We start from the raw sequence: 57671 nt of genomic DNA, 5'->3' as shown, positions 1-57671 counted from the left end.
GCTTTATGATGGTCTGTCAATCCTTATCCACTCTAGCACGCAATAAGTTAAATTCAGTCATCTTTGTGATGAGCAATGGCGTGTATGCGATTGAGCAAGTGTATGTCGATATGAGCGCGTTTGAAGCGGGGCCGCAGCATAAATTTGACAGCTTCGACATCTTACCAAAATGGGATTACATGGCGCTGGCGCAAGCCTTTGGTGCGAAAGGTTTTAAAGTCGAAACAGTAGAAGAATTAAAACGTGTTTTGCCTCTCATCAAAAAAATAAAATCACAACCCGTGCTGGTCGAAGTTTGTATCCCTGAAAAAGACCTGCCACAACAAATGGCGCGTTTGGGGAATGAGACGCTGCCGGTGTAATTTTGATCTATGGAAAAAACCTCATCGCCGTGACGCAGAGGAGCACAGAGAAAGCGCAGATTGTTTGGGCTTTCTCTCTTGTTCAGGAAATAAGCGATCTTGAGTAAATCTATAAATCGCTTTCTCTTCAGTTTCGCTTTTTCTCAGCGACTCTGCGACTCGGCGTCTTGGCGTTGAGGGGTTTGATTTTTTTAAGTATCCGAAGTAACCGCTACTACACAGTTAACTTATAAGGAGATTTTCATGGCAAAGCCAAATCAAACGACAAAGACTTATTCTATTTTCGGTGCTGGTGCTGCAGGGCTTTACACGGCTTGGCGTTTATTGAATGGGGAAGTCAAGAACAACAAGGATAAAAATAAAAAATTAGCTAAGGGTGATACGCTAGAGCTCTACGATTGGGGGCGCTATGATTTCTCCAAAGCCCATCACGGCACGCGTGCGGCTGGTGCTCGTATTTGTACTTGGCACTACAAAAACGATAAAACTCAAGCCTATTTAGAGCTAGGTGGCATGCGTTATTCTGATTGGGATATGAATGCAAAAGATGCCAACAATGGCACAGCGCCAGGGCATCGGGTAGTAACGACGGTTATCAAACAATTGGGATTGGATCAATATTCAGTTCCCTTCAATGAATCGACCAATCCGCTTTACTATTTACGCAGTAAAAATTTTTTCTTGAATCAAATTACCTCTCAAAATCCTGCACCTTATAACGTCGATCACTATGGTGCAGCTGGCGCGCCAGATAATGGTTTTTCTACGGTAGAGGGTTTGTCGGTGAATAAAAATATGACGCGTCGTCAATGGGATACGTTCTATCGCGATGGTGTGATCAAGGTCAATACCGGTGACGCTTCGGTCTATCAAAAAGGCGATAAGCTCAAGGACATCGGTTATTGGAATTTGATGTATGACCAATTAGGCAGCGAAGGTTTTAATTACGCTGCCGATGGTAATGGCTATAGCTCTAATGTGATTAATTGGAATTCGGCCTATGCCTTCCAAGCGAATAATGAATTTACACCAGGTAATCAATATAAGACCATCAATATCGGCTATTCGGGAATGTTCAATGCGCTATTTGATCAGATCGTTAAACTAGCAAAAGCGCAGGGAATTACATTTAATTATCAACCCAATATGCGCTTGCAAGCGATCGTTGCTAAAGATAATGTAATTCACTATAGCTATGCCACACGTGAAAATCCATGGAAAAAAGCCGGTAGTAAAACTACCGATGCGGCGTGGTTAGCGATGCCGCGCCATGCGATTGAACAGGTTGCGAGAGGATCACGCTTTGATCCCGATGTCGATGCCAAAGGCATTGTCGATGTACTCAATCATCGCAAGGTGCAATTGTATTTAGAGTCAACGATCATGCAGCCCTCATATAAAGTGGGAATGTTTTTTGCTACACCGTGGTGGACTGCCGATGCAGAAAATCCACCGACCTACATCCCGCAATTAACCGGTTATGAAGTTACACAACGTGCGGTCGTGCAGTTAAAAACACAGGGTTTGTCGAAAGCCACTTTGAAGGCTTTAAGCAGTCTAGTCGGAACGCCATATGCCAGTGCCAATGATTTGATCAATGCAGTACAAGCACTGACACAAGAACGCCTTAGTTTGGCACATGAGACGGCGTTGTTAGAGGTGACGTTGAATAATACTATTGGCCCTAGTGTGACCGACACGCCGATTCGACAAGTGGTTTATTTCGGCAATAACGCCAGCGATCAAAAAGCTAAACCTGTGTATGGTTTATTAGCCAGTTATGATGATGAGGTATATACCACCTTTTGGAAAGAGCTGGAATTAGAACCAGATCAAGAGCAACACATTCCCACCATCGTCAACGTTCAAACTTTGCAAGGCCCCAAAAAAGTGCCCGACCGTATGGTGAAGATGCTGCGTAAACAATTGGCCGAAATTCATTTCGGACCGAACTCAGATTACACCAAGGTGCCTGCTCCCTTAGAGGCCGCCTATATGGATTGGTCGCTGCCACCATTTAATGCTGGCTATCATGCGTGGGCTGCGCATTTTAATATCGGTGATGTGCAACAAAAAATCCGTAAGCCATCGCAATTGATGGAGAAAACGGATCTGAATATTTTCATCGTCGGCGAAGCATATTCGAACGACCAAGCGTGGGTGGAAGGTGCTTATTGCACAGCGGAGTCGGTGTTGAATGATTTCTTTGGTGTGACGCCGATTATTGATAATCGGGAGTATCCGTTTATTTGTTCGGCGAAGTAGGGGGGCAGTTTTTTTAAAAGCGCCCTTCTCCCGCAAGCGGGAGAAGGGCTGGGGATGAGGGGCGTTCAGATTCGGGTATAGTCATTATGCTCATATGCGGGCGTTCTGCGACGTTCCGTTGTTGGTGTTCTTTTAAATTGAGAGAGCTAGCATTTTCATAAGACGCATCTTGTAAGTAGTTTTTCAGCTAATCTTATTGTTCTCTGGTCGGTGGTAGACCGACAGCTACTCACTTTTCTTGCTTCGCCAAGAAAAGTAAGCAAAAGAAGGCGACCACGCTGCCACTGGCCTTCGGCTTCCCAATTGTGCAGGACAAAAAATGGGAAAGTGTCGAAACTCGCTACGCTCAAACAGCGACACTTTCTTAATCCATTTTCTGTCCCGCACAATTGGCAGTGTCAGAAGTGAATTGAAGGTCAAAAGCAAATTCAAAAGCAACGACCCATGACGGCTAGCCCGTAGGCTGGCGCTGCTAAGCCCAGCATTGTTCGATCGTCGTAACTGTTGTTGGGCTTCGCTTTGCTCAGCGCCAACCTACCGATAGTTTAGTTCACTACGCAAAAGAAAACTCAAACGCTACGACCTACAGCAGCTAGTAGAAAAATATGTATTCGACGAGACTGCTTGTTTTGGTGTTGTCGTTGCCTTTGACCTACCCCAGTTTGAGACAATGTAATTTGTGCCTCACAGAAAATGGATAAGAAAGTGTTGTGTTTGAGGTTAAGCAGGGGTTTCGATGTGCATGCACATCGCCTGCGTACGGTCTTCGCTTGCAAGCGAAGATGCGCCCAGCAAGGGGAGCGAGTTTCAACACTTTCCCATTTTTTGTGATGCATAAATTATGCTGAAGCGTAGCGTAAGCACCCGAGGGGAGATTGATGGAGTTTCGCAAAGCATGCTTTGCGCCATCGATCTCTAAGCTGCTTGCAAGCAGCGCAGTGGAGACTCTACGGTCGTCTTTTTTGGATCACCTTTTTTGACGAAGCAAAAAAGGTATTTGGCTGTCGGGCCACACCCGACCTGGGAACTCTTATTATCCGAAAAAGTAGATCAAAGTAAAAAAATAAAAAGGGCTGTTTTTTTTTAAATGTGAAACGCACGCTATACTTGAACTAATTGCTGAACAGTTGATCTAGGATAAACTTATTAAAAGTCAAGAATAGTATCTTCAGAAAATCTCCTGCGTTTCATCATTTCTTCATGCGTATGACGCGCTAGTACGATAACCGATTTCCATTCTGGCGAATGCAAGGCCTCATTCTCATTTTTTATCCCCGTTAGTGTAATTTGGCAAAATATATTGATAGCGTCGGTAAGCGCTGCTAACAGTTGACCTTCGCTTTCGGAAAAAAATGGTGCAGGAAAGTCGCTTGCTTGTTTTGAGTTGTATGTCCAATCATCCCAGTGATTGATGAGGTTATTAAATCCTAATTCTGGCGGTGTTTTCTCTGACTCTATTATCCACTCTATTATTTCTAAAATGCGGTTTCGGATTCGTTGATAGCTTAGTTTGTCGGTCATTTTGTTTTTGCTTCATTGAAGGTTTCTAATTGAGTCAAAAATAACAGATCACCGAACACTAAGCAATGCCGTATTGATTGTGTAAACTCAAGGCCAAGAATCTTGTACACTTCTTCCCAAGTCGAGAGTTTACCTCACCAAAAAATGCCACACCCAACAACCCAATCCGCCCACTTCCAACCCCGGATCACCCTACAAACTCTACACCGAGGTGACGGCTTACTAGGTATGAAACCCACAGGCACATTCGGTCCGCGTGGCGGTAGCGTTACCGTGGTTCAAATTGATTGGCTGTATACAACAGACACGGGATTGAGTTGGACAACGCCAGCGCCAACGACTTTATTAAACCGCCGACCACATGCCACGCATTTAATGGAAGATGCTGACGGCCATCCGGTTGTATTGGTGCGCGATCTTGGAGCAGAAGCCGATGCGCTCGATATGATATGGGATTTGAATCTACAGCCGGTGCCTGCAAATAGTTTGCAATGGCGCAATGAGGATGCTGCTTTGTTGTTTGGGCCTTTGTGGAGCTTGCAGCAAGAGGGATTTTTTGCGGATTTTTGGGCTGAAGAATTACCGCGTTTGCAGGCACTCGGTTGGCGAGTGGTCGTGCGTCCTGGCTTTGCACATGAAAGCGTGCCGGTCGATGCTTGGCATTTGATACTCGATCCCGTTAGTGCTGAAGTGATAGGGAAAGAAGTCGCGGCGCCCATGCATGGTTATGGTTATGCGTCGACTATTGTGCCTTTGGGTTTGCCCGCGCGTGAAGGTTCGTGGTTGTTTAGTCTAGGTGTGGAGATCGATGGACAGATTGTGGATCTGGTGCCGATGTTGGCGAATCTATTGCAGCGTGATGCGCGTTGGTTGGATGCCAAACAAGTAGCAGCGATCGATGATCTGGCGGTCATACCATTGCGTGCGCCCGGCGGCAAGCGCATTGATGCCTTGGCTGCGCCTTTAAAAGCCATTGTCATGCATATGTTGGAGTTGCTGACGGATGAGCAACGCTTGCAAGATGGTTTGGCCGGACCTTTGCATTTGTCAGCTTGGGACGCTTATCGACTTGAAGCCTTACGTCAGTCTTTGCTCGATAGCCAGGAAGCACGAGCGGGCGTGCATGGGACTTGGCAATTGCGTGGTGATCAGGGTTTGCGTGAATTAGCGCAGCGCCTAACTATGGAGGGTGAATTAAAGGCAGTCGTTGCACCAGCCGAGTTAGGTATTACTTTGCGACCTTATCAATTGCATGGTGTCGCGTGGTTGCAGTATTTACGTGAACATCATCTTGCAGGCATTTTGGCGGACGATATGGGCTTGGGGAAGACAGCGCAAGCATTAGCGCATATTTTGATTGAGAAGCAAGCAGGGCGTTTGGATAGACCTGCTTTGATTGTGTTGCCAACCTCGTTGGTGTTTAACTGGCAAGCGGAAACGCGGCGTATGGCACCGAGTTTGCGGATGTTGGCATTACAGGGCGCGCAACGTGCTGAGAATTTCTCGCAGATGATTCAGGTTGATATCGTATTGACGACATATCCTTTGCTGTGGCGTGATATTGGAATTCTAGAAAAACAGGAATTCCATCTTCTCATTTTGGATGAAGCCCAAACCGTGAAAAATGCCTCTAGCCGCGGCGCCGATGCGGTGCGCCGTTTGCGTGCTCGCCATCGATTGTGTATTACCGGAACGCCCCTAGAAAATAATCTAGGCGAATTATGGACGCAGTTTGATTTTTTGATGCCAGGATTTTTGGGCGACATGCGCAGTTTCAAAAGACTGTGGCGTAATCCTATTGAGGTCAATGGCGAAACTCTACGCGCACAATTATTAGCGCAGCGCGTGCGGCCCTTTATTTTACGACGACGCAAAGATGAAGTCGCGAATGAATTGCCCATCAAGACTGAAGTGATCAAACGATTGCAATTGCAAGGACAGCAGCGCGAATTGTATGAGAGTGTGCGCGTCGCGGCGGATGAGCAAATTAGAAAAATTTTAAAACGTAAAGGATTTTCTGGTAGCCAGATTACGATACTCGACGCGCTCTTAAAATTACGTCAGGTTTGCTGTGATCCTTATTTATTAAAGGGCGCGCAAACCTCTGAGACGATGGAACGAGCTAAGTTAGACATGTTGAGTGATATGTTGCCTAGTTTGGTTGCTGAAGGACGACGTATCTTAATATTTTCACAGTTCACCGAGATGTTGGATTTGATTGCGGAGCAGCTTGAGAAATTGGCTTTACGTTTTCTGAGTTTGACTGGAAAGACGCCTGTAGCACAACGTGGTGCTGTAGTCGCGCAGTTTCAAAATCAAGCGGATCAACATGCACCGCCTATCATGTTAATTAGTTTAAAAGCGGGTGGTGTGGGTTTGAATTTAACTGCCGCTGATACGGTAATTCACATGGACCCTTGGTGGAATCCCGCAGTCGAAGAACAAGCTACTTCACGCGCTCATCGTATTGGTCAGGATAAGAATGTGTTCGTGTATAAACTGGTGGTCGAGGGCAGTATAGAAGAGCGCATATTGGGATTGCAAGAGCGCAAAGCGGCTTTGGCAGAAGGTGTGCTGGGGAGTGATGCGGCATTTTCTGCTAAGTTTAATGTGGAGGATTTAGAGGGATTGTTGCGGCCTTTGGGGTTGTGAGCCTGAGTCGCTTTATCTAGACTAGAAATGTAGGGCGGGTGCAACCCGCGCTGTAAATTCATTTTAACGATTTATCGCTCCAATATTTTCCTTGCCGCAAATTAGCATCTCAGCATTTTGAAAATGTTGCTGATGCGGTTTGTCGTCGCAAACGAGCCTGGGTGGCTTGCTTTCATATTAATGAGCCTATCGCTAGTTTTGACGTTCACAGGTCGGTGGTAGACCGACAGCTACTCACTTTTCTTGCTTCGCCAAGAAAAGTAAGCAAAAGAAGGCGACTACGCTGCCACTGGCCTGCGGCTTCCCAATTGAGCAAGACAAAAAATGGGAAAGCCTTGAAACTCGCCTGCGGCTCAAACACAAGGCTTTCTTTATCCATTTTCTGCCCCGCACAATTGGCAGTGTCAGAAGTGGATGAAAGTCAAAAGCAACACCAACACCAAAACAAACAGAACCGAACGCCGAGCATTTTTCTAATAGTGGTTGTTGGTCTTTGTTTATGCTTTTGATTCTGTTTTTGACTTTGACCTACCCCCGTTCGAGACGATGTAATTTGTGCTTCACAGAAAATGGATAAGAAAGTGTTGTTGTCTGAGCGAAGCGAGTTTCAACACTTTCCCATTTTTTGTGATGCACAAATTATGCTGGAGCGTAGCGTAAGCACCCGAAGGGCGAGTCTACGGTCGCCTTTTTTGGATCACCTTTTTTGGCGAAGCAAAAAAGGTGATTGGCTGTCGGGCCACACCCGACTTGTGAACGTTGAGCACGTTAGAAGATAGATCAATGGATTAACGGAGTGATTTTTGTGAAGTGTTCGTTTGTCGAAGTAAAATTACCACACGTAATTTTAAGAGTCTGTCGGTGAGGCGGCACTCGTCCTGCGAAGCTAAACATCACTTCGCACTCCACGGTAAAAGAGTTTTCCAGACTCAATAAACTCTTGAGCTTTTTGCCAACCAGAAGTGTCACTTTTTTTTGGTGCCTTGAAATCGAGTCCCATGAAGAATTTTCTTAGTTCTTTCGTGAGTTGTAGGTAATCACGTAGAACAGGTGCAATCTGCGTTGCAGGCTAACGAAGTGATGTTTGCATAGTGTTCATCTGTTGAAGTAAATTTGATATATGTAATTTAAAAATTTGTCGACTTGGTTGCACCTTTTCTAAAGAGCTTGTTTAGTAATGCATTTGGCGATCAAGCCATGCTTCCCAATTGGTGTGACCGTCATCAAAACCAACGGCTTTTAATATAGTGAGGTTTACTAACATCGAGAGATGGAAGAAATAGGTAGTGGCATCAAGTTGAATTTCAGAGTTGCCAATGTGAATTGTATGGCGAAATTCGCTGTTGTGAAACAGCGAGTTTCTGAGACGTGCGTACGTTCTAATGGAGCGGGGCAAATCGCTTAAATCCTCAAGTACGACGTTCAATCCATAAGAGCTAAGTTGAGAGTAGATTGGCTTAGCCGCATCTCTGGTTTTTGTATCGTTGAGACTTGCCCTCGCAAAAGACTCTAGGCCAGAGAATAGTAGAAAGTAGCTAATTTCAAGAAACGGACTACGTTGTCGGAATGTTTCGATACATTTAAAGAAAAGTATGTTGAACTTTGTCGATTTACAAAATTCATCGTCCGAAAGTTTTGACATTGCTAAAGTGAGAAAATCGGTTCTTGATTGGTGAAAAAGTAAGTCTCTAGCTATAACAGCACCAACTCCACTGTGGCGTCGTTGTCGTCGTAATATACGTGGAAGTTTTGATGCGTCGGGTTCCGCATCGTCTATCAGTTGAATCGCAGGGAAGACAATGACATCAAGGTGTTCAATGAAGCAAAGAACGCCTTCAAGTTTAAATCGCTCATTCTCTGGAAATGTATCGCCAACCACTATTGCGGTTAGATTATATGCTTCAGGATCTCGGGCAAGCGTATTTGCTTGTTCAGGAGAATCAATAATTGGTTCGATGCGCCATGAACCATAGGAAATAGGACGAGTGATTTCAAAGCCGTAGATAGCTGATAAGAGTCGCATGTGCTAAACCTAGCGTGATTTAATTTTTCAGAATAAAAAATATTCGAAGATTGACAAAAAGAATTGTTTTAAATTTCTCAAAAAGTCCAAATAGTCTATTTGTAAGCATTTATATCGTAGGCTTTTCAAGTAAAAAAAGCATAGTCAACAAAAATCCCAAATCAAGTGCTAAAGCATCGAACCATTCAAATAGAAATGGTATGTAATTTGACCAAATCTGAACCTCCCTCATCCACGACCCTTCTCCCGCTTGCTGAAGAAGGAAGATTTGTCGACGCGAAACTAACGCTTAGGCAAAGGAATCCGTTCAACCTCACCCGGCACTTGCCCCATCCCCAAAGCACTATCGCCAGCCTCCCAAGCTAAGGCCGCAGCATCAATATCTTCCTTATGACTAGCAACAAAATTCCACCACATAAATCGATGCCCCAAAGACTGACCACCAATTAATACGAAACGTGAAGGATGCTCAGCGTTGCTGATGGTTTGTTCTTGATCGATGACCAACATCGTATGTGATTCCAATTTTTCACCAGCGACGAAGACTTCCCCTTCGATTGGGTAGATTGCCTGTTCGTCTGCCAGCACCGGTAATTGCCATTGGCTATTCGGTGGCAACTGAATATCGAGATAGAGTGTTGGCGATAGCGTGGGGACTGGTGATTCTGCACCCAATGCGCTGCCGACTAAGACGCGTATCGTCGCACTGCCATTCGTGATTTCTGGAATTGCTGATGCAGGCGTATGGCTAAACGAGGCGGGGATTTTTTCTTTGTCTTCGGGGACGGCAATCCACAACTGCAATCCATGGTTAACGTAGGTGTCATTTTTTTGCTCTTCGGGTTTACGTTCCGAGTGAACGATGCCCTTGCCCGCGATCATTAAGTTAATGGCACCGGGTTCTATGCGTTGGGCATAGCCAAGATTATCTCTGTGCATAATCACGCCATCGAACAAATACGTTAATGTTGCTAAACCTATGTGGGGATGCGGGCGGACATCGTGGTTGTCTTCTGGCTTGACGGTCACCGGACCGAAATGATCGAAGAAGATAAACGGGCCAACTGCTTGTCTTTTTGCCGAGGGTAATAGACGATTGACGACGAAGCCACCGCCCAAATCTTTGCCGTGGGCTTTGAGAACTTTGGCAGGATCAAAAACATTTGTTGTACTCATTTTGCACGCTCAACTTTCGTGGTGATTTCGGTGGTGACGCTAGTCATTAATTTGTGCACTGGGCATTTTTCGGCGACTGCACTTAGTTGAGCAAATTCAGTCTCACTGATTTCACCATGAATAATTAAGTTGGTGCTTAAGCGGTAGATTCCTTGGCGCTCTTCGCTATCATCGCGTCCTATCCTCGTATCGATGTGTGTGACAGGAATATTTTTTTTGCGGGCGAACCACATGACGGTTAGGGCTTTACAGGAGGCTAGTGCGGCATCGTAGAGGTCGTGTGGGCTAGGTCCTAAATTCTCACCACCTTCGGCGATGGAGACATCTGTAGTCAGTTGATGATTATCCATCTGCAGCGTTTGTGCTAATCGTGCTTGGGCTTTACTTTCTAGGCTGATGTTCATATGTTTCCTTGGTTGCTAAGACAGGGGGGGCTGATTCTATTTGAGCTTTTTCGTAAGCGCTCATCCTAACACTAAACTTTTTGTTGAGACGAAATGACGATGCCTGCGATGATAAGTAAGAAAGCAAGGCCGTGGTACCAATCGGGTAACTCTCCCAAAATGGCGGCCGATAAAATTGTGGTGAACAATGGGGTGAGATTGACGAAAAATCCTGCCACATTGGGACCTGCTTTTTGTACGCCAGCACCCCAACAGCGAAACGCGATCAAGGCGGGACCGATGGCAACGAATATAATTGCAGCGAGTAATTGCCAGCTCCATTGAATATGGTAGTCGATGAGCGCCCATTCTCCAGCGGCAAATAGCCCTGACCAAATTACCCCAAAGCTAATTTGTGCCAGCAGAAAAAATGTCCAGCGAGTCCGCAATTCCTGATATTGGTTTTGATCCGTGAGCAACCAGCTATAGAACGACCAAGCAATCGTAGCGGCGATCATGAGTAGGTCACCTGACACTAAATGTAAATCAAGCAGGTGATCGATTTTGCCACGACTTAGCACAAGCAGAACACCAATGATGGACAATACCGCGCCAGCGATTTGCAGTAGGCGTATTTTGGCGCCGAAGAACAAGTAGCCGATCAGCATCATCCACACTGGCATACCCGACGCCACTAAGGTGACATTAATGGGGCCAGAACTTTGCAAAGCCGCATATTGCAGAGCGTTGTAAACACCAATACCTAATAAACCCAAGATGGCATATTGCTTGGCATCCTGCCAAAGACTGCTGCCTGTTTTAAAAATCGGATAGGCAAACGGTAGTAGTATTAAGAATGCGAGCAGCCAACGTAGAAAATTTAAAGTTACGGGCGGGATATCGTGATAAATCAAGCGTCCGACGATGGCATTTGCGGCCCATAGCATGGGCGGGATGGTGAGCAATGTGATGGTGCTGAGTGAGAGTGGCTGACGCATAGCAGTTCATACATAGATAGAGCCCGTATTATCTACGCTATTGCCGGACTTTGCTTTAGCTACGCATATTTACTCATTCACCTCAGCGTGCATGTGCAAATCGCGGGTTTGATCTATAGCCTCAGATACCAACTTATTGCGTCATGGTGATGATGATCCGGTAATCGGTAAAGCGGGAAAATTCGTATCGATTTCCTGCCGGATAACTAAGCCATTATCTTTCAGTAAAATCTGCGCATGGCAGCTCATGCATGGGTCAAAACTTTGTATGGTTCTTTGTAAGTCTATGCCTCGAAAATCCGCTAGATTTTTGAAGCCCGTCTCCAAAATGGGGGTGTTTAGTAAGGCTTGTTCTAAAGGCCCCATGTTCTGATGTTGGTTGCGGGTTGCGACGTTGATTCTTGAAGGAATCGCGATTTGGTAATTATCAATCACCTGATCTTTAATCACCGCCCAATGTGCGAGGAAACCGCGGCTTGCGCCCCATAATCCTACGCCCAATCGCGTGCCCATCTGTTGACGGTTGATGGCGACATGCGTTTGTGTTTGCCCCGATTGAATTAGCTGTTCCGCGATGACTATATTTTCTAAAGTGACGGCTAAGTTAAAAGCTAGAGAGTAAGCACGTGCTCGGTTGCGTTCAAAGGCATTCCAGATTGTTGGAATCTGCCACTGCATCTTGATATCGCCTGAGCTAGTATGTGGCAGTAAAAATTCTAAGCCGCTACCGGTGGAAGTAAGGAAGGCATTGTTGGGTATTTTTTGCGCTATTGCACTCAGGTAGAGTCGGGCGTAAGCGCCGACTTCGAAGCTATTGCCTTGCCACGTCAGGCTGGAGCCCCAACTATAGGCTTGCTCCTTAGTTTGCTTTTGAGTTTGCACATTACGGGTTGTTGCGAGACGTTTATTCCATGGGTGATCGATAGAAATCGGATTGCCATTGGGGTCATATTGAATGATATCGGATGTTGCTATCGTCTGCCTTTCGCGATAGGAATAGTCCAAACATTCTTCCATACCCGCATTCAATACACTTAATTGCGTGCAGCGTAATTCACCATTGATGATGGCGCCAGGGCTTGACCAACGTTGTTCGCCCCAGATATCGCAATTCTCATAAGTCGCATCATAATAATCAGGGTGATCCCATTGCCCAAAATCGAGCATGTTGGCATGGGCGCGTCCCAGATTCTCGTAGCTTGGATTGGCATTCAACATAAAATCAAAGACGTCATCCCAGATCGCTGCGGCTTTTTGACTATAACTCGCAAAGCTTGATAACAGTGTTTTAAATAACTGTAACTGGGCGATATCGACTTGCAGGCTAACTCCGCCGGGAATTATGGATTCAGAATGCGGATATTTGCCGCCCAGCAGTGCATAAGCTTGACGCGCAATAGCCACCATTTTTAGCGCTTCTTTATATAAAGCACCTTGGCCTTTGTTTAGCGCTAGCATGAGTTCACTGAGCTGTTGATAACCGTGAATGTCAGCAAAGCGACAGCGACTGCTTTGTGCCCGAGACCAGATTTCGGGATTGCTTTTTTCTATCACGGCTTGTGAATAGTCCGGTCCAGCTAACACAAATAAGTGCATGCAATTATCGTTCAGGTATTGGCAGCTCAGTAATAGATTACGCACCACAATACCTAGTGGTGGCGGTCTAAGCCCTAAGGCCATTTCTAGACAAAGTGCAGATGCGGTGGCGTGTACACCGCCGCAGATGCCGGAGGCGGTCGCACTGACTCTACCCACTTGCTGTAGATCGCGTCCCGGCAATAGCGCTTCGTATCCTTTAAATGGGGTTGCCATCGCAGCGCTTTCTACGACCGCACGCTGTTGCAAATCAACCTCGCAATGCACGGCGAGCGCGCCCTCGATACGACTGAAGGGATCGCTGTTTTGTGCTTGTTGTAGCGCTTCTTGATTATGTTGACGCATCAATTGCATTAATGCTGTGCTGATGCCTACATGATCAGGGGTGGTGCTTGACGAAGCTGTGTGCATTAATTCGCGTTCTGGTTTCATTATTATTCACTTAGGTTGTATCGACCAAATCGGGGGGGGACTCCCTTCTCCCGCAAGCGGGAGAAGGGTTGGGGATGAGGGTGGTTCAGCTCTAGTAATGATATTGAAAAAGCAGAGCCTTATTGAACTTGGGTGCTATTCGTATAACAAATAGTGCGACTTCTGAACTTCCCTCACCCTAACCCTCCCCCGCTCGCGGGAGAGGGGATATATCACGGACTCATTCAATTTTCTGCCACTGTCCACGCAGGCGAGGGCATATGTCCGTACCACGCTGCTGCTGGCGCATTGCCATGTAAAGCATTTTTGACTTTGATCCAAAGTTGGTTGCCCCAGTCGTGATGCCAAAAATAAATAGGATCATTTAAGAAATCTTCGCTACTCAGCGCCCATTCCAACAAGCGCCGATTCCACAAGCGTTCATCGTCCTCGCTAATTAAACCTTGCAGTAATTGACGTTCAAAATAATCGGTAGAACTGACGTCGGCAATTTCTTCAAACGCTGAGCCCATATTCATGATTTGTCCGGTGCTACGACGACGTAGAGTTGTATCAATCGATGCACCCGTGATGTGAATAGGAAAAGTGCGTGCATCAAGCGGGTCGAAATGACGTGGGTCTCGCACATAGCCGAGTGCGTATGCCGTCCACGCGGCATCGTTACCACTGGGATTTTCGCTGCGACCACGGTTATAAAAATATTCCCACAATCCTTGTTGACAATCCAAGGAACGATAGGCGTCGAGTATCAGTAACTCAGCATCAAATCGATGCAAAAGCTGGTTGGCTCTTTGCAGTTTTTCGGCGATCGTTTTGCGCAGCCAACCTTCTTGTCGGCTGCCGCGCACTGCCTTGTGATAGGGCGCATTGCTGCCATCGGTGATCGCATGCCACGATAAAAAAGGGAGTTCATAATCTTTCAAATTGACCAGCGGCTCATTAAATAGAGGTGAGCTTTGATCCACGGGAATTTGGTAATGTGGTACCCGAATGACATTGAGATCGACCAGCGCTATTTTGTAATTGATGTCGTACATGGGTTGCTCCTTTTATACTGTACTAATTTTTTTGGCACAGTCTTTGTCATTGTTGTTGTCGCTACAGCTGCCTCTATTGATGTCATGTTTGAGCGCGTTCATGGCTGCTAATTTTTCAGCGAATAATGCTCGGTATTCTGGCCATTCTTTGCTGATGTTATTCTGGATTTTTTCTAGAATTTCTGGATGTAATTGAGTGATCACATAGTTGAAATCGTTCAAATCTTTTTCTAGTAAGTGAGCGATACAACGTCTAGTAAAATGTAATTCTTTTTGATTGAACAGTGCGGCATAACTTGCTAAATCTCGGTATTGACTGGTGTTGAGTTGATGCTCGATTTCGGGATATTGCTGCGCTAGATGTTCTTCGACTTTGAAGATATATAACCAATTACAAGACGCAATTTGCCAGCGATGGAACAATTGTTGCATGATCATTTGTTGAACGCCTGTCACATAAATGTCATTGATAACGATCACGTGCTGCTGATGAAATTGCGCCTGCAGATTTATCTCATCGTGTATCTGGTAATTTTGCAGACGATGAGCGTAACGTAGTTCGCGACTGTGCTTGCTGTAATCATTGGACATGACGAAGGCTCGATTATCGCCGACTAAATTAGACTCTTGGGATAGCTTAGGAAAGATCAAGCGAATATCACAACCTAGTTGTTGTAGTCGGTACTGAATATTTTTCGCTAGTAAATTGGCAGCCGCAGGTAGGTGATAAAAAGCGGGAGCGGTGATGATCCAGTTTTGCCAATTATTTTTTATGGAGGCGTCACGATCATTTAGTATCTTTAACAGTTTGACCGTCAATCTTGCACTGAAAAAGTCGATATGCTCTAGCAAGCCAAATTTCATCCCCGGATAGAGACGATATAAATCTTGAGTCAACGGCAAATCACGACTGTGGATTTCTTCAAGAAACCACAGTCTATTTTCAATATTCGCTGACTGATTCATCATTATGCTAAAGCTTTGTTCCAGACATGATTGCTAGGGATTTCACCTTTTGCCAGCGGCGGTAAGATTTCTACCGTAAAGTTTTCTTCCAAAGGCGCAACCCAGATACGTGACGAGAGATTGACTTTATAGAGTTCAAATAGCTTGTCATCGTCTGCTTTAGTTTCGCTATACACGCGACGGTCAATTAGCTGATAAAACTCAATGGGAACAAAATCTTCGTTGAGCATGACGTGCGCTGTTTTTTCACCATCACTGACCCACCACTCAAACTTCATCTGACTATTGCAGCGACTCACGCAATTATCATTTTCCATGACGGTTAACGTGCCTTTGTCGGCGCAATGCGTGACATAGTTTAAAGAATCGAGCACGCCTGGACCTGGGTGTGCACTGACTACGACTAAATGATCGCGACGCCAGAGATATTTGGGCGATAAAGCAAGTGCTGCCATTTGCATAGCGCGATAACCGACCGCGGTACCCCACCACAAAGAACGCTGATGCTGAGCGGTGGCTTCTTGATAGTCCAAGGTGAGGACTTTGTTATTGTCGACAATGCGAATTAAAAGACCTTGGGTTGGTGTGTATTCGCTGGAGGAAAATGTTTGCATGATGATCCTAGATTGAAATTTTTAAAAAAAGGGAGAAAGAGACGAGGTACTAAGTATGATGACGCATTGGTATTCTAATGAGCCAAACTGTTAAACATCTTAGATGTATCGTCACGCATGAGTTGCCTCTGTCAATTAATCCGACCTCTGGTCGGGTGTGGCCCGACAGCCAGTTACCTTTTTTGCTTCGCCAAAAAAGGTAACCCAAAAAAGGCGACGCAGGCGCCACTGCCCTTCGGGTTCCCAATTGTGCAATACAAAAAATGGGAAAGCGTTGAAACTCGCTGCGCTCAAACAGCAATGCTTTCTTTTTTCCATTTTCTGTAAAGCACAATTGGCAGTGTCACATGCGAAAAAAACGAATCTCAAACGCTAATAGGGATAAAGATTTTTCTAAGGCTGAATCAGCTTTATCTTAACTTTGTCCCGCTTGGATGGCCGGGTACTTTGGTCTGCAATAAGAATCCCTAACAAATCCTAGGCAACTGTTCTCCCACCAACATATCCACAATCCGCTTACCACCAAAGCTGGTTTGCATCTGCACGCGTCCTGCTCGTCCATCTTCTAATACATAACCGATGTCGGCGGCATCTCTGCCTAAAGGATGGGCTCGCATGGCGGCGAGGGCAGCGGCGGTTTCAGCTGCTGGGACGACGGCTACCAACTTACCTTCGTTGGCGAGATACAAGGGATCGAGTCCTAGGATTTCGCAGAAGCCTTTGACTTCATTGCGTATCGGGGTTGCGGTTTCTTGTATTTCTATGCCGCATTTGGAGGCGTCGGCGATTTCATTGATTACCGAGGCGATGCCACCACGGGTTGCGTCGCGGATGAAGCGGGTATTGGGTGCGGCATTTAACAGCACTTCAATCAACTCGTGTAGGGGCGCACAATCGCTTTCTATGGGACTACTCAAATGCATATCGCCGCGTGCATTTAAAATCGCCGCGCCATGGTCGCCGAGGTAGCCATTGACCAAAATACGATCATGCGCTTGCGCTTTGTGTACGCCAAGTTGATAGTCTTTTTTGATGACGCCTATGCCTGCGGTATTGATAAAAATTTTGTCGCAACTACCGCGTTCGACCACCTTGGTATCACCCGTGACAATCAACACGCCCGCCGCTTTGGCAGTGTCCGCCATCGATTGAACGATTTGCTTTAAGGTCGATACTTGCATGCCTTCTTCGATGATCATGGCGCAGGTCAGGTACAGCGGTTTTGCGCCGCCGACTGCCAGATCATTGACGGTGCCGCAGATTGCTAATTTGCCGATATCGCCACCTGGGAAAAAGATAGGATCAATCACATAAGAATCTGTCGTCATCGCCAAACGGTCACCATATTGCGCGAGATCACTGAGTTGAAAGCGAGCCTGATCTTCTAAGGTGTTGAGACTGCTATTACTAAAAGCATTAATGAAGACGTCGTCAATCAGATCGCGCATGGCTTTGCCACCACCTCCATGCGCTAGCGTAATGACAGAACTCACTAGCTTTCCCTGACGTAGGCGGGTACTGGCGATCGGTGCTTCGGCATCGCTGGCCACTTGCAGATTTTTATCTAACACATTCATAAACTGGTCTCCTCGATGACAGGATGAATTGGAATGATGGGTGGTGTTTGTTGTGGCTGATGTGACTGCTGTGATTGTTTGGCTTGCATATTTTCAATACGGGCACCGCCATATTGGAAGTAGGCGGCGCAAGCACCTTCGCTTGAGACCATTAACGCCCCAAGTGGTGTCTCTGGTGTGCAGGCTTTGCCATAGACTTTGCATTGCCAAGGTTTAATGGCGCCTTTTAAGACTTCACCGCATTGACAGGATTTAGGATCAGCAATCACGACGGAAGGTGTGACAAATTTTTTCTCGGCATCGTAGCCAGCATATTGGGCGTTTAGCTGCACGCCAGAATTGTCGATAGAACCTAGGCCGCGCCATTCGAAAAATTGGCGTAATTCAAAGACACGACTGATCGCCGTCAAGGCCATTTTGTTGCCGCGCTCTGGGACGACGCGGTTGTATTGGTTTTCTATTTTTGCTTCGCCTAGGCTTAATTGTTTTAAGACCATCCACAGCGATTGCAAAATATCGAGCGGTTCAAAACCCGCGACTACGACCGGACGTTGGTAATGTTCAGCAATAAAGTTATACGGTTGATTGCCGATCACCATGCTGACATGTCCCGGGCCAAGGAAACCATCGAGTTGTAAATCCGGCGAGTCAAGGACTGCCTTGATGGTAGGAATAATCGTGATGTGATTACAAAATAAGGAGAAATTTTTAATGCCATCGGCTTCGGCTTTTAGTACCGTTAGTGCCGTGCTAGGCATGGTGGTTTCAAATCCGAGTCCAAAAAATACCACTTCTTTATCTGGATTCTTCTTGGCAATCGTTAAAGCATCTAGCGGCGAATAAACCATGCGTACATCGGCACCTAAGGCCTTCGCTTGTAATAGACTACGCTTAGAACCAGGCACCCGCATCGCATCACCAAAGGTCGTCATGATGACGTTTTCTTGTTCGGCGATGGCAACGCAATCATCGACTCTACCCATAGGTAAAACGCAGACTGGGCAACCCGGGCCGTGAATTAATTCCAAACTATCTGGCAGCATATTTTCTATACCATATCGGAAAATGGAATGCGTGTGTCCACCACAAACTTCCATGATGTAGACGGGACGTTTTAAATCTTTAGCCAAGCTATCTGAAATTTTAGAAATTTCTTTGAGTAAGACCTTGGCCATTTCAGGATCACGAAATTCATCGACGTATTTCATTATTCATTTCCTCCGCTCAGTTTTACTTTAGGATGGTCTTTTATTCAGTCCACCGCGTTCGCTCGCCAACAAGGTATGCACTAAATCCCATAACACGTGATAGATGGCGACATGGCATTCTTGGGTGCGATGGATGCTGTCGGATTCAACGATCAGGCAATGATCTAAACCGCTCTTGGCCATTTCTCCGCCATTCCCGCCGACCAATCCTATGGTGGTCGCACCTATCTTTTTTGCTTGTGCAAATGCACGGAGTAGGTTGTCGGAGTTGCCGCTGGTCGAAATGCCTATCAAGGCATCTTTTTTCTTTAATAAATTAGCGACTTGGCGCGCATACACATGTTGATAGCCGACATCGTTAGCAATCGCCGTCATCACAGTTTTGTCACAGCTCAAATCGTAAGCGGGCAGGGCAGGGCGTCCCGTCGTGACTGGATGCAAAAACTCTACAGCGATGTGCGAGGCGTCCGAACTAGAGCCGCCATTACCCATAGTGAAAAGCTGGCCTTCTTGCTTATACATGTCAGCAATCGCCTTGGCGCAATCGACAACTTGTTGGGTATTTTTTTCGAAAAAATCTTGAATGACGTTTTGGTGTTGCTGCATCTTTTGTTCTACCGAATTGAGTAAGGCTACATTCATATCAACATGATCGACTTTGCTCTCAGTGAGAAAAGGATAAAGTGCTTGCAGATGCACATCGTTATTGACCGCACTCATTACGATTCTCCTTCCTGCATCGCTAACATCTCTTCTTGCATTTGCCCTAATTCATGCAAGATCGCTAGCGTTGATTGCGCTTCTGCTTCGGAGATGACACTCATGGCAAAGCCGACGTGGACTAACACCCAGCTATTGAGGTGTTGAGACAGATCGTTACCGTCCGAAGCAATGCAACTGAGATTGACGGCTCTTTGTATGCCACCCACATCGACCATGGCTAGCTGTTGTTCTGCGTCAGTGATGCTGACGATTTTTCCTGGGATTCCTAAGCACATAGCATTTCCTATTTGGGTTGATTATTTGCTTGAAAATTTTTGTCGCTATTTTTTAGTTGATTTCAGTGGAAAGTGCATTTTTCGCGATTCTGGCTGCGGCAATAGCGGCTTGCCCTAGCGCTATACCACCGTCATTGGCGGGTACTAAATGATGGGTAATACAAACCAGTCCACGTTCTTGTATGGCGCTTTGTAAGGCAGTGGATAAAACTTCGTTTTGCATACAACCGCCAGACAGTACGACTTCGTTAAATCGGTGTTGCGTGCGTAATAAATCGACTGTCTTCAGTACCGCTTGAATTAGTGCGGCGTGAAAGCGGGTGGCGATTTTGCTCTGACTTTGTTGTAGATTTAAATCGTCCAGTAGTGCAGGCCACATAGCTGCTGGATTGAGCTCGTACAATTGCGTAATGGGATTGTTCAGAACTTCAATTTGATAGCATGGTTCTGTGGATTTAGCTCGCAGCAGTTGAGCAAGATAATTTTGATCGACCAGACTCTCTAAAGTAATCGCAGCCTGTCCTTCAAACTGCACTTTGTCCGGATGGATATCGAGTGCGGCAGCGACGGCGTCAAATAGGCGCCCAGCCGAGCTGGCTAAAGGGCAATTGACTTGCGCTTGTAGCATACGATCGATAGTGGCTAACGATTGCTGTTCAAAAAATTCTGCGATCTTGGTCGTGCCATAACGCTCCTGGAACGTCGTCCACGTCATGCTATTACGTATCTGTGCGTAAGCATTACGCCAGGGTTGCAACATGGCTTGTGCTGCACCGACTAAGGCGATTGGCTGTAAACGCGCTACTCTATGTGATTCACAAAAATCAGCTAGCAAAAATTCACCGCCCCAGAGTTCAGCATTGTCACCATATCCTAGTCCATCAAAAGCGATACCCAAGGCCTTGGCGTGAGTACGTGATAAACCGTTTTCTGCCATGGCACTGGCAATATGCGCGTGATGGTGTTGCACTCCAAGTAGTGGTAAATTTTTGCTCTGCGCTTGGGCTTGAGCGAGCTTAGTGGAGATATATTCAGGGTGTAAATCGCAGGCGAGATGTTTGGGCGAAAACTCAAATAGATTTTTGAACAGCGTGAGATTTTTTTCGTAGTCGTCACAGGTTTTGACGTCTTCCAGATCACCTTGATGTTGCGAGAGTATGGCGCTGCCTTGTTTGATCAGGCAAAAGGTGGACTTTAATTCCGCACCGTAAGCGAGAATCTGATCAGCCTCTTGAAAGCTGCTATGTAAGGCAATAGAACGCGGCGCATAACCACGTGCGCGTCGCAATACTTGGACGCCAAATGCATGACAACGCACTACCGAATCGTCAATACGATTGGCGATAGGGCGGTCGTGATACAGCACCAGATCTGCAATTTCTGTGTCAGTTGTATCGCTCTCGTTGTTCGCGCTATGAATTCTTAGCAGCTTTTCTAATGCCTCTTCATTATCAGTGATCTGTGGTTCGCCCGATAAATTGGCGCTGGTCATAACTAGTGCTTTGCCGAAGCGTTGGCAGATTAAATGATGTAAGGGCGTGTACGCCAACATGAAACCAAGTAAATGACTGCCCGGTGCAATCGCGCTTGATAAGGCGGGAAAATTGGCATCAGCTTGTACTAGGCGATTGAGCAAAACGATAGGCGCAGCTGGGCTACGTAAGTGTTGTTCTTCTTGTTCTGAAACTTGACAATAAGACCGTACCACGCTCATGTCCTGTGCCATCAACGCTAATGGTTTTGCATAACGATGTTTGCGCTGTCTGAGCAGCTCTACACTGGCGTGATTGCTGGCATCGCAGCACAAGTGAAAACCGCCTAAGCCTTTAATCGCGATGATTTTTCCTTCCACTAAAGCTTGTTGAATAACATCTAAAATGGATTGCGTCCTTTGGATTAGACTCAGTGGGCTAATAGCAGAATCGATACTCGTTGCTGGTGAATCTGGCGATAAAAATAGGCGAGGCCCACACTCATGGCAGGCGGTAGGTTGTGCGTGAAAGCGACGATCTAAAGGATTACGATACTCGGCTGCGCATGTCGCACATAATTTGAAATCATGCATGCTGGTGTGGCAGCGATCATAAGGAATCGCGTTGACTATGGAGAGCCGTGGGCCACAATGCGTGCAATTGGTAAACGGGTAGAGATAGCGCCTATTATTCGGATCATTGATCTCTTGCAGGCATTGTGGGCAGGAGGCGGCATCCGCTGCGATGTCGGTGCGACCTGCACTATGCGAGGACCCGCGTATGCTAAAGTCACGGTAGTCCCATGCACGTTCGATAACCGCGTGGGTAATCGAGTCTATCTTCGCCAATGGCGGCGCTTCGACGCTTAACCTATTTAAAAATTCTTTGATTTTGGTATCCATACCAGATACGCGGATTAACACACCGTCGCAATCATTGCTGACTTCACCATGCAGCTGACATTCCAAGGCAAGTCGATACACCGTGGGGCGAAAACCTACGCCTTGCACTGTGCCTTTTACTCTTACTTCTTGGTTGATCACATGGCTGGACATCTTAGTCGTTCCCGTCGTAGCTAGTGCATTGAATGATCGCTCTAAACATACTTTGCGCGTTTAGAGTGCCTTCAGGCAGGCGTCAATACCGCACACTGATTGACGGTATTGACGCCCGATTTGCTTGATGACCTTCTGCGAAAGTCAGCTTTACATTGCTTCCCAAATTGATTGTTTGGGATTTACTTCGGTTTTGTCGTGCTAGTAGTTTTAGGGAACAAAGGAATCAGCTTATTGAAAATATGACTGACGGATGTGTTCGCAGGCTGTCCGACTGGTTGTGAGCCGTTTTGATGACATGCGAAGCAATTGCTACCATTGCTCTTGGTACTATCAATACCCTGGTCGTAGGTTTCCATCGTGGTGTTTGCCAAGATATTGGTACCTACTTGATTGGTCGATGTGATGACTTTGCCACCAATAGTCCAAGTCGAGCCAGTCATGATGTAGTTAGCACGGATATCACCGGCAATCAATTGAGTGCGTACGCTGTTGTTACTGGAAATAACTTCCGTATTTTCCAGTGTCGCATTGCTAGCATCTGATCCAGAACCAAAGGCTTTTAAGCGCAAGGTATCGCTTGGTGCAATGCCACTGGCGACCAGCGCTGCGATGTAATTGGTTTGGGGCGCTGGGCAGTCATTTCCGGTGTCTTGTTTAGCGCAAAATTTCGCTTTTTGGACGTTGTAAGTAGTCGCCGTTGGTGCCGCGAATAACCATTTGCCACCGCTATTCTGCGGTACGGTCACTGTTTTATTGGCGCTGTTGGTGTAGGTGTAGGCTGCATTCGGCGCATTGGTGATGTGTTCAAAAGTTGCCCAAATCATTTCTGGATGGCCTTTCGCACTACCCACGACATGCATGCCGACCAAGGCTAGTGTGACAGCTTTGCTTTTGCCTGTTGGTATCCACATTTGAGAATTGGATTTATCGTATTCTGGCACGGTGGTTTTTACCGTTACGTAGTCAGCGGCTTTAAACCCAAATGCATCAATACCCGTGACATCTATCCATGAGGTTTTAACTTCCATCGCCAAAGCTTCTTTGTCTGGGAAAGTGACGCCCTTGGTCGCGGCATAGGCAACGATAGGATCTAAATCAGCCTGTGTCGTCGGGAATAAAGCGGTTGGGAAAGTCCCTGGTGGCGAGATGTTATGCGAATTAGGAATGCTGCCATTGGCGATGCCTGTTTGGAAGTAAGCAAATACGTCATTCACCATGGTCGCGTAGTACACCAAGGATTGGTTTTGTCCAATCAGAACGCCGGACGTACCAGCCTGACCTTGTGTAGGTTCAATCGCATTACCACTGGCATCGACAAATACGACTTTACCCGTCACGCTATTACGGAAGCCTTGCACCATATTTTTCGCAGTTTGAGCATCTAGTTTAGCGAGACGCGGTGCTACTTTTTCCGCTAATTTGGTGTTGAGCAAAGGCGTCGTTGGTAACTCAATTTTCTTGTCGTTGGCGTCGAAGAAAACAGGTTTTTTACCCGCAACCGCTTCGATTCTGGCGACTTCAACGGGTTTTCCCGCTTTGTTTTGCACTAAGGATTTGCCGCTTTCTGCAATCGGTGCGGGCAAAATTTCAAAGGAGCGGCCTTTAACATCCATCACACGTTGCAGACCATTCGGACCGGCTTGTGCGCTACGAACATTTAATAAGGGTAATGGTGCGTTCGGCTGATTTTGCGTGTAAGTTCTTTTACCGTTCGCATCTGCACCTGAGACGTTATAAAACACAGGCGAACTAAATACAAAACCGCCGCCACCATAAGTTTTTGGCGCAGGCGATGTCAGCCACAAGAACATTTGTTCTGACCATGCATAAAAATCGCAATCACCGCCGTTGGGGAAAGTAATACTGTTGGCTGGATTAACAGCTCCGTTGATGGTGACATTGCCACCAAACCAAGCTTTGAAATTTTGTGCGGGTATCGGGCACAAGGCTTTGGCATCTTGTGGCAACACAGTTTGCGCTTGCGCTGTGTTGATGAAATTTGGCGCGAATGTGACGAAAGCGACCGATAAAGTCGCTACACATTTTGAAAAAGTGAAATTACGTCGTGCGTTGGTGTTGAAGCAGTTCATTGCATTCCTCCATTTTTTGAAAAATTCAGAAGTTGCTGTGCAGTGCTTGCTGCGGCTGCTGTGGTCGCAGCGACCTGAGCAATTGCATTTATCGACTGAAAACCAGGTATCCCAATATCCCTATATTTCTTTCTATCGATCACCAATCATTCGGTTTGAGTTTGACTTACATCAAGGAATGAACGGCTTGTGAACAGGCATTGCAAATCTTGTGCCACGCTAAATTAGGTTCAAATTGGGTGATTTTTATTACTTTTAACTGTCAATTAGCGCTTGATTACACGTAAATAATTAAATTTTTTCATGCAATTAAAAAATTTCTTTACATTATTCTTTGGCCAATTGTTTTAGTGAATTATTGTGAAAAAGAAATTTTTATATGGTTATATATATGTATTTCGACCTAATTTTTATGTTTTTAACTATTTGACATATGAAAAGCGATACGTCACTCTTGCATTTTGATTTTCTATATTTATTTTTGAGGTGATTTCATGCCCGTATATCGTTCTCGCACTACAACTCATGGCCGCAATATGGCGGGCGCCCGCGCTTTATGGCGTGCTACCGGTATGAAAGATGGTGACTTTGAAAAACCGATTGTCGCCGTAGTTAACTCCTTCACCCAGTTTGTCCCCGGTCATGTGCATCTCAAAGATTTAGGTCAAATGGTGGCGCGTGAAATCGAAGCGGCTGGCGGCGTGGCGAAAGAATTTAATACGATCGCGGTGGATGACGGTATTGCGATGGGACATGGCGGCATGTTGTATTCATTGCCTTCGCGTGAGTTGATCGCTGATTCTGTCGAATACATGGTGAATGCGCATTGTGCCGATGCCATGGTGTGTATTTCTAATTGCGACAAAATCACGCCGGGCATGTTGATGGCCGCCATGCGCCTGAATATTCCTGTGGTGTTTGTTTCTGGTGGTCCGATGGAAGCAGGTAAGGTGCTAGAAACTTTGCATCCGAAACAGACTGGCGAGCAAAAGATCATGAAAATTGATCTGGTCGATGCCATGATTAAAGCGGGTGATAGTAAAGTTAGCGATGAGGAAATTGGTCGTATCGAGCGTTCTGCTTGCCCAACTTGTGGCTCTTGTTCTGGCATGTTCACAGCTAACTCGATGAACTGTTTGATGGAAGCCTTGGGTTTGGCGTTGCCCGGTAATGGCACGATCTTAGCGACGCATGCAGATCGTAAAGAGTTATTTTTGCGTGCGGGTCGTTTGATTGTGGATTTGGCGAAGCGCCATTACGAACAAGATGATTATTCAATCTTGCCTCGTTCAATTGCCAACAAAGCGACTTTTGAAAATGCCATGGCACTCGATGTATCTATGGGCGGCTCAACTAATACAGTATTGCATTTATTGGCGGCGGCGAATGAAGCTGGTGTGGATTTCAAAATGGCTGACATTGATCGTATCTCACGCAAAGTACCCTGTCTGTGCAAGGTCGCGCCTATGACTGATAAATATCATATTGAAGACGTGCATCGCGCCGGTGGCATCATCGCTATTCTGGGCGAATTGGCGCGTGCGAATTTATTTGATACCACGCGTCCAACAATACACGCGCCGACGTTTGCCGAAGCGATTGCACATAATGATATTGCGGTCAGCGATGATGCAGCGGTTAGAAAATTATTCATGGCTGCACCGGGTGGCGTACCAACGCAAACCGCGTTCTCGCAAGATAAGCGCTTTGATAGTTTGGATACCGATCGTGCTAACGGTTGCATCCGTGATTACGAACATGCTTATTCTAAAGACGGTGGTCTCGCAGTTTTATACGGCAATCTGGCAGAAAAAGGTTGCATCGTGAAGACGGCTGGCGTGGATGAGAGTATTCTGACTTTTAGTGGCAAAGCGCGTGTGTTTGAAAGCCAAGATGATGCGGTCGCCGCAATTTTGGGCGACACCGTGCATGAAGGCGATGTCGTGATTATTCGCTACGAAGGTCCGAAAGGTGGGCCGGGTATGCAAGAGATGTTGTACCCAACGTCGTATATTAAATCCAAAGGCTTAGGCAAAGCTTGTGCTTTGTTCACTGATGGTCGTTTCTCTGGCGGTTCGTCGGGTTTGGTGATTGGTCATGCCTCACCCGAAGCGGCCGAAGGCGGCGCGATAGGTTTGGTGGAAGAGGGAGATCAAATCTTGATCGATATTCCAAACCGCAGCATACGTTTGGACATTAGTGACGAGACTTTAGCTGCACGTCGTGCTGCGATGGAAGCGAAAGGTACGTTGGCATGGCAGCCAGTCAATCGGGATCGTTATGTGTCACAGGCTTTACAAGCTTATGCGGCCTTAGCGACTTCGGCAGATCGTGGCGCGGTGCGGGATATTACGCAGTTGCGTCGTTAAGTAAAAGCCGCCTTCTTCTTTTTCTTTAATGAGGAGAAGGCGAATACGACTGCCTACTATTAGACTTGTAAACTTTGATTGGGCCGGGGTTTCACCTGACGCAAAAATTCCACTCCCATCATCACCAGCGAAAACGCCACAATCAATCCCATAAAAAACTTGGCAGTGGAATCGCTGGCGGGGGACATCATGATAGCGCCATCAAGGATAGTCCAAGTCATCACAGCACACGTGAGCAGACTTAAGCCTGTTTCTATGCGTCGTAGTAAAGGAGTCCAGCGGCCTTGAATCATGACAGCAAAGAAAAATGGAATGTTTAGCGCGACCAATGTGAGCAAGTAGGGTGCCTGACGCTGTAAGAATGACTCGGTGTAAGTTAATGCTGTATAGGCAGCAGGCGCCGCTTTGCCACTCCAGACGACATCTAAAATCCACGTTGGATTCATCAGTAAATAGATGCCGCACATCATGGCCGTTAACCCTAAAGCGACCGCAACTCGGCCACCCAAAATTCTGTCATGCGCACGTGGTTTCCATGTGGCCTTGATGGGAAAGCGTTGGCGTGCCCACGAAGCAATCCCAAAGTTGATGACTAAAACACCTGGCCACCACAAGGAAGGAATAACTGTTTTTCCCCACCATGAGCTGAGTGCCCGAATGAGGTCTGTACCTGAATCGATAGGCTGATTCAAATTAGCTAGCAGTCCTAAACTCCAGATCAGTACCAAGCCTATGATGCTTAAGCGTAAAAATTTACCCCCATCGGCGGGATCAATAATCGTCACCGCAGGGCGATATCGCGCAGCAATTTCATTCGGATGGCCGAAACTATGTAAAACATCGACCACCATATCGGCGTTAAGTGGACGGCCTGTTTCATCGGCTTTGGCCTGACATTCTTCCTGCAACAAAGCGCGTAATTCAAATGCCACATCGTTACGCAGCTTGCGCGGCAATTGTAATGCGACTTCATTCACATACGATGTGATGACATCATTGGCGTTCATATTAGTCCTCCTGTAAAAGTCGTCCCATGACATCGTTCATGCCTTGCCATGACTCTGTCAGTCTCTTTAATAGTTTCTTACCATCCGCATTGAGCGAGTAATAGCGCCGCGGCGGACCGTCCTCAATTTTCCACTCACTTTGCAGCAAGCCCTGCGTTTCTAATCTGCGTAGCAGAGGATACAAAGTGCCTTCCTCTATCGCCATGCCTTGTTCGGCCAAAGCTTGTCGCAGCTCATACCCGTAGCGCGGTTTGCGCAATTGCGAGAGCGTGGCAAGCACCACCACACCGCGCCGTAGTTCGAGTTCTAATTTTCCGAAAGTATCTGTAGTAACCATGTGGTGCACTGTACTGTGTGTTACACAGTAAGTCAAATAATTTTTTCTTGTGTTGTTGTTTTTGTATAATTGGTCGCTAAGAAGGTAAGCAAAATCTTGCTTTGAACTGAGCTTGGGATGACGAGGAGTATATTTTGCGTTTGAAAAATAATTTGCGCTTTTCGATGGGATTGACACTGCCGCAACGATTCTTGGGGGCTCTAGTCGCCGTATTGATTCCCCTGATTTTTTGCCTAGGCTTGCTCAAGCAAAATGTCCTGCAAAGTCACTCAGGCACTCCCAATAAAGTTCTTCAATTGCAGTTTTTAACGGAGTATAGCGGCAGCCCACAACACCAAGTGTTAGAAAAACCAACGCGTAATTCGACTGAGACTACAGGCTCGTTTCGTGCAGTCGTAAACCATTCGGTAGAAAACAATCGCATTCTTGTGGATAAGAATGTCACCGCAAATATGCTTCAACCAGCAGAGCGGTCGGTGAGCGTAGAGCAAGTCGTCGTTGAGGATATAGCAGTGTCTAAAAATCAAAGTACCGAGCTTAGTGTCGGCGCATTGGCGCAGCAATTCAAGGGAAAATCTGCCATCACAGCTTACCAAGATGCGCGTTCAGACATTCAAAAAATGGCGGATCGCAGAGCTATTTCACTGCAAGCGCAGCGTCAAACCAAGTATGACGTTTTTCAAGACGCAGCAAGCAACGCCGCCATTCCCGATTGCATGGCGCAAGGCACCACGACTAAATTGGGATTGGACTCGATGAAGGGCCTACTCGTGATTCCTGCTTTGGCTGCTGCAGCGGCGATGGGGAAGTGCAAATAGAACTGGTATCGCCGAGTAGTGTAAAAGACGTGGATAGGTTTGATGTAGTGTTTATTCCTTTATTTTGGATGAAAATCACACAAGGCGTTGATTTTGTGCGACATGTAGGCTTCGCGGTGCAGTTAAGTGATTCTGAGAAAAAACGCAAGAGTGGCCTTGGTTAATCAAGTGCGAATGATGGATCTTGAAGAGCATGTCGCAAAGAAAATGATGAGGAAGAGTCTAAATACTTAAACGGAATTCTAGGGCAAAGTACATATTTGGGGCAGACGTTGAGGTTTTTCTAAATGATATTATTTGGAAGCCAGCTTGCGAATTCCACTGCATAAACGTTGAACTTCAAAGATTGCCGCCTAGTGAAGAAAAAAGCCAAAAAATAAAAAGACGGTTTGAATTAATGAACCACTTTTGTGGATTGAATAAAGCCTTGGATTATTGGTGCGAGCGGCGTTTAACGCTGCTTAGTACATAACGAAAAAATGAATACATGAAAAATTTAACGAAATCTCTGTTGTTGATAATAGCAATAAGCACCTTGCTCTGGTCTCCTGTGCAAGCGCAAACTCTAGAAGAGTCAAAGTCAGCGTTGGCGCGAAAAGATTACAGGACTGCATTTGCTGGGTTTAATGGGCTGGCTGAGCGAGGAAATGCTGATGCACAGCACGTACTAGGCATCATGTATGACAGCGGGCAAGGCGTAGCCAAAAATGAACAGCAAGCCGCTGCGTGGTATCGCAAAGCGGCTGATCAAGGACATGCTGGTGCGCAGCGTGAACTAGGCATCTCGTATGCAAACGGACAAGGCGTACCTAAAGATGAACAGCAAGCCGTGGCATGGCTTAAAAAAGCTGCCGAGCAAGGGCATGCTCTTGCACAGAGTGGCCTAGGCGTCATGTATGCAAACGGTCAAGGCGTCCCGAAAAATGAACAAACAGCGTATTTCTGGTCGCTGTTGGCTAGCGCACAAGGGCATCAAAATGCAGTAAAACTCCGAGATTTACTTGAACCTAAATTACCAGCGGAACAGCGCTCCGCTACCCAAGAAGCGGCGAATAACTGGAAGCCGAAATTGGCTAAGTAATTGACCGCTAAATTTTAGTTGGAGTTTGCGAGGTCGGAAGGTTAAAGGAAAATATGTCTGAGAACTTCACATAACGACTCAATTGCGATTAGATTCATTCAAGGACTTATTGTGATTCCGGCTTTAGCTGATGCGGCGGCGATGGGGAAGTGTAAATAGTATTGCCGTCGCCGAGCGGTACAAAAGTTGAAAATAGGTTTGAATCAGTCTTTAAATTTATCTCATCGCCGGTTTATGTGTCAGGCGTAAATAGCGTAGTGACTGGCTGACGATTTAGCGCTGCGCCAAACCATACGCCACAATTGCATTGGCATGACCATGTCCCATTTGATGCTCAGTCTTAAGCCAGTTTACAATTTCCATGTGTTTCATGGTTTTTCTTTGCTCTACCAGATCTAGCCAGTGTTGAATCGGATGCCCATATTTCTTTTCTATAGATGGAAAGTAGGACGCAGGACCGCTTACTTTTTCTGGTGCTGTCATAAATAACTCCAGTCGGTTTTTAGCTTGCTTTATGAAGTGTGAACTTGGGTTTTACAGTGGCAGCTTGACATCAGCCAACCATTTGCCTTGCATTTTAATATCTTTGCCTTGGAATTGTAACTTATGTTTTGTCTTGACGATTTCGTCTTTTTTCCAGTGGCGTCTGTTAAATGAAATGCTGCTATTACTTTCCCAATTAAGGTCTTCTGCGCCCCAATCGTTCGGTCGCAAATCTAATTCTTTTATTAGTCCACTAGGTGTGATCAGATAGACGCTCAATACATTGGGTGCATAGCCAGCTTCAATATCGGCATGCGCTACCGCTATTCTTTGTTGATCCGGTGAAAGTACAGCATCGCCACCGACGTTAGTGAGTTTGCCGGTTTTCATATCAATTAGCTCGTAGGTCCCACCTTCATAGTAAGTGGTGACTAACAGGCTATAGTCGACGTCGGCGAAATATTTGATCAGTTGATAGCTGCGAAAGTCATCGCTGTCGCTGTCAATATTTTTGAATATTTTAGCTGGCCCAGCCGATGGTTTGATTTCCAAGGTATTGCCAACGCGGCGGACTCGGTTAGGATATTTTTTGCGTATTTCTTGTTCCAGATATTTGGCGCAATCGAAGGTGCTGTCTATTTTAATTGGACAATTAGTTTGTGCGAAAACAGGTGATGTGAAACCAGCGGCAATTAGTGTAATTGCGATCAAGATATTTTTGTTTTTCATGTTGGGACTTTTGAATTTTTTCTTACATTTACTCAATTAACTTCAGTTGAAAATTGAACACCACCTTATGTTCTAGAAAGAGTTTAACTAGTGTGCCTTTCGTGTCTTTGTCGTCGGTCATAAATTCGTGCACTTCAAAATCTTTATGATTGATTATGCTGATCCAGTACGATGATTTGTTTCGGTTTGAGTGGTCGTGGTATTTCGATCCCAACATAACGAAAGCGCCAATTCATTTTTCCAGAGCTGTAGTCTTTCATTCCACCCATATTGGTAACCATGATGACTTTTACCTAGCTTTTTGGATTAATGAAACCAGTTGCGTCTTTCAATATACTAATCGTTAAATTTGCAGCTAAAACAGGTGTGTTTCTTAGTAGGGGAACAGTAGCTAAAATGATGAATTGAAAAAATTTTCATATTACTGTGATTGCAATTGCTGAGTCATCCGAAATATTACTTATTAGAGCTTACAAATTATTTAAATTAATAGACTGTTTTATGCTATTTAACATGAGCTTAACCTAGGAATTGTCATGCGTAAGTTTTGTTGTGTTTGTTTTACGATTGGTAAATAAGATAACTCTCCCTCGACTCTGCCGGGAGACTCACCTCGGTCTTACCTATACAACGGTCTATTTAAAACTTCTATCTCTACCAAAAGATGGCATTTCAAATGAAAGAATACCAAAGTTTGAGTCATACGAGATGGGATTGTAAGCGCTACATAGTGTTAATAAGGCTCCGGCTTTGTCGGAGGTAATTTGAATTTCAAAAAAAACTAAAATAAAGTCAAAATGCCAAATCACAAAGCTGGTTGGTTTCACTTGATTTAGTGAGCCAGCTCAAACCCTGTTTCGGTCGATTTGGCGCGACTCGTTTATACTCTTAGCTTTAGCGCTTTCAACGTAAGTAAAGTTGATAGCGAGCATTTACTGGTCTTTGTGAATTCTTTGTGAATGTCAAAGCCAAACCGTGAGAAAACTATGTCAAGTATGGATCTGCCTGTGGAATCTAGTAACTCAGTTAATAGTTCAGCTAATAACTCAGTTAATAACTTAGATAGTCAGGCATTAGAATTTGTGGCTTCATGTGCTTTGCCAACGACGTGGGCAAACTTTACGATGCATGCCTATATTGAAACCGCAACGGGCAAAGAGCATATCGTCCTGACTTTGGGCGATGTGTCCGATGGACAGCCTGTGTTAGCCCGCATTCATTCAGAATGTTTGACGGGTGATGCTTTGTTTAGCAAACGTTGTGATTGTGGGCCTCAGCTAGAGTTGGCGATGCAAAAGATCGCACAAGAAGGGCGCGGGGCGATTTTGTATTTACGCCAGGAAGGTCGCGGCATAGGATTACTGGCAAAAGTACAGGCCTATCATTTGCAGGATGCTGGCGCGGATACGGTCGAGGCGAATCAAAAATTAGGTTTTGCCGCGGATTTGCGTAGTTATAGTTTATGCGATCCTATGCTCAAGCATTTGGGTATCAGCAGCGTCAAATTGATGACGAATAATCCTCGCAAGATTTCTGCTTTACAAAATATGCAGGTGAAAGTGGACGAGCATATTCCTTTGATCATACAGCGTAATCCCTACAACGAGCGCTATCTTGAGACTAAGGCGAATAAATTAGGACACATGCTAGCACCTGATTTATAGAGGCCTCTGCACAACTTACTGTGCGGTCGAATTTTGAATCTCCAGTGCTCGTTGTGCTCTAGCACAGGTCCGCTCCTCAATTCAAACTTCGACCGCTCGCGACAGTTGTTCAGAGGTCTCTTAAAAACTGCGGTTTCGGTTTCGATGAACTCAGCGGTGTAAAAAAGTCGGATCCCACACTGGATCCGGCGCGCTAGGGACTACAAAACGTGCATTTTCGGCTTGTAAGGCAATCACTTCATTCGCCACATGTTTGGGTAAACCGCGTCTTTTTACGGGGCGGTTTTGAATGAAGAGCGATTCCAGATAGTTTTTTAAGTAACCTGGATCGCCCGCAAATAAACAAATTTTTTGCCAGATATGTGGGTATTCTTTTTGAATAAAATTTTCTGGTGTGATGCGTTTTAGTGCGGCTAGTGATAGCGCGTTGGGATTGCCGTGTTCGATATAGGTAAACGCCTTTTCTTGCAACTGTCCAATTTCCTTAGGATCGTCATCTAAAAATAGTTTTCCTATAGTTTGCATACTGGATTCAATTTTGGGTGCATCCAGTTCAGAAAATGGCGCCAGCGTACGTAAAATTTGCTCGGCACTTGGCAGGCTAGCGCGGCTCCAGCGTATGCATTTGATGCCTGCCTTTTTAAGCAATTGACGAGTAGGATATTCTTCCTCTTGAGCCTGCTCTTTTTCTAATTCTAAAACGCAGAGCAGATTTAGATCGTGGTCGAAAATCCCGAAGTCGATGTGCCTTTCATTGAGTTTTTGCGACATCAGCGCGCGTTTTTTCTCATTGCTGACATGCGGTTCTAAGATTGCCGCCAACGGTAAGCGAGGGAAAATCAGACAGTTAGGAAGCGCTTTTTGTACGCGTTTAAAGAAAAGCGTTTCTTCCGCTTCTAAAAATGGACGTTGTTCACATTCGGGTAGCGCTTTGCTATCTTTGTCGAGAAAATGAGAAAACATGCTGTATCCTCCAATGTCGCGAAATGATCATATTGAAAATATACTTTCAATATTGGGGAACGCAAGGACATTTAGGATAAAGCGTAGTAAATGGCGGCGATTTTCTGATGAGCGGTGAGGAGAGCTAAGGTGGATAAGGCTCTTGAAGAAAATAATGCCCGACAAATTTCTATCGGGCATTATTTTTTGACGCTAAATTTTGGCTTATTTTGTAAACTTAGGCGACAGATTGCTAGGGTGCGCTAAGGCAATTTTTGGTCAACAGGCCCTAGTACGCACCCATGTAGTCACGCTTACCTAATTCCACACCGTGATGGCGCAAGATAGCATAAGTTGTAGTCACGTGGAAGAAGAATTGCGGTAGGCCGTATCCTAATAAATAGGCATGACCGCTCAATTTTTTTTCTTTTGGTGTGCCTGGACGCAAAACGATTTCACGGTTCTCGCTGCCTTCAAATTGTGCGGCGTTGAGACCATTGATAAAGGCCAGCGTCTTGGTTAGGCGAGCTTGCAAATCTTCAAATGTCGCTTCGGTATCTTGATAGTCTGGCACCTCTACACCTGCCAAACGTGCGGCAATGCCTTTGGCAAAATCACTCGCGATTTGCACCTGACGTATCAAATTAAACATGTCGGGTGCCAAGCGGGCTTGCAGATAGACTTGGTCTTCAACTTTCTTTTCTGCAGCGTGCGCTTGGGCTTTCTGCAAGATCACTTGCAAGCTACCCAACATTTGTTGAAAAACAGGAACAGAAGTGGAATACATAGGAGATGTCATAAATGGCCTTTTTAGGGGAAGTACAAAATGGGTACTAAATGAGTAGGTACTAAATGAATACAAGGAAGAAAAAACGCACCATCATAATTCAATTATGTAGGGTGCGTTTGTAACTACTGAGTTCGCTCGGTTGCGCCAAATCAGTTAATCAGTTGGCGAGCTAGCAAATTTGTTTATGCGAAAGCGGGCAATTCATAGCCTTCGATTTTTGCTGCGCTAACTAATTGAGCCAAGTAAGCATGGGTTGCTTTGCGGCCTTCCATATCAGTCAAATAGGCTTGCAGGCGCTCTTTGACTTCATCAAAACTCACCACGTCGCCACCTTTGCGCTCGGTAACTTGGATAATGTGGTAGCCAAATTGGGTTTCGATTAATTCTGGTGCGATATTGCCTGGTTCCATGCTGAATACTGCTTGTTCAAATTCTGGCACCATTTGACCGCGACCAAACTGACCTAAAGCGCCGCCTTCTTTACCTGATGGGCAAGCAGAGTGTTCACGTGCCATCGCTGCGAAGGCCGCTGGATTTTTCTGCAAATCAGCCAAAATACCTTCGGCTTTGGCTTTGACTAAACTGGCAGCCAAGCCTTCGCCTGGGGTGAACAAGATGTGGCTTGCAGCAGCCATTTCACCTTGCTTGAAACTACTACTGTTTTCATCATAGAAAGTACGGCAGGTCGCTTCGTCCACCTCGCTAAAGGCTACTTCTTTTTCCAATAAAGTACCTATGGTTTCTTCTTCGCTGCCTGCATTAATCCCTAATTTGGCAGCTTCTGCCATCATCAGATTGCGCAAAATCAGTTCTTGGATCGCGCTATCGCGTAATTGTTCGCCCTCTGGGTGGCCAGCAGAGCGGGCACGATCCATCTCGGCATTGATGGAGGCTTCGTTGATTTCTGTGCCGTTGACGCTAATAGTCATGATGTTCCTAACAAATAAATAAGGTGGTAAGTGTAAAAGTGGCGTGAAACTGAATTTTGAAAACTAAAGCTAATTATGGGCAAAACGGCTAATTTCAAGCTTGTTTTTGGGTATTTTCGGGTATTTTTGCACTGTTTTGTCGATTTTTAATACGATCTGTCCTGCCTACTCGGGGCGAGCTGCGGCCAGTTGCGCCGTTAATTCTGCAATTTGCGCTTTTAAAGCCTGATTTTCTGCACGCAAGCGTTCTAACTCAGAGGGAACTGGTGCTGGACTTGGCGTATGTTCCCGATAACTTGGACTGATATCGTTGGCGTTGGCGCTGGTCTCTGTTTGAGGTTGATCGCCTTCGACTACGGTGCGCGGCGTGCGTACTTGACGCAGTTGGCGCGCTGCTTGTTGTAATTCTTTTTTTCCACCAGCGACCGCGGCTACTTGCTGCTCGCTAGGTAGTGAAGCAATGGTGGCGGCAGTATTGATAGAAATGGTACCGGCTCGCACTGCTTCTACTAATTCTGGTGTAGCGGCTTTGCGGATTTTTTCTATCTGTGCCACGGCGGGTTTGCTTAGACCTGCCACTTTGGCGATTTCGTCGCGGGTTTCGACTGAGACTGGATCGGGTTCGCGCGCTGCTTGTTCTGCTTCTGCCGCTTTTTCTTTGCTGCTCTTATCTTTGCGACGGGTGGTGATAATTTCTTTTTTGCGTAAAGCCAGCACGCCACGTTGAAAGCTAGAGACGCTGCGACGTGCCAGATGATTATCGATCATCCATAGCATGACGTCTTCTATGCTCTGAAATTGATCGTTTTGTTTGGTCTCAAATGGGATGTTATGTTTTTGGCAGATTGCATAACGATTATGCCCGTCAATTAAAGTCTCTCCCCACAGTACCAGTGCATCGCGGCAGCCTTCTTTGAGCAGGCTACGTTCTAGTGCTAAGTATTCGTGTGTGGTAAGTGGATCGATGTAATCGCGGAGTTGTTGATTGATGATAATAGTCATGATGCTGGTATGGGGTAAAGCCGAGGTTAATACTGAGTTTGAATCTGATTTAGAAACTGATTTTGCAGCTGATTTTGCAAGCGTTATCGAATTTGATTTGCATTTTTGCCGAAATCAAGAGCATGAAACTTCCTGCTGTAAGCTCAGGTGTTTGCCATTTGTCAGATTCTAAAACTGAAAGACCAGCACTTTACAGCATTCCCTTGATACGGTCATAGCCAGAACGACTAATCGGAAGATTAACGCCAACATGCATTACCGCTTGATAACTATCTTTGCTAGCACGTTCAATACATTTGAGTGCTTGAAGGCGGATGATGGTTGAACGATGGATGCGTACAAAATGTTCAGGATTGAGTTGTTTCTCTAAATCGCTAAGACTTTGCGTTTTCAATAAGGACTTTCCATTGAAGTAAATCTGTACGTAATCATCTTGCGCTTCGATGTAATGAATTTTTTCAATTGGAATGATATGAGTCTGTCCGCGATCACGGACTACCAAACGCTCTGGCTTGGCATTGGTTTGTGTCACGAGGTCTTGTACTGCATTGCCATTTTGGCCTAGAAGCTTGCGTGCCTTAGTCAGGGCTTCGTCGAAACGTTGTTGCGAATAGGGCTTGAGTAAGTAGTCGATTGCATGTTGATCAAACGCTTTTAAAGCATATTGATCGTAGGCAGTGGTAAAGATGACGCCTTCTTTGCGACCGGTTGCCTCTAAGACTTCAAAGCCATTGAGTTTGGGCATTTGAATATCAAGAAAAATTAAGTCGGGCTGAGAGCTGCTAATAGCATCGACGGCTTCTAAGCCATTTTCGCATTCGCCTATCACCTCGATGTCAGGGTGAGAACGCAGATATTCTTGAGTGAGGCGGCGGGCGAGATCTTCGTCGTCGATGATGAGGGCGCGTAGAGATGTAGTCATATACTTTAATCTTAAGTAGCTGAATTTGGTGTAAGTTCTAAAGGCAAAGTAATTTCAATGCGAAATAAGTCAGCCTCCGTACGATATTCCACGCGCGATTTTCCGCTGTACAGACTATGCAGGCGAGCCTGTAGATTCTTAAGCCCAGTACCTGTTCCCTGAGCGAGATTCTTACTGTCCATATCGACGGGATTTTCTAATGCGATATACAGCCATGCGTCCCGAACTTTGCTAGTGACGACGATCACGCCGCCATCGACTAGATCACGGATGCCATGTTTGATCGCATTTTCAAGCAAAGGTTGTAGTAACATCGGCGGCACCAAGCATGACTCGGACTCGGCATCTATCGTCATCTGGACTTGTAGTTTTTTACCGAAGCGGATTTTTTCTATAGATAAGAAGTGATTGCACAGCGCAATTTCTTTTGTTAGTGCGATTTTTTGTTGCTCTGAGAGTGCTAAGGTTTGTCTGAAAAATTGTGCCAATTCTATCGTCATATTGCGCGCACCAGCCGCGTCTATCGTAGTCAAGGCACTGATGGAGTTGAGACTATTAAAGAGGAAATGAGGATTGATTTGTGTACGTAATACTTGTAGCTCCGCCTCGCGAGCGAGGACTTCTGAAGCAGCTTGGCGGCGCTCAACTTGACGCATATTATCGAGAATATGCAATACGTCATAAATTAAGATAGATAGTAAAAAAAGGAGCGTACCTATGATGAATAGCATGATAGGCATTTGCTGACTAAAGTGTATACCTGCCCAATTTTCGTCAAACAACCATGTCGCTTTATTCCACAAATAGCACAGCCAGAGCCAGATGGTACCGATGAGAAATGCACTACCTCCAAAGATCCCAGTCACCTGAAAAAAATGACGCTTTTTCATTGGTAATGAACGACTGACATAATAAGCTGAGGTGCTCAATACACCGAATGCCAACATGGTGGGAATAGAGAACAGCAGGCCATTTGACCATGCGCAAATATTCGTCATGACCAAGATAGCGGCCAGCAAACAGCCTGTCATTAGCCAGACGGCATAGGTCAGTGAAACAGTCCGAAAGTTTGACAGGAAAGGATTCATAAGCTTGCTGTGGTTTGTTCTCAGATGCGTTCTCAGTCGGAAATATAAGGTGCGCCTTATTACGGAGTTTCCATAATAAGACGCACGATAGACCTCGGTTTAAAGCTAGAAATTAGTTCTTAATTTCCACACCACCCATCACGGCCATGCCTGTAATCACTAAGCGCTTACCGGCATTCATGGACGGAACGCTAGAGTCTTCAATGCCACCTAAAAATGCCATGCCATTATTGACCACAGTCCAGTCACTAGGAATTTTTAATACAATGCCACCCCAAAATGCGGTCACGTTCAATACCGCTTCGGTCTGTATTGAGGCGTTGCGTAGATCGAGTTCCACGCCACCCATGACTGCAGTAATCGAGCCACCACGAAAGTCGGTAGAAGCCACATTTCCTTGATTACCACTCATCAGCGCCACGATATCCAATACAGAGTCAGAGCTGGTAGGCGTGTTATTGGGCTTCATCATATCGATTAATTTCGTCGATTTATCTTTGAAAATCACCACTAAACCTGCGCCAATTAAAAATAAAGGCCACCAGTCGCGCATATGAAAATTAATAATACCAAGGCGATTTAAGGTGATGATGGTACCAGCCGCTACTAAACCGCCACCGATCAGGTAGCCAGAGCGTGAATTGGCTTGAGACAATTTGAGCGCGCCAAATACAATAAATACGGTAGGCCAAAATTGCAGTATATCGCGAGTATTAAAGATGCGAAGATTATCGACTAGGGCGAGGGCACCAACGATAACGATGAAGGCACCGAGTAATAATCTTTGCTGTGGATTAGCGTTTCTCATAATTTTGCTCTTTTCTTAAAAATTGGCATGTATCGGGTAGATTTAGTAATTGGTTAGATAGACTCAAAAATTTGCTCAGTTTTTTGGTTTGTCGGTGAAGTATTTAAACATCATGTTCAATCCCGCAGCGATGACAAACACTGGCCAGCTATTGGCAAAAGTCAGACCATACAGATGTTGCGTCACGGCGTACAACCACGCGCCCAGGGCGATTTGAAAGAAACCATCCAACACTTCAGCCATGCGGTCAGCACGAAGAATGTGGAGCACACCAGAGAAAGAAATGATGGCAGGCCAGTATTTAAAATAGTCGCGTGCATTGATGTAATCTAACTGATCTAATAAGAAGAAAAAACCGATTGCAACTAACATGATGCCCATGTGAACACTGTCTTTTTCTTTGCGTTTTGAGCTGCTAGATTGCAGGTTTGTTGTTGTGTTGGTTTGCCCTGGAGTTTGCTCTGTCATGATATTTCCTTTCGTCTCTAATTTCGGTATTAGTGCTCAGTATTACTGCGCAGTATTTATGTTCAGAATCTGTAATTTACTGGGCTTTTATCGTTGCGCCACATTGATAAGGTAAAACAAAGGATAGAGGAAGTCATGTCGAATTCGGCGAATGACGGTAAGTGGTCGGTAAATGACGAAAAAACAGAAAATATGAGATGAAAGCAGCGTTATTTAGCTGGTGAGCGAGAGCCGAAAATACGTCGGAAAGTTAGATTGATACGCGGCCCAACAGCGTCTTTTTCTTTCGCGATAGCATGTAACCAATGAGCTTGGGTCGTCCCTTGCATGATGAGTAGGCTGCCATGTTTTAGTCTGATTTTGTAGCGCAATTCTTTACGGGTTTTGTGTTTCAGTGCAAATTCGCGATCTGCACCAAATGTGAGTGACGCGATGACGGGCATAGCACCGAGCTCGGCTTCATCATCGCTGTGCCAACCCATACTGTCTTGTTGATCGCGGTAGTAATTGAGTAACACACTATTAAAGTGGCATGCGCAGGTGGTTTCGAGTGCTGATTTAATGGCGAGTAACTGCTGACTCCAAGGCAATGGTACTAAATGTAGTCCAGAGTAAGTGTATTCAGCATCGCTATCGCCATACCACGCGCTCAGCCTTGGTTGCTGTCTTTCTATGCCAGCGATGCGTATGCTGTCCTGTCGCCATGGCGTTCCAGCTTTGAGGTACTCGAACAATTGATCCGCTTCATCTGACTGGTAATATTGGGAAAAATAGCGTAAGTCGGCATCAGGAAGAGAGATCGACTGCCCGTTTTCTATTTCACCAAATAAATTAGTTTGCTGCATCCCGCTATTTGCCGAGTAGTTTGTGACGCTCATATTCGATGTTTAATATCGTTTTCTGAATTGCGATATCCATCGTATGCGGCAAATTCACGAAACTAAAACCAACCTGATATTTGCCAAGACGCGTGCGTTCAATGAAGGTAATGTGTTTCACGCTGACCGGACAAAATAAAGGCGATTTTGTTGCGATATCTATCGTTACTTGTGGAATCTGATCGCCGACCTTAAATGGTGGCTCACCCTCCGTATAAATTCCAAACCCCGCAACACTAAGATCATGCATAGCCCAATTACCCAAAGTCTTGGCATCTGCATCATAGAATTTGGCATGTAAGGCTTTGACAATAGGCAATAAAATACGATAGCTATCACGTCGTTGCAGCCGAATGACGCGCTCAGGAATAGGCACCCAAAATGCTTCTTGATCACCCCACATAAAACGTTCTGGATTGAGGCCTGTGAATTGTATTTTCACACCATCGGGAAAACCGATGAAGACACATTGTTGGGCTTTTTCTAGCAAACGATTGGCTTTTTCATCGCCGCCTAAATCAAACACCAAACCATCAGGTCTGGCTGAGAGCAGGACAGTTAAAATGAAGTGCTGTCCGCCACCAAAATAAACGGAAACTGGCTCGCGTCTATGGGCCAGTTCGTTGAGAACGCTTAAAATTTCAATTCGACTTAATAGGAAATATTTATCCTCGATTTCATCGTTACTTAACGAGGCAGTCATGTGTCTCTTTCAACTGATAGGGTAAATCTGATTCAATATCCAGCTTATTCCAATAATTGGATAAAGTATTCTGCTGTTCGAATAATGGTATTGGATGGTGAACCGAAAAGGTTTTTGGTTTCTTGTACAACGTAGTCATTAGTGCCTTTGGTGCAATACAGCACGCCCTCAAAATTGGTGCCCAAATAATTGAAAGGAGTTAGCTTAGTTTTGACTGGGACATCACTGGCAAGTAAAGTTCTTAACTTGCGTTCTATGTCATATAAATTAGTCGTTTCTAGTTTAATCACGCCGCCTTTAGGATTAGGGAAGCTGCTTGTGAACGATGGGCGTTGTCCCATCGGATTTTTGACATGTATTCTTACGCCCAACTTTAGAAACTTACTGACTGCAAAAAAATCGTCTTCGGTAAACATAGTCCCCCCATTTTTGTAGCATCACGTAGTGGAGCTTATTTTTTGGTTTATGCGTGTTTAAGATTGATTTGGCTCCATACATTTAGGTCGGATACACAACGCAAGCCTTAGTTTATCTATCTAGATTACCAGAAAGTTTCTTTTATCCCAATTAAATACTGACAATTCATTTAAATTGCTTGTGGTGGATGTGGCTAATTTTTCGTTTTATAAAAAAAGCGTACTGCAGATCTAAGGAATGTCGTTGCAGTGTGACACCCAAAGCGCCATTTGTTTTACTATGCTAGTGAATTTGCGTTAGCGTATTAGTTAGCTAATCGCTAGGTTATAGTTAGGTAATAGTTATGCAGAATAGTTGCATAATCTATTCTTATTAATTGAAATGTTTTTAATTATTCAACATGAATCAAAGAGAATCAGAATTTGAGTTTATTAAGGGTTTAACTGCGGAATTATCTTCGCGTAATTTAGTATTCCCTACCTCTTTAAAAGCGACCATGAAAATTCGTCAGGTGTTAGACGACCCTGATATGCCAGTCGATCAAGTCGCTAGGATTATCAGCACGGAACCAGTATTGTCCGCGCAAATTCTGATGCTCTCCAATACGCCGATGTTTAATCGTAGCTCCAAAAAAATTGAAGAGTTAAAGCTGGCGGTCAGTTTGTTGGGTTTTGGTGTAGTGCGGAATATCGCGATTTCGGTTGGTATGAAGCAGTTGAAAGATCAGCAAGATCATGCAGTAAAATCGGATCAGATGGAAGGCTTGTGGACACGCAGCATGCGTGTTGCGGCTTTATCTTTTGTGATCGCTAGGAACCGCACTAAATTGAGTGCCGATAAAGCGATGGTCGCGGGCTTACTGCATGATATTGGTAAATTTTATATCCTAAGTCGCGCCAACCAGTATCAAGGCTTGTTTAGTTCGGATGCCGCGTTATGGGATTTGGTTGATCAATGGCATACCGATATTGGCGCGGCTATTTTAGAAAGTTGGGAGGTATCGGAGGATATTCGACTAGCTGTTATGGACAGAAAACGAACAGATTTACCCGAACATAGTCGCCCGACTTTGACGGATGTTGTGGCCGCAGCAGATTTTCTGGATGCGAGTTTTGTTAAGCAATCGTTGGATGATTTAAGTGAATTCCCCGTGCCGCTGAAAAATTTAGGCTTGGATAAGAAAGAAACAGAGATATTAATGAGTGAAACACGGCATGAAATGGCCCAGATTTTGAAAGTGATTGCATAACTTGTAGCCCAGTTAGCGTAATTAGAAATAAACAATGAACTTTGTTTGATTAAAAGGTTCTTAATCTGATTGATAACGTAAGGCACGTAGATCAATCTATTTTTACAGTATGTTTTTCCCATAATCAGAGCACAACGGAGCACTTATGAAAAAACTTTTATTGGCATTGGTAATCGCTACAGGTTTTACCCAAATCGCGGCGGCAGATGACGCCTTGAAGAATGCCATCGCCAACCCACAGCGCACTCCTGCCAATGTGGCGCGAGATGAGGCACGTCATCCGTATGCAACTTTGACTAATTTTGGTATTAAGCCTTCGATGACAGTGGTTGAGTTGGCACCCGGTGGTGGTTGGTATACCGAGATCTTGGCACCGTATTTGCGAAATCAAGGTAAATTGATTTTAGCTGGCGCGGGTAAAGGTTTAAAAGAGAAAATTAATGCGACCCCTGCGATGTACGACAAGGTGGTGATTGGGGAGTTTGATCCTGCTAAAAAAATTGACTATGCACCGAAAAATTCTGTCGATATGGTACTGACTTTCCGTAACGTACACAATTGGATAGGTATTAGTTCAGAGGCTAGCAAACAAGTGTTCCAGAGTGCATTTGATGCCTTGAAACCAGGTGGTGTTTTTGGTGTGGTTGAACATCGTTTGCCGACCTCAATGAAACAAGATGATAAGGCAAGCACTGGTTATGTTCACGAAGCGTTCGTGGTGCAATTGGCTGAAAGTGTAGGATTTAAATTGGCGTCTAAATCAGAGATCAATGCCAATCCAAAAGACAAGGCAGATCACGAAAAAGGTGTATGGGCCTTGCCACCAGTGTTGGCGAATAAAGATAAAGATAAGGAGAAATATTTGGCGATAGGCGAGAGCGATCGTATGACCTTAAAATTTGTCAAGCCATGAAGTCGTGTTATATCTCGAAGATAGATGATTAAGATAGATGATTAAGTGTCAATCTTGTCATAGCAAGCCCAATGAGTGTTGTCATTCATTGGGCTTTGTTTATTTTTACAAAGACTAATTCCATGAAGTTATCCTCTATTTTGTTGAGTAAAACCTTGTTCTCGCTTTTGATATGTTCATCTATGCAAGGTGGCGTCTATGCGCAAACTTTGTATAAATGTGGCAGCAATTATCAAGATAAACCTTGTGCGAATGGACAGACCAGTAAAGTCATAGGAACACAAAGAAGTGCGGCGACTGAGGGAGATCCTAAGGCCGAGCCTAAAGGGGCGGTCGATCCTATTTGCGCCAAGCGCAGTGAAGATGCCAAGAAAATTATCTGGATGCGGCAAGGTGGAGCAGCCAAAGAAGATGTATTGGCGAAGTCGGACAGCCTAGCGCAGCAGCGTTTGATTGAGGAAGTCTATGCAACCCGAGGCGATACGCCGCAAATTCGTGCTTCAATAGAAAAGCGTTGTATGGAATCGCGAATGCCGCAACGTAGCCCTGAATCGATGTCTGATGCCGAATTACTGAGTGCCGCCAAAGCCTTGGAAAAGCGTATCAACAATGCCGAAAAAGCGGAAGCGAATCGTGTTTCGCCGGTGGCGCAAGAGGCTCCCGCACCCAAGCGTAAATTGCCCTGTCAAAACATTAAAATGCAAATGGAGATCGTTAACAACAGCATACGCGCAGGTGCTGATACGCAGACTTTACAGCAACTCAATCAGCAAAAGCGAGATCTCGAAAAAGATCTAGCGGTGGGTGCCTGTCGTTAGTTGTTTGAGAGTTGATAGCATTAATAATCGCAAAGGTATTCAAATAAAAGTTGGAATAGTAGTACGGCAAAAGCAGACCACAATGAAGACTAAGAAAAAGGTGTGAATATGAGTAAATATACGTTGAACGTGAATGGACAGACTAAGTCCGTCGATCTGGTGCCCGATACCCCTTTACTGTGGGCGCTACGGGATTCATTGGATTTGGTGGGCACTAAATATGGCTGCGGCGTCGGTCAATGCGGTGCTTGCATGGTGCAGATTAATGGTGTGCCAACTCGCTCGTGTATGACGCCAGTGTCGAGTGTAGGCCGCCAAAAAGTGACGACCATCGAGGGCATTGATCCGAAAGCGGCGCATCCTCTGCAACAAGCTTGGCAAGAACTCGATGTCCCGCAATGTGGCTATTGCCAAGCGGGGCAAGTGATGAGTGCGGCAGCCTTATTGAAAGATAATCCCAATCCTAGCGATGCTGATATTGATGCCGCGATGGGCGGTAATTTATGTCGCTGCGCAACTTACATGCGTATTCGTGCTGGCATTCATCGTGCGGCAGAAATTACTCGTGCTCAGAAAGGTAAAAAATGAAAACCAACGATTTGTCATTAGAAAAACCGTCACGCCGCGAATTTTTACAACATAGCGCCGCAGGTAGTAGTGCACTAGTTTTGGGAAGCTTTTGGAGTGATCTGGCGAATGCTGAGCAACAGATAACTAAGCCCAACGAAGGAGCGGCTTTTACTCCAAGCGCATTAATGAAAATTAGTAGTGATGGCACGGTCACTTTGATTTCTAAGCAGCCAGAGATAGGACAAGGAATTAAAACCTCTTTGCCTATGGTGATCGCAGAAGAGTTGGAAGTGAATTGGAAAGACGTCAAGATCGTGCAAGGCGATTTGAATCCTGCTTATGGCGGACAATTCGCAGGCGGTTCTTTATCGACACCGCTGAATTACGATGATTTCCTGAAATTGGGGGCGGTAGCACGAACGATGTTAATCGAAGCCGCTGCGCAGACTTGGAATGTGGCTGTCGCCGAATGTTATGCGGAAAAAAGCAAAGTCATTCACAAAACCAGCAAGCGCCAATTAACTTTCGCTAGCTTAGTGACGAAAGCCGCTAGTTTACCGGTGCCCGATGTAAAAACAGTGAAATTGAAAGATCCAGCGCACTACAAATTAATTGGTAGCCGTATCGGCGGTGTGGATAATGCAGCGCTAATGACTGGTAAACCTTTGTTCGGTATCGACGTCAAAGTGCCGGGCATGCTGTATGCCGTGTACGAAAAATCACCGGCTTTTGGCGGCAAAGTGATTAGCGCGAATTTGGAAGCGATCAAAGCGCTGCCGGGTGTGCGTGATGCATTTATTATCGAAGGCACGGATAACTTGAATAGCTTAATGCCTGGCGTCGCAATTATCGCAGAGTCAACCTGGGCCAGTTTCAGCGCCCGTAAGCAGTTAAAAGTGGTGTGGGATGAAGGTCAGGTCGTCAACGAAAGCTGGGATGATTTTTCCGCCAAAGCACAGGCTTTATCTAAGCAAACCGGTGCCATCGGACTGCGTAAAGATGGTGACGTCAATGTTGCTTTAGCCAAGGCAGCTAAAACCGTTGAGGCGAGCTACAGCTATCCATTTATTTCTCATGCCAGCATAGAGCCACAAAACTGCACGGCTTGGTATAAGCCGGAAGATGGCAGCTTAGAGTTATGGGTGCCCACCCAAAATCCAGCGGCTGGGCAGGCTATCGTTACCAATATTTTGAAAATACCCAAAGAAAAAATCACTTTGCATATGACTCGGAGTGGTGGCGGATTTGGGCGACGCTTGAGTGCAGATTATGTGATCGAAGCGGCAGCGATTGCGATGAAGGTCAAGGCGCCAGTGAAACTGACTTGGTCACGTGAAGATGATATGCGACATGATCATTATCGTGCCGGTGGCTTTCATTTCTTGCGCGGTGGTGTCGATGCCAAAGGTAAATTGACGGCTTGGCACAATCATTTTGTGACCTTTGCTAATCGTGTTATGCGCGATGGTAAGAGTGTCTTGCAACCGGGTAGTGGTGCTAGTTTATCGGGTGAAGAATTCCCTGGACGTTGGGTAGAAAATTGTTTGCTGGAACAAACACCTATGGAATGCGGTATTCCTATGGGGCCGTGGCGTGCACCGGGTAGTAATGTGTTTGCCTGGGTCTTTCATAGCTTTATTGACGAATTGGCACATGCAGCAAATCGTGATCCGCTAGAGTTTCGATTAGAAATCTTAGGCGACAAAGACATGATGCAAGGGACTGGTGAACGTGGACAGCCCTATAACGTGGGACGTATGCGCAAAGTGCTGAAAGAAGTCGCAGAAAAGTCGGCATGGGGTAAGCGCAAATTCCCACGTGGTCAGGGGCAGGGCATTGCCTTTCATTTTAGCCATCGCGGTTATATCGCTGAAGTCGCTGAAGTTACTGTGTCGAAGGACGGTCAATTGAAAGTTGATCGCGTGGTGGTGGTGACCGACATTGGGTCGCAGATCGTTAATTTGAGCGGTGCTGAAAATCAGGTGCAAGGCTCAGTCATTGACGGCATCAGTACCTTAATGTTCCCAGAATTAGATATTCAACGCGGCCGTGTGGTCCAGAGTAATTTCAATGAATACGGTTTGTTGCGCATGCCTGATTCTCCAACCAAGATTGATGTCCATTTCTTGAAGAGTGATTATCCGGTGACAGGCTTGGGTGAGCCGGCGTTTCCACCTTTAGCGCCTGCCGTGTGCAATGCTATTTATGCGGCGACGGGTAAACGCGTGCGGCAATTGCCTTTGTCACGTAATGATTTACGTTGGTCGTAGTCGATTGATCTAACCAAAAAGACCCGTGGAAATCGAAATTTCACGGGTCTTTTTTTATCTACTTAGCTTTGGTCGAGCACGGTGCTATTGACGTACACGCTTTTTTGCACCGGTGGCCTTGCTACTTTTTGCCTTGTATCCCGGTTGACCGGCTACGCCAGGGAAGCCAGGCCTCGCTGCTAACTTGCTGGGGAGGCCGACGACCACGGATTTTTTGACCGTCGCTTCGCTGTTTGCGTTAATTTTGGTTTCTGCTGCTTCTGCTGTTTGTGCTGTTGTTTGTGCTGTTGTGAGTGTTTCGTTTTTTTTCACTTGTCTGACCTTGCGGGGTAGTTTCTGGAGGTGTTGCTGTTTTCGATACTGTCTTTGTTGCGGCCTTAGTTGTAGCCTTAGTTACAGTTTGTACTGCGGTTTTTACTTCAGTTTCTGCAGTCTTTGGTGTGCTGGTAAGCGTGGTTTTGCTTGCTAGCTTACTTGCTATTTTGGTGCCATCAACTTTTGCTTTGGGCTTTTTTGTGGACGCAGGCTTTAATTCAAGTTTGGGTAATATTGGGGCTGCTGAATTTGCTTTGCTATGTGCGATGCTTCTCGCTTTGCTTTCGGCGTTTGGCTCTGTTATTACTTTTTCTGACACTATGCTAGCAGGCGTAATGTCTATTAAAGTTTCCGTTATCATAGGCGAAAAAGTCTGTTCTAAGGCGAACATTTTTTCTTGAATTTGCTGCGATAAACTATGAAGCGCGTTCCAGTAATGTTGAGTTTGTTCCGCGCTGGCGTGTAATTGACTCGACAGCAGCATAAAAAATTCTTGTGGATCTTTCACTTGCCAGATGCTGCTATAGAATTGCCCCCAACTTTCGCAGGCTTGTTGTAGCGTTTGCGCTTGTAACTCCGTGCCACGGTCAAATTCCTCGCTGATGGATTGACTCAGACCGCTGCATGCAGCGAATTGTTGTTCAATACCTTCTGGATGAGTTTTAAACAATTGATTTGCTACGTAAATCATGGTTTCCTCCATCAACAATTAGAATAAATAAGAACAAATAAATATCAATAAGACGGCGATAGCATAAAAACTTAGTATGAAACAAGTTTTGTGGCGCGCTTTGCGATAGGTCTACATCAGGTGAATTTGTATTGGCAATATCGATGACGAGAAGCCAAGAATAGCTCCATCGAACGATGATTTTGCATTGCAACATTTTAAATTGTAAGCTGAGAATAAGGAAATAGCGAGGTTTGTAGATTATTTTTGCTGCTCTGCACTAGGTTTTTGGATGGTACTTGAATATTCTCGTTTTTTGTTGATTTCTAGCTCAGTTGTTATTCCGTTATATCCAAGTTCTTACGGCCAGATGGATGCAAATCAACGTAAAATCCAGCTTTATTTTCTTTGATCTTAATTCCTATGCATGATCAGATTTCCGATTTATTGCGTTTGCGTGAGCAACTACGCAGCTTCGTCGCCGAGCGTGAGTGGCAGCAATTTCATACACCGAAGAATCTTGCTAGTGCTTTGGCAGTTGAAGCGGCCGAGTTATTAGAGCCTTTTCAATGGTTACAAAACGGAGAGTTAGCCGAATTGAATGATGCGACCCAGATTGCGGTTCGGCATGAGATGGCTGATGTTTTAAATTATCTGGTGATGTTAGCGGATCGTTTGAATGTTGATTTAATCGCAGCGGCACAAGAGAAGATTGCCTTAAACGCGCAAAAATACCCAGTCGATCAAGCACGTGGCAGCATCAAAAAATATACCGAATTGAGACAACAAATCTCGGTGGAAGCGATATCGCATACTGCAAATCATGACGCGGCGCCTGATACAAATAAGAATGCATAAAATGATACAACTGATTGGTCAACATACTTTACAAGCTTTATCGGCTGAAGCTAAAACGAATCCACGTTTGCGTAAGAATTTGAATTTTCATGCCAATAATGAGGCGCAATGTCATCGTCTGTTAAATGCCTTGGAACCAGGTACTTATGTGCAGCCACACTGTCATTCGGCCCCAGAAAAAGAGGAAAGCCTCGTGGTGCTGTCAGGCTGTATAGGTTTATTGATTTTCGACCAGCATGGGGGGATTACCCAAAAAGTACGTTTAGCGCCAGACACTGAGAATTTTGGTGTCACTATACCTGTAGGCGTATTTCACAGCATGGTCGCACTGCAAGCAGGTTCCGTATTCTTTGAAGCGAAAGCAGGACCTTATGTGGCCATCAGTGATGCAGAAAGAGGCAGCTGGGCACCCGCGGAGGGAGATGATGCTTGTTCGGATTACCTGAATTTTATGTTGCAGCAATTCGCCTGATTGGAGTGATTGAAGTGCCTCTTTATTCGTATCACTTTTAATTTGCATAACTCTCAGAGCAGTTGCTTACGAATTATTTGGTCGCGTTCTTTCTAAGAACGCGCGATGTGGGTATTCATCTTCGGTGATAGGAAAGCCGCGCTCACTCAACCATGCACAGGCATCTTTCAGTTTGCTGAAGTAAGCAATACGAGGATCATTGATCCCGTTAGTCTGTTGTTGATGAATCTTTTGCTTTAGGCTGTTAGAGAGCACTAATGCTAGACAAACACAATTGTTTTCAAAAGCCCAGATACGCATACCACGTATCATTTGCAAGCTATTTGCTCCCGACATTTCCCAATTTTCCGCGTTGGTGAGTCCCGCCCATGGTAAAAGTGTAGGTGCTTTTTCCTGAGTCTCTTTGAATACCGCTAAGGTACCTTCTTCATTAAAAATACCGGCAGTGCTGCGCACCAGAATTTGGCGTATGACAGTAATTTCCCAGTCGCCGTGAATTTTCATATCGATCTGTGATGCTAGTGTTGAATGGTTTGAGCGATGTTTCAGACTCGTTTCAGAATCATCTAAAATTTATTTAGCCAGAGTTGGTCGAGTGCTGGTGTAGCGACCCATTGCTACTTTTTCGGCGTCGGGTAATTTTCGTAGTATGCATTCTATACCCGCCTCAGCAACAGGAGTTAAAGTTTGGTCAAACCTGCCTAAACGATAGCGATAATTCGCGTCTAGTAGTTCTACTTTTAAAATTTGAATTTGATCAGTAAATTCGGCGAGTAAGTCGAACAAATTAATAGATTTAGGTGACCAACTTTTTTTCTTGTGCAATGTAAAAGTCCATTTGTGATCATGATTAAAGCTGGATGGAAAAACACCTTGTTCATATAGATCTTCGTCTGGGATAGTAATTACCATATGGCCATTAGATTTGAGTACCCGTAGCCAATTTGATAAAGCAATTTTTGGATCATGCATATGTTCTAGACAATGGCTGGAATGTACGAAATCGAAGCTAGCATCAGCAGCGTTAGCGAGGTATTGCGCATCCCCATCTGGCATATCCCAATTTTTTACCTGACGCATTAAGGGAAATTGTTCTGCGTATTGACTAATTGGATCTGGCCCACATCCGATATCAATTCCATTTCCGACAAAGTAGCGGGTACTAAAACGATTGTCGTGTAAGCGACGAGACAGTGCTTTGCTTGCTTCATGCATAAAAAAACCTCAGCTAATTTTGAATTGGTTTTGAATTGATTCAGAATCAATCGCTGTTTTGATTAATACTTTTTTCGATATTCCTCTGCGAGACAGGAGAGCGAATAGAGATAATTGTGACTAGCGATAAATGCGAACACTACATAACGCCATTTTAGCTGGAAATTATTCTGCGACGATTGAATGCCTGCAGTTAGAAAGTTTTTTACTACATAGAGGAAAATCTTTTGGTTGACTTGATGCTTGAAATTCTTGAAAGGTACTGAGTCGTAATACCAGTCGGGGTACTTAAAAAGACCTGCGTAAAGCTTTTTGCCCGTCTTTGCGTGGCTCGTTAGTCTTCGCTCCATGTTGTACCGACAGACCCGCAGGTAATAATACTTGTGCTGAGGTGCAGACAGAAGACGCATGTCGAACTTGAACGCTGCGTTGCGCTCTTTAGAAGTTGGAATTTCAAGTATTTACATTTATTGAGGTCATTATGTTGAAGAAAAATTGGTTGGTATCAGTCTTGGCAGTGGCGGGTTTAATGATAGGCGCTAGCGCTTCCGCACAAGTCTATGTAGGTGCAACTGCAGGTCAGGCAAAATGGAATGACGACTGCAAAGGAACCACCAAATGCGACACCACATCGACAGGCTACAAATTATTCGGTGGCTACAATATCGATAAGAATTTTGCAGTAGAAGCGAGTTATTTTTCTTTAGGAAAAATCAATGCTAACGGGACTGTTGGACAAGTGAGTGCCAGTGCTGAAGTTAAAGGTACAGGTTTTGAAATCGCAGGTGTAGCTAAGCATGATTTCACCGAGCAATTTGGTGGTTTTGCTAAATTAGGTTTGACACGAGTGAAAGCGGATGCGAATTCTGTAGTACCAGGTTGGGCACACTTTTCCCAAGACACAACATCAACTCAGCCTGTACTGGGCTTGGGTCTTACTTACAAAGTCAGCAAAGATATCGCGCTGCGCGGTGAGTTTGAATCACGTCGTGTGAAATTGGGCGGTGACAAAGACACGGTGAATAATTTCTCCGTTGGCGTGCAGTACAGCTTCTAATCTGTAATGTAGTTTTGATTAGTGTTTTCTCTCGGCGCTTCCTAGATTTTTTCTGGGAGCGCTTACCCGGATGATCTTACCGGTTAGGCATGCAATCAAACTGGTTTGATTGCGTGCCTTTTTTTGTTTGCAGTCGTCGCAAATAGTCTAAGTAAGTTGTATTTAATACGCCAAACTAAGATCAGACTAAATTGAGTTGTACGTCGATATTGCCACGTGTTGCGTTGGAATATGGGCAGACTTCGTGTGCTTTTGCGACTAGAGCTTCCGCCACACTGCGTTCCAGACCTGGCAAAGAAATATTCAATGCGACTTGCAAACCAAATCCACCTTTGCCATTGGGGCCGATACCTACTTCACCTTTGATACTGGCATCAGCAGGCAGGCTTTGTTTAGCGGCAGCGGCGACAAACTTTAATGCGCCGATGAAACAAGCGGAATAACCTGCAGCGAATAATTGTTCTGGATTACTACCTTCGCCACCGGCACCACCTAATTCTTTGGGCGTGCTGAGGCTAACGCTTAAGCGTTGATCGTCAGAGACGGCGCGACCATCGCGGCCGCCAGTTGCTGTAGCGCGTGCTGTGTAGAGAACTTGCATAATAAACTCCTGTGTAGGTAAACAATAAGATAAAAACTAAAGTAAAAGCTAAGTTGAAAAGCTGGGGAAAATCTTGTTCTGGATCGCTGCACTTCGTTTTACGCTTTTAAGTTTGCAGCTTGGGTAGAATGATATCGCGCAATTAAATTGTGTGCAATCTAATTTTAAAAAATAATTCCTATCGCTTTGATAGATTTTTTATACCGTGCTTATGTTGTGCTTATGTTGTACTGATGTCGTGAAGAATTTGTTCGACGTTTTGTGAGGGGAGATTTAAAAATAAGTCTCTGCAGCAGCGATTATGACTGTGCCAAATGACGATTTAATTCGTTGCGTAGTTGTTGTAATTCACCACGTAGTTGACTTAAATTGTCGGTACTAAGCCCGCTAGCACACAGGATTTGCGCGGGAATTGCTTCTGCGGTTTTGCGTAAAGCTTGGCCAGACGTAGTTAGGGTAATTCTTACCTGACGTTCATCTTCGCTATCTCTGACACGTTTTAAAAGTCCTGCCACTTCTAGTCTCTTTAAGAGTGGCGTAAGCGTGCCCGAGTCGAGAAATAGCAATTCTCCAATTTCTTTGACTAAAAGTTGGTCTTGCTTCCATAAGACCAACATCACCAGATATTGCGGATAAGTCAGGCCAAGCTGATCGAGTAAAGGCTTATAGGTTTTTGTCATTGCCAGCGAGCTTGAATAAAGCGCGAAGCAAAACTGATTTTCTAAAGCTAGGTAGTCGGGTGTGAGAGACTTTTTCGATTTCATATTGGATGCCGTCAAGAGTTATCGCATTATCAGACTTATGAAAAGCTTTATCAACTGTCGCTTACTTGCCTGCGGTCTAGACTTGCTAGTGAATGGATAATAAGCAGTGGCTACTGTACAGGTGGAAAATACAAGCTGACGCTTAAACCCATACCATGTAATCCCGGTCCCAATTCCAATCGTGCCGCATGATTTACTGCGATGTTTTTGACTATAGATAAACCCAAGCCACTGCCTGAGGCGTTCGCATTTGCTAAGCGGAAAAAACGTTCTAAGACTTTGTCGTACATGGCGGGTGGTATCCCCGGCCCCGTATCGCTGATTTGTAAGTAAGTAGATCCTTCTTGCGTGCCGCAGCTCAGTAAAATTTCACCGTTCGCGGGCGTATAACGTAGCGCGTTGTCCAGTAAATTTCGTAGCAAAATTTGCAGACTATCGGGGTTAATCATGCATGGTGCTGAGGCAAGTTGCGTGTGGAAAATCATGCCATGCTTAGCTGCTAATTGCTGCCATTCTGGTAATTGCTTTTCCAGATAATCTGCTAAATCGACCAGCCGTAAAGCGGGATCTAAACCATGTTGAGGATCTAATCGCGACAAGACCATGAGTTGCTCTACTAAACGGGTAGCGCGATCCACGCTAATTAATAGCCCATCTATCGCCTCCTGACGCTCGGCATCGTTGCGTGCTCTTTGAATTACTTGAAGATTAGCCTTAATGGCGGCTAATGGAGTCCGTAACTCATGCGAGGCATTGGCGGTGAAGCGCTGCTCTTGATCCATGGCATGGCTAACCCGTTCGAACAAATGATTAATCGCCGTGAGTAAAGAGTGTAGTTCAGTGGGGGCGCCAGTCAGCACCACTTTTTCCAAATCGTTAGGCGTACGTTTTGCCACCTGATCGGCTGAGTCTTGTAATGCGCGAAATAAACGATTAATCGTTAACCAGATCCCAGCCGTCATGAGTGGCAGCACGAGCAAGGCGAATAGCAGCAATTTGTAGGCAAAGCGGCCACTGATATCTTTGCGATGACTGGTGGGTTCTGCGACTTGTATTTGTAGTTGATGTGAATTATTCCAGATCGAATAAGTGCGCCAAGCTTGTCCTTCTAATTGGGTCCAGCCAAAGCCTGAATGCTTTTCGGTTGAGATAGCAGACAGAGGTGCGGCCTGATTTTTATACATTAGCTTACCGCTGGCATCCCAGATTTGCAGTAATAAATATTGATTGTGTTTCTCTACATTGGTTTCGCTTAAGGGGTGTTCTAAAGTGGGTTTATCGCTGACTTCATGATCGGCCAGTGTCAATAATAGATGCGCTGTTTCTGCTAACGATTGATCAAATAATTCCTTGCTTTCTTGATCCGCTTCGATATAAACAACAATACCGCTAAAGCCCCAAATTGATAAGGTAATCGTCAATAACATAGCAATTAAGGAGCGACGTAATGACCACCGCTGAGCAGTTTTTTTACCGACAAGGCCAGCATGTGCGGCGCTTATGGTAGCGGTTTGGGATTTCAATTGCGTCATGTTAATTGGTGATTTCTTTGGCGATATTTTTGTCAATTTCTTAGTCAATTTCTTTATCGATGACATAACCCACTGCGTGCAGCGTACGGATCAGGTCTTTGCCTAATTTTTTTCTGAGATGATGAATGTGAACTTGTATCGTATTACTTTCGATCTCGTCACCCCAACTATATAGCGCTTGTTCGAGCTGGTCTTTGCTAACGATTTGTCCTAAGTGCTCTAATAAAAACTGCAGAATATTAAATTCTCGACTGGTTAAACTGATGGTCTCACCGTGCAAACTCACTTGGCGTGCCGCGGCATCCAAAATAATGTCGCGATGCTTGAGTAAGGCGCTACTGCGTCCCGCTAAACGACGTCTGACAGAACGGATACGAGCGGCTAATTCGTCTAAGTCAAAAGGCTTAATAATAAAATCATCGGCCCCAGCGTCTAGGCCAGCCACTTTATCTTTGATCTGATCACGAGCCGTGACGATCAGGATAGATTCATTAAACCCATTGCGACGTAATTGCGCCAACAAGCTCATGCCATCTTGTTGCGGTAATCCCAAATCTAATAACAGACATTGATAGTCGTGCAATTTAATTGAGGTGAGTGCTGCTTCAGCGGTTTGTACCCAATCAACTGCGTAGCCAGATTGATCTAATCCTAGCTGCGTAGCACGCCCTAATTGTGGATCGTCTTCAACTAATAGTATGCGCAAAATGCTACTCCTGTCCGGCGTTTGTCTGAGACTTGCTGCGTGCGTTTTCTGCACTGATTTTGTAATTTTAATTGTGACTTGTTAAGAAGTCCTTAAGAACTTGGCTTTAATATGAACTCATTCTCCCTTTTTAACTCGCTTACTTATTAGCCAACTTATAGCCTACTTACTAGCCAATCATGCCAATATTTTTAAGCATTCAACAACATATCAAGCGAATTTCCCTTGTCTCGTCTGTCAGTATGATCGCTCTGAGCTATCCCGCTGTGGCGCAAAATGAGACGCAAATCGCGATGAGCCCGCAGCAGATTACCCGTTCTGGGATTAAAACTGAAGCGGCGGTTTTGGCAGTGACGAGTCCAGCTGCTCAATCATCGAAAGCTAGCTCGGCGGCCAGTGTGGTATCTGACCAAGGACTACGTTTATCGGGCACCGTAGTTGGTTCGCCAAGTGCGACGCAATTGTTGAGCGCGCTAGTCGCAGGTACGGTACAGGCCATACATGTTAGTCCTCTACAAAACGTGAAAGCAGGTAGCGCTATTGTTACTTTGTTTAGTCCGCAAATATTGGAAATGCAGAGAGAGTATTTGCAGCTAGCGACACAACATCAGTTAGCCCAAGAAAAATTGGCCAGAGATGACGCGCTTTTTAAAGAGGGCATTATTGCGCAGAGTCGAGTACAAGATAGTCGCGCCCAAGCAATCCATGCGGAGGTCGCGATGACGGAACGCCAGCAAACTTTGCGTGCGGCGGGCATGTCTGATGCGAACTTAAAGAGTATGTTGAAAACAAAATCTTTGTCACCTAATTTAACGATAGTTGCTAAGAGCAGTGGTGCGGTGCTTGATCTACCGTCGCAGTTGGGGCAAAGAATAGAAGCAGGGATGCCGATTGCAAAAATTGCGGGCAATGCGCCATTTTGGATAGATTTTCTGGCGAGTCGCAATCAGCTAGAGCAAATACGTGTTGGTGAGTTATTGCAGATAAAAAATTGTGGCATGGCTAAAGTGATGGCGATTTCGCCGCAACTCGATAGCAGCAATCAAAGCGTGTTAGTGCGTGCGCAAGAGTTGCAGCATGATGGATGTATTCGTTTAAATCAATTTGTCGAAGCGACCCATATTGGTAGTCAGCATGTCAAAGATAGCTATGGTGTGCCTGCTACAGCGGTCATCCGAAGTGCCAGTCAGCAGTACGTATTCGTTCGTAATAGCGACGGCTTTGAAGCGGTTAAAGTCAAAGTGGTGAGCGGTTCGCCCGATAAAATTTGGGTTATCGGCAATTTGGGTAAAAGTCCTCAAGTCGCTACCCAAGGTATTGTTTCACTGAAAGGTGCTTGGCTAGGACTTGGTGCAGAAGATGCGCCAGCGATAGCGCCGCCAGCGGCTGCCAGCAGTGCGGGCAGTAGCGCTGCCAATAGCACGGCCAGTAGCAAAACTACCAGCGAGAAGAAATAATGTTAGCCCGTCTGATAGCTTTTTCATTGGCGCAGCGTTTGCTGGCATTGGTGCTGACCGCGATATTGGTTGGTGCGGGTTTTTATGCATTTCGACAATTACCGATTGATGCGTTTCCTGATGTGTCGAGCACTCAGGTGAAGTTGATTATGAAGGCGCCGGGCATGACACCGGAAGAAGTAGAAGCCCGTATCGTCGCACCTATAGAACAAGAGTTACTCGGTATTCCCCATCAAGTTATTTTGCGCTCTCAGTCGAAATATGCGATCGCTGATATTACCTTGGATTTTCAAGATGGTACCGACGTGTATTGGGCGCGCCAACAAGTCGGGGAGCGACTG

57 protein-coding genes (2 of these 57 running past the window's edge) are annotated in these 57671 nt (G+C 45.4%); 18 read left to right on the top strand and 39 right to left on the bottom strand.

All coding sequences use genetic code 11. The features are described 5' to 3' along the window. Together ACFFJH_RS05120 and ACFFJH_RS05115 are read left to right on the top strand one after the other, a co-directional pair. Positions 1–362: the 3' end of an alpha-keto acid decarboxylase family protein gene (locus ACFFJH_RS05120; RefSeq protein WP_390210569.1), read on the top strand. The gene continues 1366 nt to the left of window position 1, outside the view; 362 of the gene's 1728 nt are visible here — the last part of the coding sequence; its start codon lies beyond the left edge, outside the window; the stop codon is at positions 360–362. A gap of 243 nt (positions 363–605) precedes the next feature. Further along, complete coding sequence (locus ACFFJH_RS05115; protein WP_390210568.1) at positions 606–2627, top strand: flavin monoamine oxidase family protein; 2022 nt, start codon at positions 606–608, stop codon at positions 2625–2627. 1146 nt (positions 2628–3773) lie between these two features. On the opposite strand, the gene ACFFJH_RS05110 is transcribed toward ACFFJH_RS05115, so the two are convergent. Beyond that, a complete protein-coding gene (locus ACFFJH_RS05110) occupies positions 3774–4148 on the bottom strand; it encodes a hypothetical protein (RefSeq protein ID WP_390210565.1) in 375 nt (124 codons plus the stop codon). A 144-nt stretch (positions 4149–4292) separates the two neighbouring features. On the opposite strand from ACFFJH_RS05110, the gene ACFFJH_RS05105 reads away from it, so the two are divergent. Continuing rightward, complete coding sequence (locus ACFFJH_RS05105; RefSeq protein WP_390210603.1) at positions 4293–6800, top strand: DEAD/DEAH box helicase; 2508 nt, start codon at positions 4293–4295, stop codon at positions 6798–6800. Positions 6801–7005: 205 nt separating this feature from the next. Here ACFFJH_RS05105 and ACFFJH_RS05100 read toward each other — a convergent pair whose 3' ends face one another. From ACFFJH_RS05100 to ACFFJH_RS05030, 15 genes are all read right to left on the bottom strand, one after another. Further along, entirely contained in the window at positions 7006–7179 is a 174-nt protein-coding gene (locus ACFFJH_RS05100; protein WP_390210563.1) for a hypothetical protein, read from the bottom strand. A 792-nt stretch (positions 7180–7971) separates the two neighbouring features. Continuing rightward, the gene (locus ACFFJH_RS05095) at positions 7972–8823 is read right to left on the bottom strand and encodes a hypothetical protein (protein ID WP_390210561.1); all 852 of its coding nucleotides are present in this window, start codon (positions 8821–8823) and stop codon (positions 7972–7974) included. Between the two features lie 282 nt (positions 8824–9105). After that, a complete protein-coding gene (locus tag ACFFJH_RS05090) occupies positions 9106–9999 on the bottom strand; it encodes a pirin family protein (protein WP_390210560.1) in 894 nt (297 codons plus the stop codon). Then, positions 9996–10403, bottom strand: coding sequence for an OsmC family protein (locus ACFFJH_RS05085; protein WP_390210558.1), 408 nt, complete (start codon positions 10401–10403; stop codon positions 9996–9998). The genes ACFFJH_RS05090 and ACFFJH_RS05085 overlap by 4 nt, the downstream gene beginning before the upstream one ends. 71 nt (positions 10404–10474) lie before the next feature. Next, a complete protein-coding gene (locus tag ACFFJH_RS05080) occupies positions 10475–11380 on the bottom strand; it encodes a DMT family transporter (RefSeq protein ID WP_390210557.1) in 906 nt (301 codons plus the stop codon). A 141-nt stretch (positions 11381–11521) separates the two neighbouring features. After that, positions 11522–13408 carry a nickel-dependent hydrogenase large subunit gene (locus ACFFJH_RS05075; RefSeq protein ID WP_390210555.1) on the bottom strand — a complete coding sequence of 629 codons (1887 nt, stop codon included), beginning with the start codon at positions 13406–13408 and terminating at the stop codon, positions 11522–11524. A gap of 224 nt (positions 13409–13632) precedes the next feature. After that, positions 13633–14445, bottom strand: a complete 813-nt coding sequence (locus ACFFJH_RS05070; protein WP_390210554.1) for a M15 family metallopeptidase — start codon at positions 14443–14445, stop codon at positions 13633–13635. 12 nt (positions 14446–14457) lie between these two features. Next, positions 14458–15414: a phosphoribosyltransferase family protein gene (locus ACFFJH_RS05065; protein WP_390210553.1), complete on the bottom strand. Its 957-nt coding sequence runs from the start codon at positions 15412–15414 to the stop codon at positions 14458–14460. Continuing rightward, entirely contained in the window at positions 15414–16025 is a 612-nt protein-coding gene (locus tag ACFFJH_RS05060) for a hypothetical protein (RefSeq protein ID WP_390210552.1), read from the bottom strand. The genes ACFFJH_RS05065 and ACFFJH_RS05060 overlap by 1 nt, the downstream gene beginning before the upstream one ends. 467 nt (positions 16026–16492) lie before the next feature. Continuing rightward, a complete protein-coding gene (gene hypE, locus ACFFJH_RS05055) occupies positions 16493–17602 on the bottom strand; it encodes a hydrogenase expression/formation protein HypE (RefSeq protein WP_390210550.1) in 1110 nt (369 codons plus the stop codon). Further along, positions 17599–18810 (bottom strand): hydrogenase formation protein HypD, encoded by a 1212-nt coding sequence (hypD, locus tag ACFFJH_RS05050; RefSeq protein WP_390210548.1) that lies wholly within the window; start codon positions 18808–18810, stop codon positions 17599–17601. Before hypD ends, hypE begins: the two co-directional genes overlap by 4 nt. A gap of 27 nt (positions 18811–18837) precedes the next feature. Beyond that, positions 18838–19530 carry a D-sedoheptulose-7-phosphate isomerase gene (locus ACFFJH_RS05045; protein ID WP_390210546.1) on the bottom strand — a complete coding sequence of 231 codons (693 nt, stop codon included), beginning with the start codon at positions 19528–19530 and terminating at the stop codon, positions 18838–18840. Continuing rightward, positions 19530–19808 (bottom strand): HypC/HybG/HupF family hydrogenase formation chaperone, encoded by a 279-nt coding sequence (locus tag ACFFJH_RS05040; RefSeq protein WP_390210545.1) that lies wholly within the window; start codon positions 19806–19808, stop codon positions 19530–19532. The genes ACFFJH_RS05045 and ACFFJH_RS05040 overlap by 1 nt, the downstream gene beginning before the upstream one ends. Positions 19809–19860: 52 nt before the next feature. Next, the gene (gene hypF / locus ACFFJH_RS05035) at positions 19861–22335 is read right to left on the bottom strand and encodes a carbamoyltransferase HypF (protein ID WP_390210544.1); all 2475 of its coding nucleotides are present in this window, start codon (positions 22333–22335) and stop codon (positions 19861–19863) included. Between the two features lie 182 nt (positions 22336–22517). Then, a complete protein-coding gene (locus ACFFJH_RS05030) occupies positions 22518–24428 on the bottom strand; it encodes a hypothetical protein (RefSeq protein ID WP_390210543.1) in 1911 nt (636 codons plus the stop codon). Between the two features lie 494 nt (positions 24429–24922). Here ACFFJH_RS05030 and ilvD point away from each other — a divergent pair, with 494 nt between their 5' ends. Continuing rightward, a complete protein-coding gene (gene ilvD / locus ACFFJH_RS05025; protein ID WP_390210542.1) occupies positions 24923–26797 on the top strand; it encodes a dihydroxy-acid dehydratase in 1875 nt (624 codons plus the stop codon). Positions 26798–26856: 59 nt separating this feature from the next. Here the strand turns inward: ilvD and ACFFJH_RS05020 are convergent, their stop codons facing one another. Together ACFFJH_RS05020 and ACFFJH_RS05015 are read right to left on the bottom strand one after the other, a co-directional pair. Continuing rightward, on the bottom strand, positions 26857–27804 hold the full coding sequence (locus tag ACFFJH_RS05020) for a hypothetical protein (protein ID WP_390210540.1): 948 nt from the start codon (positions 27802–27804) through the stop codon (positions 26857–26859). 1 nt (position 27805) lies between these two features. Continuing rightward, entirely contained in the window at positions 27806–28141 is a 336-nt protein-coding gene (locus ACFFJH_RS05015; RefSeq protein ID WP_390210537.1) for a PadR family transcriptional regulator, read from the bottom strand. A 134-nt stretch (positions 28142–28275) separates the two neighbouring features. On the opposite strand from ACFFJH_RS05015, the gene ACFFJH_RS05010 reads away from it, so the two are divergent. The 3 genes from ACFFJH_RS05010 (at position 28276) to ACFFJH_RS05000 (ending at position 30040) form a co-directional block, all read left to right on the top strand. Beyond that, positions 28276–28959, top strand: a complete 684-nt coding sequence (locus ACFFJH_RS05010) for a hypothetical protein (protein WP_390210535.1) — start codon at positions 28276–28278, stop codon at positions 28957–28959. Next, entirely contained in the window at positions 28950–29123 is a 174-nt protein-coding gene (locus tag ACFFJH_RS05005) for a hypothetical protein (RefSeq protein ID WP_390210532.1), read from the top strand. Before ACFFJH_RS05010 ends, ACFFJH_RS05005 begins: the two co-directional genes overlap by 10 nt. A gap of 323 nt (positions 29124–29446) precedes the next feature. Next, positions 29447–30040, top strand: a complete 594-nt coding sequence (locus ACFFJH_RS05000; protein WP_390210531.1) for a tetratricopeptide repeat protein — start codon at positions 29447–29449, stop codon at positions 30038–30040. Positions 30041–30313: 273 nt separating this feature from the next. On the opposite strand, the gene ACFFJH_RS04995 is transcribed toward ACFFJH_RS05000, so the two are convergent. The 3 genes from ACFFJH_RS04995 to ACFFJH_RS04985 form a co-directional block, all read right to left on the bottom strand. Beyond that, positions 30314–30523 (bottom strand): DUF4287 domain-containing protein, encoded by a 210-nt coding sequence (locus ACFFJH_RS04995; protein WP_390210530.1) that lies wholly within the window; start codon positions 30521–30523, stop codon positions 30314–30316. Positions 30524–30574: 51 nt separating this feature from the next. Continuing rightward, positions 30575–31252 carry a hypothetical protein gene (locus tag ACFFJH_RS04990; RefSeq protein ID WP_390210529.1) on the bottom strand — a complete coding sequence of 226 codons (678 nt, stop codon included), beginning with the start codon at positions 31250–31252 and terminating at the stop codon, positions 30575–30577. Between the two features lie 143 nt (positions 31253–31395). Further along, entirely contained in the window at positions 31396–31533 is a 138-nt protein-coding gene (locus tag ACFFJH_RS04985) for a hypothetical protein (protein WP_390210526.1), read from the bottom strand. Between the two features lie 705 nt (positions 31534–32238). Here ACFFJH_RS04985 and ribA point away from each other — a divergent pair. Further along, a complete protein-coding gene (gene ribA, locus ACFFJH_RS04980) occupies positions 32239–32916 on the top strand; it encodes a GTP cyclohydrolase II (protein ID WP_390210524.1) in 678 nt (225 codons plus the stop codon). Positions 32917–33066: 150 nt separating this feature from the next. Here the strand turns inward: ribA and ACFFJH_RS04975 are convergent, their stop codons facing one another. The 11 genes from ACFFJH_RS04975 to ACFFJH_RS04925 form a co-directional block, all read right to left on the bottom strand. After that, positions 33067–33879 carry a DUF2726 domain-containing protein gene (locus tag ACFFJH_RS04975; RefSeq protein WP_390210523.1) on the bottom strand — a complete coding sequence of 271 codons (813 nt, stop codon included), beginning with the start codon at positions 33877–33879 and terminating at the stop codon, positions 33067–33069. A gap of 268 nt (positions 33880–34147) precedes the next feature. Next, positions 34148–34657 (bottom strand): DUF1993 domain-containing protein, encoded by a 510-nt coding sequence (locus ACFFJH_RS04970; RefSeq protein ID WP_390210522.1) that lies wholly within the window; start codon positions 34655–34657, stop codon positions 34148–34150. A gap of 173 nt (positions 34658–34830) precedes the next feature. Then, positions 34831–35577 carry a peptidylprolyl isomerase gene (locus tag ACFFJH_RS04965; RefSeq protein WP_390210521.1) on the bottom strand — a complete coding sequence of 249 codons (747 nt, stop codon included), beginning with the start codon at positions 35575–35577 and terminating at the stop codon, positions 34831–34833. Between the two features lie 165 nt (positions 35578–35742). Next, entirely contained in the window at positions 35743–36579 is an 837-nt protein-coding gene (locus tag ACFFJH_RS04960; RefSeq protein ID WP_390210519.1) for a hypothetical protein, read from the bottom strand. 190 nt (positions 36580–36769) lie between these two features. Beyond that, a complete protein-coding gene (locus tag ACFFJH_RS04955) occupies positions 36770–37501 on the bottom strand; it encodes a LytR/AlgR family response regulator transcription factor (protein WP_390210518.1) in 732 nt (243 codons plus the stop codon). An 11-nt stretch (positions 37502–37512) separates the two neighbouring features. Continuing rightward, the gene (locus ACFFJH_RS04950; protein ID WP_390210517.1) at positions 37513–38589 is read right to left on the bottom strand and encodes a sensor histidine kinase; all 1077 of its coding nucleotides are present in this window, start codon (positions 38587–38589) and stop codon (positions 37513–37515) included. Positions 38590–38701: 112 nt separating this feature from the next. After that, positions 38702–39397: a LiaI-LiaF-like domain-containing protein gene (locus tag ACFFJH_RS04945; RefSeq protein ID WP_390210515.1), complete on the bottom strand. Its 696-nt coding sequence runs from the start codon at positions 39395–39397 to the stop codon at positions 38702–38704. A 75-nt stretch (positions 39398–39472) separates the two neighbouring features. Next, positions 39473–39865 carry a LiaI-LiaF-like domain-containing protein gene (locus ACFFJH_RS04940; RefSeq protein WP_390210512.1) on the bottom strand — a complete coding sequence of 131 codons (393 nt, stop codon included), beginning with the start codon at positions 39863–39865 and terminating at the stop codon, positions 39473–39475. 209 nt (positions 39866–40074) lie between these two features. Further along, positions 40075–40710 carry an alpha-ketoglutarate-dependent dioxygenase AlkB family protein gene (locus ACFFJH_RS04935; RefSeq protein WP_390210511.1) on the bottom strand — a complete coding sequence of 212 codons (636 nt, stop codon included), beginning with the start codon at positions 40708–40710 and terminating at the stop codon, positions 40075–40077. A gap of 4 nt (positions 40711–40714) precedes the next feature. Further along, positions 40715–41446, bottom strand: coding sequence for a flagellar brake protein (locus ACFFJH_RS04930; protein WP_390210509.1), 732 nt, complete (start codon positions 41444–41446; stop codon positions 40715–40717). Positions 41447–41490: 44 nt separating this feature from the next. Then, positions 41491–41862, bottom strand: coding sequence for a hypothetical protein (locus ACFFJH_RS04925; RefSeq protein WP_390210508.1), 372 nt, complete (start codon positions 41860–41862; stop codon positions 41491–41493). A gap of 401 nt (positions 41863–42263) precedes the next feature. On the opposite strand from ACFFJH_RS04925, the gene ACFFJH_RS04920 reads away from it, so the two are divergent. The 5 genes from ACFFJH_RS04920 (at position 42264) to ACFFJH_RS04900 (ending at position 47683) form a co-directional block, all read left to right on the top strand. Continuing rightward, a complete protein-coding gene (locus ACFFJH_RS04920) occupies positions 42264–43112 on the top strand; it encodes an HDOD domain-containing protein (protein ID WP_390210507.1) in 849 nt (282 codons plus the stop codon). 145 nt (positions 43113–43257) lie between these two features. Continuing rightward, positions 43258–44025 carry a class I SAM-dependent methyltransferase gene (locus ACFFJH_RS04915; RefSeq protein WP_390210506.1) on the top strand — a complete coding sequence of 256 codons (768 nt, stop codon included), beginning with the start codon at positions 43258–43260 and terminating at the stop codon, positions 44023–44025. 122 nt (positions 44026–44147) lie between these two features. Then, positions 44148–44843 carry a hypothetical protein gene (locus ACFFJH_RS04910; protein WP_390210504.1) on the top strand — a complete coding sequence of 232 codons (696 nt, stop codon included), beginning with the start codon at positions 44148–44150 and terminating at the stop codon, positions 44841–44843. 108 nt (positions 44844–44951) lie between these two features. Further along, complete coding sequence (locus ACFFJH_RS04905; RefSeq protein WP_390210503.1) at positions 44952–45431, top strand: (2Fe-2S)-binding protein; 480 nt, start codon at positions 44952–44954, stop codon at positions 45429–45431. Continuing rightward, on the top strand, positions 45428–47683 hold the full coding sequence (locus ACFFJH_RS04900) for a molybdopterin cofactor-binding domain-containing protein (RefSeq protein WP_390210502.1): 2256 nt from the start codon (positions 45428–45430) through the stop codon (positions 47681–47683). Before ACFFJH_RS04905 ends, ACFFJH_RS04900 begins: the two co-directional genes overlap by 4 nt. Before the next feature lie 238 nt (positions 47684–47921). Here ACFFJH_RS04900 and ACFFJH_RS04895 read toward each other — a convergent pair whose 3' ends face one another. Beyond that, the gene (locus tag ACFFJH_RS04895; RefSeq protein WP_390210500.1) at positions 47922–48689 is read right to left on the bottom strand and encodes a phasin family protein; all 768 of its coding nucleotides are present in this window, start codon (positions 48687–48689) and stop codon (positions 47922–47924) included. Positions 48690–49091: 402 nt separating this feature from the next. Here ACFFJH_RS04895 and ACFFJH_RS04890 point away from each other — a divergent pair, with 402 nt between their 5' ends. Together ACFFJH_RS04890 and ACFFJH_RS04885 are read left to right on the top strand one after the other, a co-directional pair. Beyond that, positions 49092–49526, top strand: a complete 435-nt coding sequence (locus tag ACFFJH_RS04890) for a nucleotide pyrophosphohydrolase (protein WP_390210498.1) — start codon at positions 49092–49094, stop codon at positions 49524–49526. Position 49527: 1 nt separating this feature from the next. Then, positions 49528–49998, top strand: coding sequence for a WbuC family cupin fold metalloprotein (locus ACFFJH_RS04885; RefSeq protein WP_390210496.1), 471 nt, complete (start codon positions 49528–49530; stop codon positions 49996–49998). Positions 49999–50064: 66 nt separating this feature from the next. On the opposite strand, the gene ACFFJH_RS04880 is transcribed toward ACFFJH_RS04885, so the two are convergent. After that, positions 50065–50502 (bottom strand): hypothetical protein, encoded by a 438-nt coding sequence (locus ACFFJH_RS04880; protein ID WP_390210494.1) that lies wholly within the window; start codon positions 50500–50502, stop codon positions 50065–50067. Positions 50503–50571: 69 nt separating this feature from the next. Next, on the bottom strand, positions 50572–51213 hold the full coding sequence (locus tag ACFFJH_RS04875) for a methyltransferase domain-containing protein (protein ID WP_390210492.1): 642 nt from the start codon (positions 51211–51213) through the stop codon (positions 50572–50574). A gap of 481 nt (positions 51214–51694) precedes the next feature. Between ACFFJH_RS04875 and ACFFJH_RS04870 the strand changes: the two genes are divergently transcribed. Then, positions 51695–52270 (top strand): outer membrane beta-barrel protein, encoded by a 576-nt coding sequence (locus ACFFJH_RS04870; RefSeq protein ID WP_390210491.1) that lies wholly within the window; start codon positions 51695–51697, stop codon positions 52268–52270. A gap of 181 nt (positions 52271–52451) precedes the next feature. On the opposite strand, the gene ACFFJH_RS04865 is transcribed toward ACFFJH_RS04870, so the two are convergent. The 4 genes from ACFFJH_RS04865 to ACFFJH_RS04850 form a co-directional block, all read right to left on the bottom strand. Then, positions 52452–52871 (bottom strand): organic hydroperoxide resistance protein, encoded by a 420-nt coding sequence (locus ACFFJH_RS04865; protein WP_390210489.1) that lies wholly within the window; start codon positions 52869–52871, stop codon positions 52452–52454. Between the two features lie 299 nt (positions 52872–53170). Next, positions 53171–53635, bottom strand: a complete 465-nt coding sequence (locus ACFFJH_RS04860; protein WP_390210487.1) for a MarR family winged helix-turn-helix transcriptional regulator — start codon at positions 53633–53635, stop codon at positions 53171–53173. Positions 53636–53745: 110 nt separating this feature from the next. Further along, positions 53746–55167: an ATP-binding protein gene (locus ACFFJH_RS04855; RefSeq protein WP_390210484.1), complete on the bottom strand. Its 1422-nt coding sequence runs from the start codon at positions 55165–55167 to the stop codon at positions 53746–53748. Positions 55168–55207: 40 nt separating this feature from the next. After that, complete coding sequence (locus tag ACFFJH_RS04850; RefSeq protein ID WP_390210483.1) at positions 55208–55873, bottom strand: response regulator; 666 nt, start codon at positions 55871–55873, stop codon at positions 55208–55210. Between the two features lie 179 nt (positions 55874–56052). Between ACFFJH_RS04850 and ACFFJH_RS04845 the strand changes: the two genes are divergently transcribed. After that, a complete protein-coding gene (locus ACFFJH_RS04845; protein ID WP_390210481.1) occupies positions 56053–57330 on the top strand; it encodes an efflux RND transporter periplasmic adaptor subunit in 1278 nt (425 codons plus the stop codon). Beyond that, positions 57330–57671: the beginning of an efflux RND transporter permease subunit gene (locus ACFFJH_RS04840; RefSeq protein ID WP_390210479.1), read on the top strand. Its footprint extends 2790 nt past the window's final position; 342 of the gene's 3132 nt are visible here — the first part of the coding sequence; its start codon is at positions 57330–57332; its stop codon lies beyond the right edge, outside the window. The genes ACFFJH_RS04845 and ACFFJH_RS04840 overlap by 1 nt, the downstream gene beginning before the upstream one ends.

Source organism: Affinundibacterium danionis (assembly GCF_042432465.1).
Lineage (GTDB): Bacteria > Pseudomonadota > Gammaproteobacteria > Burkholderiales > Burkholderiaceae_D > Undibacterium > Undibacterium danionis.
Note: the sequence above shows the minus strand (reverse complement) of the source record. Positions and strands in the feature narration are given on the sequence as shown.

Bases quoted from the DNA above. Each gene is read 5' to 3' on its own strand.
- ACFFJH_RS05115 (WP_390210568.1), top strand. From the start codon at position 606: ATGGCAAAGCCAAATCAAACGACAAAGACTTATTCTATTTTCGGTGCT.
- ACFFJH_RS05110 (WP_390210565.1), bottom strand. From the start codon at position 4,148: ATGACCGACAAACTAAGCTATCAACGAATCCGAAACCGCATTTTAGAA.
- ACFFJH_RS05105 (WP_390210603.1), top strand. From the start codon at position 4,293: ATGCCACACCCAACAACCCAATCCGCCCACTTCCAACCCCGGATCACC.
- ACFFJH_RS05100 (WP_390210563.1), bottom strand. From the start codon at position 7,179: ATGGATAAAGAAAGCCTTGTGTTTGAGCCGCAGGCGAGTTTCAAGGCT.
- ACFFJH_RS05095 (WP_390210561.1), bottom strand. From the start codon at position 8,823: ATGCGACTCTTATCAGCTATCTACGGCTTTGAAATCACTCGTCCTATT.
- ACFFJH_RS05090 (WP_390210560.1), bottom strand. From the start codon at position 9,999: ATGAGTACAACAAATGTTTTTGATCCTGCCAAAGTTCTCAAAGCCCAC.
- ACFFJH_RS05085 (WP_390210558.1), bottom strand. From the start codon at position 10,403: ATGAACATCAGCCTAGAAAGTAAAGCCCAAGCACGATTAGCACAAACG.
- ACFFJH_RS05080 (WP_390210557.1), bottom strand. From the start codon at position 11,380: ATGCGTCAGCCACTCTCACTCAGCACCATCACATTGCTCACCATCCCG.
- ACFFJH_RS05075 (WP_390210555.1), bottom strand. From the start codon at position 13,408: ATGAAACCAGAACGCGAATTAATGCACACAGCTTCGTCAAGCACCACC.
- ACFFJH_RS05070 (WP_390210554.1), bottom strand. From the start codon at position 14,445: ATGTACGACATCAATTACAAAATAGCGCTGGTCGATCTCAATGTCATT.
- ACFFJH_RS05065 (WP_390210553.1), bottom strand. From the start codon at position 15,414: ATGATGAATCAGTCAGCGAATATTGAAAATAGACTGTGGTTTCTTGAA.
- ACFFJH_RS05060 (WP_390210552.1), bottom strand. From the start codon at position 16,025: ATGCAAACATTTTCCTCCAGCGAATACACACCAACCCAAGGTCTTTTA.
- hypE (WP_390210550.1), bottom strand. From the start codon at position 17,602: ATGAATGTGTTAGATAAAAATCTGCAAGTGGCCAGCGATGCCGAAGCA.
- hypD (WP_390210548.1), bottom strand. From the start codon at position 18,810: ATGAAATACGTCGATGAATTTCGTGATCCTGAAATGGCCAAGGTCTTA.
- ACFFJH_RS05045 (WP_390210546.1), bottom strand. From the start codon at position 19,530: ATGAGTGCGGTCAATAACGATGTGCATCTGCAAGCACTTTATCCTTTT.
- ACFFJH_RS05040 (WP_390210545.1), bottom strand. From the start codon at position 19,808: ATGTGCTTAGGAATCCCAGGAAAAATCGTCAGCATCACTGACGCAGAA.
- hypF (WP_390210544.1), bottom strand. From the start codon at position 22,335: ATGTCCAGCCATGTGATCAACCAAGAAGTAAGAGTAAAAGGCACAGTG.
- ACFFJH_RS05030 (WP_390210543.1), bottom strand. From the start codon at position 24,428: ATGAACTGCTTCAACACCAACGCACGACGTAATTTCACTTTTTCAAAA.
- ilvD (WP_390210542.1), top strand. From the start codon at position 24,923: ATGCCCGTATATCGTTCTCGCACTACAACTCATGGCCGCAATATGGCG.
- ACFFJH_RS05020 (WP_390210540.1), bottom strand. From the start codon at position 27,804: ATGAACGCCAATGATGTCATCACATCGTATGTGAATGAAGTCGCATTA.
- ACFFJH_RS05015 (WP_390210537.1), bottom strand. From the start codon at position 28,141: ATGGTTACTACAGATACTTTCGGAAAATTAGAACTCGAACTACGGCGC.
- ACFFJH_RS05000 (WP_390210531.1), top strand. From the start codon at position 29,447: ATGAAAAATTTAACGAAATCTCTGTTGTTGATAATAGCAATAAGCACC.
- ACFFJH_RS04995 (WP_390210530.1), bottom strand. From the start codon at position 30,523: ATGACAGCACCAGAAAAAGTAAGCGGTCCTGCGTCCTACTTTCCATCT.
- ACFFJH_RS04990 (WP_390210529.1), bottom strand. From the start codon at position 31,252: ATGAAAAACAAAAATATCTTGATCGCAATTACACTAATTGCCGCTGGT.
- ACFFJH_RS04985 (WP_390210526.1), bottom strand. From the start codon at position 31,533: ATGGTTACCAATATGGGTGGAATGAAAGACTACAGCTCTGGAAAAATG.
- ribA (WP_390210524.1), top strand. From the start codon at position 32,239: ATGTCAAGTATGGATCTGCCTGTGGAATCTAGTAACTCAGTTAATAGT.
- ACFFJH_RS04975 (WP_390210523.1), bottom strand. From the start codon at position 33,879: ATGTTTTCTCATTTTCTCGACAAAGATAGCAAAGCGCTACCCGAATGT.
- ACFFJH_RS04970 (WP_390210522.1), bottom strand. From the start codon at position 34,657: ATGACATCTCCTATGTATTCCACTTCTGTTCCTGTTTTTCAACAAATG.
- ACFFJH_RS04965 (WP_390210521.1), bottom strand. From the start codon at position 35,577: ATGACTATTAGCGTCAACGGCACAGAAATCAACGAAGCCTCCATCAAT.
- ACFFJH_RS04960 (WP_390210519.1), bottom strand. From the start codon at position 36,579: ATGACTATTATCATCAATCAACAACTCCGCGATTACATCGATCCACTT.
- ACFFJH_RS04955 (WP_390210518.1), bottom strand. From the start codon at position 37,501: ATGACTACATCTCTACGCGCCCTCATCATCGACGACGAAGATCTCGCC.
- ACFFJH_RS04950 (WP_390210517.1), bottom strand. From the start codon at position 38,589: ATGAATCCTTTCCTGTCAAACTTTCGGACTGTTTCACTGACCTATGCC.
- ACFFJH_RS04945 (WP_390210515.1), bottom strand. From the start codon at position 39,397: ATGAGAAACGCTAATCCACAGCAAAGATTATTACTCGGTGCCTTCATC.
- ACFFJH_RS04940 (WP_390210512.1), bottom strand. From the start codon at position 39,865: ATGACAGAGCAAACTCCAGGGCAAACCAACACAACAACAAACCTGCAA.
- ACFFJH_RS04935 (WP_390210511.1), bottom strand. From the start codon at position 40,710: ATGCAGCAAACTAATTTATTTGGTGAAATAGAAAACGGGCAGTCGATC.
- ACFFJH_RS04930 (WP_390210509.1), bottom strand. From the start codon at position 41,446: ATGACTGCCTCGTTAAGTAACGATGAAATCGAGGATAAATATTTCCTA.
- ACFFJH_RS04925 (WP_390210508.1), bottom strand. From the start codon at position 41,862: ATGTTTACCGAAGACGATTTTTTTGCAGTCAGTAAGTTTCTAAAGTTG.
- ACFFJH_RS04920 (WP_390210507.1), top strand. From the start codon at position 42,264: ATGAATCAAAGAGAATCAGAATTTGAGTTTATTAAGGGTTTAACTGCG.
- ACFFJH_RS04915 (WP_390210506.1), top strand. From the start codon at position 43,258: ATGAAAAAACTTTTATTGGCATTGGTAATCGCTACAGGTTTTACCCAA.
- ACFFJH_RS04910 (WP_390210504.1), top strand. From the start codon at position 44,148: ATGAAGTTATCCTCTATTTTGTTGAGTAAAACCTTGTTCTCGCTTTTG.
- ACFFJH_RS04905 (WP_390210503.1), top strand. From the start codon at position 44,952: ATGAGTAAATATACGTTGAACGTGAATGGACAGACTAAGTCCGTCGAT.
- ACFFJH_RS04900 (WP_390210502.1), top strand. From the start codon at position 45,428: ATGAAAACCAACGATTTGTCATTAGAAAAACCGTCACGCCGCGAATTT.
- ACFFJH_RS04895 (WP_390210500.1), bottom strand. From the start codon at position 48,689: ATGATTTACGTAGCAAATCAATTGTTTAAAACTCATCCAGAAGGTATT.
- ACFFJH_RS04890 (WP_390210498.1), top strand. From the start codon at position 49,092: ATGCATGATCAGATTTCCGATTTATTGCGTTTGCGTGAGCAACTACGC.
- ACFFJH_RS04885 (WP_390210496.1), top strand. From the start codon at position 49,528: ATGATACAACTGATTGGTCAACATACTTTACAAGCTTTATCGGCTGAA.
- ACFFJH_RS04880 (WP_390210494.1), bottom strand. From the start codon at position 50,502: ATGAAAATTCACGGCGACTGGGAAATTACTGTCATACGCCAAATTCTG.
- ACFFJH_RS04875 (WP_390210492.1), bottom strand. From the start codon at position 51,213: ATGCATGAAGCAAGCAAAGCACTGTCTCGTCGCTTACACGACAATCGT.
- ACFFJH_RS04870 (WP_390210491.1), top strand. From the start codon at position 51,695: ATGTTGAAGAAAAATTGGTTGGTATCAGTCTTGGCAGTGGCGGGTTTA.
- ACFFJH_RS04865 (WP_390210489.1), bottom strand. From the start codon at position 52,871: ATGCAAGTTCTCTACACAGCACGCGCTACAGCAACTGGCGGCCGCGAT.
- ACFFJH_RS04860 (WP_390210487.1), bottom strand. From the start codon at position 53,635: ATGAAATCGAAAAAGTCTCTCACACCCGACTACCTAGCTTTAGAAAAT.
- ACFFJH_RS04855 (WP_390210484.1), bottom strand. From the start codon at position 55,167: ATGACGCAATTGAAATCCCAAACCGCTACCATAAGCGCCGCACATGCT.
- ACFFJH_RS04845 (WP_390210481.1), top strand. From the start codon at position 56,053: ATGCCAATATTTTTAAGCATTCAACAACATATCAAGCGAATTTCCCTT.